The sequence below is a fragment of the Streptomyces sp. NPDC050842 genome (assembly GCF_044456565.1).
In the GTDB taxonomy this organism is placed as follows: domain Bacteria; phylum Actinomycetota; class Actinomycetes; order Streptomycetales; family Streptomycetaceae; genus Streptomyces.
This window is the reverse complement of sequence record NZ_JBITGA010000016.1, coordinates 1-55,633: the sequence shown is the minus strand read 5'-3', so window position 1 is coordinate 55,633 and position 55,633 is coordinate 1. Positions and strand designations below refer to the sequence as shown.

Genomic DNA, 55,633 nt, shown 5'->3' with positions numbered 1-55,633 from the left:
GTCGCAGCGCACGCTCGTCCCGCTCCTCCTCGACGGGCGTGCGACCTATCACCTCGTCAGTGGGAGTCCTGTGAAGGAATGTTGACGGTCCGGCACCAAGGCCGCGCATTGGCGTGAAACCGACTTCCGGGCGGGTAATGTTACTGGCTGGTATTGACCATGCCTCAAACCGGCGGCCACCGCCGGGAAGTTGGAGAACCACCATGCGCCACACGCTGCCTCTGCGCCGCACCCTGACGGCCGTGCTCACCACGACGCTGCTCGCCGGGGGCGTGCTGCTCGGACAGACCGTCACCGCCGAACCCGCGGCCGCGGCCAAGATGACCTGCAACATCGACCAGCTGCGGTCCGACGCCCGCAAGGAGCGCAACCGCGCCGCCCAGCTCCGCGGCCTCGGCGCCACGACGGAGGCCCGCAAGGCCGCCGCCCGCGCCGACGCCCTGGAGCGCCGCGCCCAGCAGTGCCACGACGCGGAGAACAACAACCGCCCGCCGCTCTGGAAGTAGCGGCTCGCGCGGGGCGGGTACGGTCCGAAAGGGGCCGTACCCGCCCCGCGGCCGTTCGCGGCCGGCCGGCCGCCGGCTCAGCCGCACGTCAGTCCGGCGTCATCCGCTCACCAGCTCCGCCGCCCGCTCCGCGCAGCCCCAGGCCACCGTCACCCCCGCGCCGCCGTGCCCGTAGTGGTGCACCAGCCGGCCGCCGCCCGGCAGAGGCACCGCCTCGATCCGGACACCGCCCGCCCGAGCGGGCCGCAGCCCCACCCGGTGCCCGAGAATCCGGGCCCCCGCGATCTCCGGCCGCACCCGCGCACAGCGTGCGACGATCGCCGCGGCAGTCGCCGGGTCGGCGTCGAGCCGCTCCGCCCCCTCCTCCGCCGTCCCGCCGAGCACGAGCCGCCCCGGCTGCGGGAAGAAGTACGTCGTCTCGCCGGCCCCGTCGTCCGCCGCCGTGAACCACTCCTCGACGCCCGGATTCTCCACCAGCACCAACTGCCCCCGCACCGGCAGCAGTCCGGCGTCCGGTACGAGCTCCCGCGCGCCGAGCCCCGCGCAGTCGACGACCACCCGCGCCCGCGCCGCCGCCTCCTCGAAGCCGGTGACCGCACGCCGCTCGAAGATCCCGCCCGCGGCCTCGAACCGGCCCCGCAGCCACGCCAGATGGACCGGCATGTCGATGAGCGGCAGCCGCGCCGCGAGACCCGTGCCGTACGGCCCCGGCACGTCCTCAGGAGCCAGCTGCCGCAGCCCCGCCACCTCCTTCGCCCACGCGCCCAGGCCGTCCAGGACGACGTCCGCGTGCACCCCGGCCACCCACCGCACCCCCGTCCGCTCCGGATCGGTGGCCAGCTCCCCGTACACCCGGAGCGAGGTGAGCGCCCAGGCCCCGGCCTCCGCCGCCGGCTCGATCCGGTACGGCCACCACAGGGCACCCGCCACGGCCGAGGTCGTCGCCGTCACGTCGTCCCGTGACCAGATCCGTACGCGCAGTCCGCGCTCCGCCAGGGTCACCGCCGTCGTCAGCCCGACGACCCCGCCACCCACCACGATCACGTCGCTGTCCATGGCGGGGACCGTACCGGGACCGGGACATTTCCGGGACTCCACAGCCATGGAACGGGACCGCGGCCGGGGAAATACTTCAGGCATGCCGTCCGCGTACACGACCTTCGACCTCACCGGCCCTCACCGCGACACCTCCGATCTCGTGGTCGACGGCAGGCCCCTGCTCCACCGGCTCGACGAGGTCGACGGTGTCGACGCCGTCTCGCCCCTGGCCTCGGACCTCCCGCCCGCGCTCCGCGCCGCGTCCCTCCGCGCGCTGCTCCGCGCCACCGGCCGCCGGATCGTCTACTCCTGCCCCGACTGCGAGGACCCCGGCTGTGGCGCGGTCACCGCCGTCGTCGAGCGCGACGGCGAGGACGTCGTCTGGCGCGATTTCGCCTGGCAGACCCGCGGCCTCGACGATCCCGTCGACCTGGACCGCGACGGCTACCCGGGCGTCGGCCCGTACCGCTTCCGCGGCGACACCTACCGGGCGGTCCTGCTCCGCCTCCTCGGCGACGCGACGTCCGGGCCCGGGCCGGAGCCGGAGCCGGAGCCCGAGCCCCACGGCGTACGGCTCGCCGCCGCCTGACCGGACCGCGCCCGACCGGGGACCGTCCGACCGGGCGGAGCCGTGCTCCCGTCGTCGCCTAGGATTCGTACCCTCATGACTGCAACCCTCGTCGCCAAGGACCTCGCCGCCGGCCACGGCGAACGCACCCTCTTCGCCGGGCTCGACCTCGTCGTCGCCCCCGGTGACGTCATCGGCCTCGTCGGCGTGAACGGCGCAGGGAAGTCCACCCTGCTGCGGCTGCTCGCCGGGCTCGACACCCCGGAGGAGGGCGAGCTGCGGCTCTCCCCGCCCACCGCGAGCGTCGGCCACCTCCCGCAGGAGCCCGAGCGGCGCCCCGGGGAGACGGTGCGCGAGTTCCTCGCCCGGCGCACCGGCGTCACCGCCGCCCAGACCGCCATGGACGAGGCCACCCAGGGCCTCGTCGACGGCACGCCCGGCGCCGACGACGCGTACGCCGAGACGCTGGACCGCTGGCTGAACCTCGGCGGCGCCGACCTCGACGAGCGCGCCGAGGAGGTCGCCGACTCCCTCGGACTCACCGTCGGCCTCGACCAGCCGATGACCTCGCTCTCCGGCGGCCAGGCCGCCCGCGCCGGTCTCGCCTCGCTCCTCCTCTCCCGCTACGACGTCTTCCTCCTCGACGAGCCCACCAACGACCTGGACCTCGACGGTCTGGAGCGTCTGGAGGCCTTCGTGAAGGGGCTGCGCGCCGGGACGGTCGTCATCAGCCACGACCGCGAGTTCCTCACCCGCACCGTCACCAAGGTCCTCGAACTCGACCTCGCCCAGCAGCAGATCACCTTGTACGGCGGCGGTTACGACGCGTACCTCGACGAGCGGGACACCGCCCGGCGGCACGCGCGCGAGGACTTCGAGGAGTACGCGGGCAAGAAGGCCGCCCTGGAGGCCCGCGGCCACATGCAGCGGTCCTGGATGGACAAGGGCGTCAAGAACGCCCGCCGCAAGGCCACCGACGGCGACAAGCTCGGCCGCAACGCCCGCAGCGAGGCCAGCGAGAAGCAGGCCGCCAAGGCCCGGCAGACCCAGCGCATGATCGAACGCCTCGACGTCGTCGACGAGCCCCGCAAGGAGTGGGAGCTGCGCATGGAGATCGCCACCGCCCCGCGCTCCGGCTCGGTCGTGGCGACCCTGCGGGACGCCGAGGTGCGCCGCGGCGACTTCTCCTTCGGCCCCGTCACGCTCCAGATCGACTGGGCCGACCGGGTCGCCGTCACCGGCGCCAACGGCGCCGGGAAGTCCACGCTGCTCGCCGCCCTCCTCGGCCGCCTGCCGCTGGACTCCGGCGACACCGTGGTCGGCTCGGGCGTCGTCGTCGGCGAGGTCGACCAGGCCCGCAAGCTCTTCCACGGCACCGAGAAGCTCCTGGAGGCGTTCTGCGCGGCCGTGCCCGACACGGAGCCCGCCGAGGTCCGCACTCTGCTCGCCAAGTTCGGCCTGAAGGCGGAGCACGTCCTACGCCCCGCGACCACGCTCTCCCCGGGCGAGCGGACGCGCGCCGCGCTCGCGCTGCTCCAGGGCCGGGGCGTGAACCTGCTCGTGCTCGACGAGCCGACCAACCACCTGGACCTGCCGGCGATCGAGCAGCTGGAGTCCGCCCTCGACTCGTACAACGGCACCCTGCTCCTGGTCACCCACGACCGGCGCATGCTCGACGCCGTCCGCACCACCCGCCGCATCGAGGTCGCCGACGGCAAGGTGACCGAGCTCTGATGGCGGACCGAGCCCTGCTGGCGACCTCATGACGATCTCCTTCGGCTGGGGGCCCGTCGAGGCACGGGCCCTCGCCCCGGCGGCCGCCTGTGTCGTCGTGGTCGACGTGCTCTCCTTCACCACGTCCGTCGGTGTCGCGGTCGAGGGCGGCGCGGCCGTCCACCCGTACCGGTGGCGGGACGCGACCGCGGCGGCGTTCGCGCGGGAGAAGGACGCCGTCCTCGCCGTCGGCCGGCGCGAGGCCACCGAGGCGCACCCGTGGTCGCTCTCTCCGGCCGCGCTGCGCACGGCGCCCGTGCCCGACCGTCTCGTCCTGCCGTCCCCGAACGGCTCCACCATCTCGGCCGAGGCCGCCTCGGGCGGCGCGACCGTCGTCGCCGCCTCCCTGCGCAACCCCACGGCCGTCGCCCGCTGGCTCGCGGACCGGGGATACGGCTCCGCGGACCGCCCGCTCGCCGTCATCGCCTCCGGCGAGCGGTGGCCCGACGGCTCGCTGCGCCCCGCCCTCGAAGACCTGCTGGGCGCGGGAGCGGTGCTCTCCGCCCTCGCGCGTACGGGTACGGGGGGCGCCCCGAGCCCGGAGGCGAGCGCGGCGGCCACGCTGTGGGCGGCGACGGAGGACCCGGTCGCCGCCTTGCACGGCTGCGACTCGGGCCGTGAACTGTACGAGTACGGCTTTCCGCAGGACGTGGCCGTGGCCGCCGAGATCGACAGCTCGACGACCGTCCCCGTCCTCGTGGACGGTGCATTCCAGGAGGCAGCACCATGACCGACCTACTGACCCGGCTGACCGAGATGCTGGACGATCTCGACGCGGACGTCGACGAGACGATCGACCTCGCCGACGAGATCGCCGCCTCGGGCGACGCCGGTCTCCTGCCCCGCCTCCAGGCGGAGCTGGACCGCGCCCTCACCGACCGGAACGCCTACGCCCGTGAACTCCTCGGTGGAGTCCTCGCCGCCATCGGCGGCCCGGAAGCCCTCCCGACCCTGATCCGCGCCTCGGCCGTCGACCTCGGCGACGACCAGGACGGCCTGGCGGCCGAGATCGTCGACCTGGTCCAGGCGGATCCGGCGACGGCCGGCAGTGTTCTCCGGCCCCTGACGGAGGACGACGACCTCTCCGTCGCCAACCGCGCCGAGTGGGCGCTGCGCTTCGTGCCGTAAAGGCGCTGTGACGTGCGACGAGGCCGCGACCCGGTGGGTCGCGGCCTCGGTCGTTCCCTCAGGTGGGCGGGGCCGATGCGGATCGGCCCCCCACACATCGGCTGCTTACTTGCGCTTGCCGCCGCCCTCGCCGAGGAGACCGGCCTTGCGCAGGGCGTCCGCCATCGCACTGTTGCCCGGCGCCGGGGCCGACGAGCGGTCGCGGCCGCCCCTCTCGTCCCGGCCGCCTCGGTCGTTCCGGCGGCCACCGCCACCTCCGGCTCCGCTGCCGGCTCCGCCGCCCTGGCGCTGCTGCGGCGGACGGCCACCCCGCTCGGCCCGCTCCCCGCGCTCGCCCCGCTCGCCGCGCTTGGGCGCGCCGCCCGACGCGTCCGTGCCCGCCTCGTCGTCCAGGCGCAGGGTCAGGGAGATCCGCTTGCGCGGGATGTCGACGTCCATGACCTTGACCTTGACCACGTCGCCGGGCTTCACGACGTCACGCGGGTCCTTGACGAAGGTCTTCGACATCGCCGACACGTGCACCAGACCGTCCTGGTGCACACCGATGTCGACGAACGCCCCGAAGGCGGCCACGTTCGTGACGACCCCCTCCAGGACCATCCCCGAGGCCAGGTCGCCGATCTTCTCGACGCCCTCCTTGAAGGTGGCCGTCTTGAACGCCGGTCGCGGGTCGCGGCCCGGCTTCTCCAGCTCGCGCAGGATGTCCGTCACCGTCGGGAGACCGAAGGTCTCGTCGACGAACTCGTCGGCGCGCAGCGAGCGCAGTGTGCCCGTGTCACCGATCAGCGCGGCGACCTGTCCGCCCGTCGTCTTCGCCATCCGGCGCACCACCGGGTACGCCTCCGGGTGCACCGCCGAGGAGTCGAGCGGGTCGTCGCCGCCCCGGATGCGCAGGAAGCCCGCGCACTGCTCGTACGCCTTCGGGCCGAGCCGGGCCACGTCCTTCAGCGCCTTGCGGGAGCGGAACGGGCCGTTGGCGTCGCGGTGCGCGACGATGTTCTCCGCGAGACCGGCGCTGATCCCGGAGACCCGCGAAAGCAGCGGCGTGGACGCGGTGTTGACGTCGACGCCGACGCCGTTCACACAGTCCTCGACCACGGCGTCGAGCGAGCGCGAGAGCTTCACCTCGGCCAGGTCGTGCTGGTACTGGCCGACGCCGATCGACTTCGGGTCGATCTTCACGAGCTCCGCCAGCGGGTCCTGGAGCCGCCGCGCGATCGACACGGCGCCGCGCAACGACACGTCGAGGTCCGGGAGTTCCTGCGAGCCGAAGGCGGAGGCCGAGTAGACCGAGGCGCCGGCCTCCGAGACCATCACCTTGGTCAGGTTCAACTCCGGGTGCTTGGCGAGGAGTTCGGCGGCCAGCTTGTCGGTCTCCCGGGAGGCCGTGCCGTTGCCGATCGCGACCAGCTCGACCGCGTGCTGCTTCGCGAGGCGCGCCAGCCTGTCGAGCGCCTGGTCCCACTTGTTGGCGGGGACGTGCGGGTAGATCGTGTCGGTGGCGACGACCTTGCCGGTCGCGTCGACGACGGCGACCTTCACGCCCGTACGGAAGCCGGGGTCGAGACCCAGCGTCGCCCGGGTGCCGGCCGGCGCGGCGAGCAGCAGGTCGCGCAGGTTGGCCGCGAAGACCCGGACGGCCTCGTCCTCGGCGGCGGTCCGCAGCCGCAGCCGCAGGTCGATCCCGAGGTGCACCAGGATGCGGGTCCGCCAGGCCCAGCGGACGGTGTCCTGGAGCCACTTGTCGCCGGGGCGCCCCCGGTCGGTGACGCCGAAGCGGTGCGCGACGATCCCCTCGTACGAGGACGGGCCGGGCGTCTCGGACGGCTCCTCCGGCTCCAGGTCGAGGCTGAGGACGTCCTCCTTCTCGCCGCGCAGCATGGCGAGCACCCGGTGCGAGGGCAGCGCCGTGAACGGCTCGGCGAAGTCGAAGTAGTCGGCGAACTTCGCCCCCGCCTCCTCCTGGCCGTCCCTGACCTTCGCGGCCAGCCGGCCACGGCCCCACATGCGCTCGCGCAGCTCGCCGATCAGGTCGGCGTCCTCGGAGAACTTCTCGGTGAGGATCACCCGCGCGCCGTCCAGGGCCGCGGCGGTGTCCGCGACGCCCTTGTCCGCGTCCACGAACGCGGCCGCGGCGGCCGTCGGCTCCACCGAGGGGTCGCCGAGCAGCCCCTCCGCCAGCGGCGTCAGCCCGGCCTCGCGGGCGATCTGGGCCTTCGTCCTGCGCTTCGGCTTGAAGGGCAGGTAGATGTCCTCCAGGCGCGCCTTGGTGTCGGCGGCCCGGATCCGGGCCTCGAGGTCCTCCGTCAGCTTGCCCTGCTCGCGTACCGAGTCGAGGATCGCCGACCGGCGGTCCTCCAGCTCGCGCAGATAGCGCAGCCGCTCCTCCAGGGTGCGGAGCTGCGCGTCGTCGAGCATCTCCGTCGCTTCCTTGCGGTAGCGCGCGATGAACGGCACGGTCGAACCGCCGTCGAGCAGCTCGACGGCCGCCTTCACCTGTCGCTCGCGTACGCCGAGTTCCTCGGCGATCCTTGCTTCGATGGACGTCGTCACGGTGTCCCGACTCGCCTTCTCGTGCCTCAAGCTTGCGAGTGCATTGTGCCGGGTCGGTCACCCGGATGCGGCAACCGACCCGTCCCGCGCGCGTCCCCGCGCCCGCGTCAGCCCTTGTCAGCCCCTGCTCGGCCCGCTCAGCCCTTGCCGACGAGGTCCTCGGGGAAGGCGCCCGCGACCGCCGCCGTGACCAGGAAGCCGCGCCCCAGCTCGGTGAGCCGCTCGACGCCCGCCGCGCCGAGGTGCTCGTACGGGGCGGCGTCCAGCCGGTCGGTCTGCTGCTCCAGCTCGTCGCGCAGGGCCGTGCCCGCCTCCGTGAGCTCGCCGTCGGCCCCGAGGAGCCCGCGCCCGCGCAGCCGCTCCGTCGCCGCCTCCCAGTCGGCGCGCTTCCAGCCGCGCGAGCCGAGCACCCAGCGCGGGGCCATGCCCTTGCCGGTGGCGGTGTGGGAGGCGAGGGCCTCGACGGGGTCGAGGCCGACGGTGAGCAGGGCCGCGAGGTGGCCGTCGCCCCGGTGCTCGCGCAGCAGGGTGGCGGCGTACCAGTAGGCGAGGTGCGGGGCCTCCGGCACCGGCAGGTCCGCGTGGGCCGAGTAGAGCGGCCGGGCGTGCCGGGTGCAGGCCTCCGTGGCGCGCAGGGCGAGCACCGCGGCCTCGGCCATCTCCGGGGAGGAGACGGTGTCCTCGCCCAGGAGCCGGCGCAGGGTCGCGTCGACGGTGCGCAGCCGCGCGTCCAGGACGTCGGCGGGGGAGGCGGTGTCCCAGACGGCGGGGAGGTGCCGGGCGAGCAGCTCGTGGTTGTAGTTGTAGAAGGTCGCGGCGACCGTGCCCGCGCCCACCGCGCCGAGCGCGGCGCTCCGCGCGGCGAGCCGCATCGCGCTCTGGTCGGTGAAGCCGAGAGCGCTGAATTCGCGGTCCAGGTCGGGCGAGAAGTAGAGCGTGGAGTGCAGCGGGTTGAGGGCGTTGTGGCAGCGGCGTCCGGCGCGCGGCGGCAGGGCAGTCGTCATGGACCGAAGGTTACCGACTGGTCGGTACGACGGGAACAGGGGCGGCCGGACGCGTACCTCCCGATGGCAGGAAAGGTGGGATGCGCGTCGTTGCGGACGCCGGCCGGAGCCGCCGAGGATGGGGGCATGACGCAGCGACCCGTACTCGTCGTCCTCTTCGACGGCGTGCAGAGCCTCGACGTCACCGGCCCCTTCGAGGTGTTCGCCGGTGCCGGCCGGGCCGCCGGGGACCCCTCCACGTACACGATCCGCACCGCCTCCCTGGACGGCGGACCGGTCCGTACGCACAGCGGACTGCGGCTGCTCCCCGACACGACCCTCGCCGAGGCGGTCGCCGACGGCGCCCCGCACACCCTCGTCGTCCCCGGCGGCGAGGGCACGCGGGAACCCGATCCCGCCCTGATCGACTGGCTGCGCACGCACGCCCCGGACGCCGGGCGCCTGGTCTCCGTCTGTACGGGGGCGCTGCTCCTCGCCGAGGCCGGACTCCTCGACGGACACCGGGTGACGACCCACTGGATCGCCTGCGACCACCTCGCGCGCCGCTACCCCGAGGTCGAGGTGGACCCGGACCCCATCTTCGTCCGGGACGGACGGCTCTCCACCTCCGCCGGTGTCACCGCCGGCATCGACCTCGCGCTCGCCCTGGTGGAGGAGGACCTCGGCCGGGACGTGGCCCTCACCGTCGCCCGCCACCTGGTCGTCTTTCTGCGCCGCCCCGGCAACCAGGCCCAGTTCAGCGCCCAGCTGGCCGCCCAGACCGCCCGCCGGGAGCCGCTGCGCGACCTCCAGCAGTGGATCACCGAGCATCCCGACGGGGACCTCTCGGTGGAGGCGCTCGCCGCCCGCGCCCGCCTCTCGCCCCGCCACTTCGCCCGGGCCTTCCGGGCGGAGACCGGCACGACCCCCGGCCGCTACGTCGACCGGGTACGGCTCGAACACGCCCGCCGCCTCCTGGAGGAGACCTCACGCGGGGTCGAGGAGGTCTCCCGCGCCTCGGGCTACGGCACGTCCGAGGCGATGCGCCGCGCCTTCGCCAAGGCCCTCGGCACCGCGCCCGCCGACTACCGCCGCCGCTTCCACTCGCCCGTCAACTGAAAGGCAGCAGCATGCAGATCGCCGTCCTGCTCTACCCGGGCTTCACCACGCTCGACGCCGTCGGCCCGTACGAGCTCCTCGCCCGCATCCCCGGGGCCGAGACCGTCTTCGTCGCCAAGGAGACCGGCCCCGTCCGCAACGACCAGGGCAGCCTCGCCCTCGTCGCCGACAAGACCCTCGCCGAGGTACCGCGCCCCGACATCGTGCTCGTCCCCGGCGGCCCCGACTCCCGCGGCGCCATGAACGACCCGGAGATCCAGGCCTGGCTCCGCACGGCCGACGAGACCAGCACCTGGACGACCTCGGTCTGCACCGGCTCCCTGATCCTGGCCGCCACCGGCGTCCTCGACGGCCGCCGTGCCACCACTCACTGGCTCGCCTTCGAGGAGCTCAAGGCGCTGGGCGTCGAGCCCACCGGCGAGCGGGTCGTCTTCGACGGCAAGTACGTCACCGCCGCCGGGGTCTCCTCGGGCATCGACATGGCGCTGCACCTGATCGGCCGGATCGCCGGGGACGAGGCCGCCCAGACCATCCAGCTGCTCACCGAGTACGACCCGCAGCCGCCCTACGACGCGGGCTCGCCGGAGAAGGCCCCGGCCGAGATCGTCGCGCGGTGGCGGGGCGTGAAGGCGGAGGACCTCCCCCAGGGGCGCTGAGCGAGGACCCGCCGGGCGTCAGCTCCCGTACGTGAAGCGGGGCGCGCGGCGCTCCAGGAAGGCGGCGACCCCCTCCGCGGTGTCGCCGCTGCCGCGCGCCTGCTCCGCCCAGTGGGCGTCCCGGTCCGCCCGCCCGTCGGCGAACTCCTTGGCCGCGGCCTGGGTCAGCAGCGAGCGCGAGGCGAGGACCCGGACGAACTCGGCCACCCGCTTGTCCAGTTCGCCCGCCGGGTGGACCTCGTCCACGAACCCGGTCCGCAGCGCCCGCTCGGTGTCCATCAACTCGCCCGAGAAAAGCAGGTACTTGGCGGTCGAAGGGCCCACGAGGGCGGTCAGCCTGCGGGTCGACGAGGACGGGTAGACGATGCCGAGCTTCGAGGGGGTGATCCCGAAGCGGGCGCCCTCCTCGGCGAAGCGCAGGTCGCACGCGGCGGCGAGCTGGCTGCCGCCCCCGACGCAGAAGCCCCGGACGGCGGCGAGCGTCGGCTTGGGGAAGGCCGCGAGCGCCTCCTCGGCCCGTACCGCGAGGCTCCGCTGCTCGTCACCGGGCTCCCGCAGCGTCGAGATGTCCGCCCCGGCGCAGAAGGTGTCGCCCTCGCCGGTCAGGACCAGGGCCCGCACCGCGCGGTCGGCGGCCAGCCGGTCCAGCACACCGGGCAGCGCGCGCCACATGGCGGCGCTCATCGCGTTGCGCTTGGCGGGGTTGGCGATGACGACGGTGGCGACCCGGTCCGTGACACTGGCCTTCAGCTGCGGCTCCATGGGCCGGATGCTATCCGCCGCACCCGGAGGCTCGATCGGGAAGGGGCGTCACGAGGGGACGCCACGGGGCGAAGGGCGCCCGCCGTCGGGGGCCTTCAGAAAGCGCGCAGGATCAGTCGAACAACTGACGTTGGCATACCCACCCGATCAGAAGGTGGCCGATAAGTGTCGACTTCTGGTCAGTAGGCCGGTCCGCCCGCGCGCATTGCCAAGACTCGATCCGTGGCGAGAATCGAGCACGAGGGTGGGAACCGGACCGTGGACACCCACGGAGGTGTACCCACCCGGTCACCGTCCTACGAAGGAGTCTGGCGCTTCACCGCACCCGCGGTCGACGTCTCCGTCCCGCAGGCCCGGCACGCCGTACGCGACCTGTTGGTCCGCCAGGGAGTCCCTGTCCATGAGGAGATCATGGACGGCCTGCTGCTGATCGTCTCCGAGCTGGTCACCAACGCCGTGCGGCACGCGGCGCTGCTGTCGCCGGAGATAGCGGTGGAGGTCGCGATCGGCCCCGAGTGGATCCGGGTGTCCGTCGAGGACAACCACCCGTACCGCCCCAAGGCGCTGGAGGCGGACTACGGGCAGACCGGGGGCCGCGGACTGCTCCTGGTCCGGGAGGTCGCCCAGGAGGCCGGCGGAGCCTGCGACGTCGAGCACACGGCGAGCGGCGGCAAGATCATCTGGGCGGCGCTGCCCCTGGCCCCGATGGCACCGGGGCCGGGGGGCGCGTCCCATGAGCCGATGGTCACCAGCCCCCGGACGGACCCGTCAGCTCCCTGACGGCCGGCCGCGCCGCGTCGAGCACCGTCATGAACCAGGCGGAGAACGGCGCGGCGGCGTGCCGCTCGGCCAGCTCGGCGGCGGTCACGAACGCGGTCTCCCCGATCTCCTCGGGGTCCGGCCGCGGTTCGGCCTGCACCAGGCCGACGAAGAGGTGGTTGAACTCCTGCTCCACCAGGCCCGAGGCCGGGTCCGGGTGGTTGTAGCGGACGGTGCCCGCCTCGGCGAGCAGCGTCGGCGAGACGCCGAGCTCCTCGAAGGTCCGCCGGGCCGCCGCCGCGAACGGCGCCTCGCCCGGGTAGGGGTGGCCGCAGCAGGTGTTGGACCAGACGCCGGGGGAGTGGTACTTGCCGAGCGCCCGCCGCTGGAGCAGCAGCCGGCCGGACTCGTCGAAGAGGAAGACGGAGAAGGCGCGGTGCAACTGACCCGGCGCCTGGTGGGCGGCGAGCTTCTCCGCCGTGCCGATGGTCGTCCCGTCCTCGTCGACCAGTTCGAGCATGATCGGCGCCGGTGCTCCGGACGGCTGGACGCCGTTCGACGTGATCTCCGGCGAGATCTGAGCCACTGTGGCTGGTGTGGTCGGCATACCCGTCCTTCGCTTCGGTCCTCGGCCCGGTGGGGCAACCCCAGTCTGCCGTACAAAAGCGGCTTGTCCGCACTTCGTCGGCCGGACGTCGCCGCTCCCGCCGCACCGGAGTACACCGGCGCGGCGGGAGCGGAGGGACCTCAGGGGGCAGTCAGACCCCGAAAGCCGCCGGATAGACGAGGGTGCCCGACGGGACGGGCACGGATCCGTCCAGGACGAGCGCCATCATGGCCTCGTCCGGAACCTCGAAACCTGGCTTGATTCCGTACTCGGACGCCCGTACGAACCCGAATCGTGGGTAGTACTCCGGATGGCCCAGGACGAGGACGAGCGGCTCTCCGCGCAGCCGGGCCGCGTCGAGCACCGCCCGGACGACGGCCTGCCCGGCCCCCGTCCGCTGGTACTCCGGAGCCACCGAGACCGGTGCGAGCGCCGCCGCGGGGGCACCGCCCACCCGGCAGCGTGTGATCAGGGCGTGCGCCGCGATCGAGCCGTCCGGGGCCTCCGCCACGTACGACAGACCGGGCAGCCAGGCGTCGGCGTCCCGCCGGAGGTTGTCGACCAGATCGGCCTCACCCTCCGACGGGGTGTCCGCCGATCCGAAGGCCGCCGACACGACCCGCCACACCGCCGGGGCGTCCTCGGCGGTCTCCTCGCGGACGAGCCAGCGCGGGTCGGCCGGCCGCAGGACGAAACCGGCGTAGCCGTAGTCCCCGCCGTGCTCGCGCCGCAGGGCGATCTCGGTGCGCGCCCCGGCCACGGCCTCGGCCATGCCCGGCACGGTGGTGTCGGCCGCCTCGGCGTGCGCGGCGAGCGGGACGTAGTACTCGTCCCAGTCGCTCTCCGGCTGCGGGACGGTGCCGACGACGTGGTAGCCGGCCTCGACCGCAGCCGCCGCGTTCCCGGCGACGGTACGGAGCGTGTAGTGCTCCTCCCAGAAGGCGCGGGCAGCGGGGCCCGGCTCCTCGGTGGTCCACACGCACTCGGTGAGCACGAGCGTGCCGCCCGCCGCGAGCAGCCTGCGCCACTCGGCCAGAGCCCGGTCGAAGCCGAGCACGAAGACCGAGCTCTCGGCCCAGACCAGGTCGAAGGAGCCGTCGGGGAAGGGCAGCGCGCCCATGTCGGCGTCGACGGTGCGGATCGAACCGTCGAGCCCGCGCGCGGCCGCGGATTCCCGCAGCTCGGCGAGGAACGGCTCGTGGGTGTCGACGGCCGTCACCTCGGCGCCCGCCTCGGCCGCCAGGAGCAGCGCGGAACGGCCCGGGCCGCAGCCCAGGTCGAGCACGCGCGGACGTTCCGGAAGCCGGCCCGCGAGCGCGAGCAGCCGACGGGTGGTGGTGTCGGATCCGGGGCCCTGCCGCGGAAGACCGTGGTGCAGGGCGAAGAAGGAGTCGTACAAAGCGTTGTCGGACAACGTGGGAAACCCTTGTGTGAGAGGGCCCCGGCCGACGACGTGACGTACCGGTGGGAAGACCGGGATCAGGTCAGCCGGTGACCCGGGAGCTGAAGCTGGACCGGGCGCTGCCGCACTGGGCAGCCTCCATCGCGACGGTCATCAACCTCAGCTCCTCTCCACACCTGTACGTCCGAAGATCCTAACAGTCCCGGGATCTCACAGGCAGGGATCTCACAGGCAGAGCTTCGCCTCGTGCTGCGCGTGCCCGGCGGGCTCCAGCTGGAACGTGCAGTGCTCCACGTCGAAGTGGGAGCCCAGGCACCCCTGGAGGTCGTGCAGCATCTTCTCGTGCCCGACCGAGTCCAGCGCGCCCTGGTCCACCACGACGTGGGCGGAGAGCACCGGCATGCCCGAGGTGATCGTCCAGGCGTGCAGGTCGTGGACGTCCTCGACGCCCGGCAGCGCCAGTATGTGGGCCCGTACCTCTGCCATGTCGACGCCCTTGGGGGCCGCCTCCAGGAGTACGTCCAGGGTCTCGCGCAGCAGCTTGACCGTGCGGGGCACGATCATCAGGCCGATCACGATCGAGGCGATGGGGTCGGCGTACTGCCAGCCCGTTGTGATGATGATGCCGGCCGCGACGATCACCGTGACCGAGCCGAGCGCGTCCGCGAGCACCTCCAGATACGCCCCGCGCACGTTGAGGCTGTCCTTCTGGCCCCGGGCGAGCAGGGAGAGGGAGATCATGTTGGCCACCAGGCCGACCACGGCGAAGGCGATCGCCAGGCCGCCCTTGGTCTCGGCGGGCTCGACGAACCGCTGGATCGCCTCGTACAGCACGTATCCGCCGACGACGAGCAGCAGCAGACAGTTGGCGAGCGCCGCCAGGATCTCGGCCCGGGCGAATCCGAAGGTGCGGTTCCCGGAGGGCGGCCGGTTGGCGAAGTGGATCGCGAGCAGCGCCATCGCGAGGCCGACGGCGTCCGTCGCCATGTGGGCCGCGTCGGCGATCAGCGCGAGCGAGTCCGAGACCACACCGCCGATGATCTCGATCACCATCACGGAGAGCGTGATGCCGAGCGCGATCCGCAACCGGTTCTTGTACGCGGCCCCCGCGGTGCCCGTGGGGGGCGCTCCGCCGTGACTGTGCCCGTGGTCGTGTCCAGCCCCCATGAGATGGCCTCCCGATCGAGTCGTTTCCGTCTGCCCCAAGTGGCAAGTGAACTACGGGTGGGGGGTATGTGCAACACGGTACTGAACACCGTTGTCATATGCTCTGACCTGCGGTGATGCTCTCACGACCGGCCATGGCGGGAACTGGTCGGCAGGGGCCCCGCACGGCGGACGCCGCCAGGGACCCCCGGGCGGGACCACCACCCGTCCGAGCCGATCTCCCCAGTGCCTCTCGCACCCGTGAGGCCACGGGTGGGCCCGGGGGAGTCCGGCCCGCGAAGCCTCGGTGAACTCACGCTCCGTTCATCCGATAGCCTCAGCCGACGTGCCGCCGCCCGGCGCCGGGCCGCGCCGCCGCGCCCCGGGCCGCCACGGCCCGCAGGCCCCTCGTCAGCTCCAAGGAGTGAGTTCGTCTGTCGACCGCCATCCTCACCGGCCCGCCGGCACCCGGATCCTCGCTCGACGCTGATCTGCGGTCGCTCGGCTTCGACGTCCGGATCGCCACCGGCGCCGAGGAGACCGGCACCGTGCTGGCATCCGTCCCGGCGGACGAGCGCGTCGCGCTCGTCGACCCCCGGTTCGTCGGTCATGTGCACGCCCTGCGGCTCGCCCTCACCGACCCCCGGTTCCCGGCCGCGGCCACGACCGGCGCGCTCTCCGCGCAGAGCGAGGCCCGCCCCGCGCTCACCCGCGCCCTGACCGCCGTGACGGCGGTGACCGTGCCCGCGGGATCCGCCGACGCCGACGCCTCCGCCGACGACCTCACCGGCAGCCTCGCCGACGCCCTCGCCGCCGACGGCGTCGCCGTGCACCGGCCCCCGCTCGGCACCCTCGTCGCCACCGTGCCCGCCGACGCCGAGGCCCGCCACGAGGCGCGCGCCGCCGTCGCCGCCGTCGACGAGGAAGCCGTACGCCTCCGCTCGGCGGTCAAGGCCCAGGACGGCTTCTTCACCACCTTCTGCATCAGCCCGTACTCGCGCCACATCGCCCGCTGGTGCGCGCGCCGCGGCCTGACCCCCAACCAGGTCACCACCGCCTCGCTGCTCACCGCGCTGATCGCGGCCGGCTGCGCGGCGACCGGTGAGCGCGGCGGCTACGTCGCCGCCGGAATCCTGCTCCTCGTCTCCTTCGTCCTCGACTGCACCGACGGGCAGATCGCCCGCTACTCGCTGCAGTACTCGACGCTGGGCGCCTGGCTCGACGCGACCTTCGACCGCGCCAAGGAGTACGCCTTCTACGCGGGCCTCGCCCTCGGCGCCGCCCGCAACGGTGATGACGTCTGGGCCCTCGCGCTCGGCGCCATGGTCCTCATGACCTGCCGGCACGTCGTGGACTTCTCGTTCTACGAGGCCACCTACGACGCCGCAGCGAGCAAGAGCCCCTCCGCCGCCCTCTCCGGCCGGCTCGACAGCGTCGGCTGGACCGTCTGGGCCCGGCGGATAATCATCCTGCCGATCGGTGAGCGCTGGGCGATGATCGCCGTCCTCACCGCCTTCACCAGCCCCCGGATCGTCTTCTGGGCGCTGATCGTGGGCTGCGCGTTCGCCGCCTGCTACACCACCGCGGGCCGCGTCCTGCGCTCCGTGACCCGTAAGGCGAAGAGGACGGACCGGGCCGCCCAGGCCCTCGCCGACCTCGCGGACTCCGGCCCGCTCGCCCGGATCGCGGGCCGGATCTTCGGCGGCCTCGGACTCGGGATGCTTCCCGGGTTCGTCCTCGCGCTGATCGCCACGGGAGCGCTGCTCGCCGTCGTCCTCGTCCGTCCCTTCGGGGACGTGCAGACCGTCGTCGCCGCGGCCTTCTACGTGGTGTTCGCCGGCGTGGCCGTCCACCGCCCCCTCAAGGGCGCCCTGGACTGGCTCGTCCCCCCGCTCTTCCGCGTCGCCGAGTACACCACCGTCCTCGTGCTCGCCGCCCGCTCCGACTCCGCGCACGCCCTTCCGGCGGCGTTCGGGCTGGTCGCGGCGGTCGCCTACCATCACTACGACACGGTCTACCGCATACGCGGTGGCACCGGCGCGCCGCCCACGTGGCTGGTGCGCGTCACCGGCGGACACGAGGGACGCACGCTCCTCGTGGTCGCTCTCGCCGCCCTCCTGGCGGACCGCGGTGACGACTTCACCCTGGCACTGACCGCCCTCGCGGTCGCCGTCGCGCTCGTGGTGCTCGTGGAGTCCATCCGTTTCTGGGTCTCCTCCGGAGCACCCGCCGTACACGACGAAGGAGAAACAGCATGATCGGCCTCGTACTGGCAGCCGGTGCCGGACGCCGTCTGCGTCCCTACACCGACACCCTTCCGAAGGCTCTCGTGCCTGTCGACGGCGAGACCACGATCCTCGACGGGACGCTGAAGAACTTCGCCGAGATCGGCCTCACCGAGGTCGCGATCGTCGTCGGCTACCGCAAGGAGGCCGTCTACGCGCGCAAGGAGGCCCTGGAGGCGAAGTACGGCCTCACCATCACCCTCGTCGACAACGACAAGGCCGAGGAGTGGAACAACGCCTACTCCCTGTGGTGCGCCCGTGAGGTCCTCAAGCGCGGTGTGATCCTCGCCAACGGCGACACCGTCCACCCGGTCTCCGTCGAGGAGACCCTCCTCGCCGCCCGCGGCAACGGCCAGAAGATCATCCTCGCCCTCGACACGGTGAAGAAGCTCGCCGACGAGGAGATGAAGGTCATCGTCGCCGAGGGCAAGGGCGTCGAGCGCATCACCAAGCTCATGGACCCGGCCACCGCCACCGGCGAGTACATCGGCGTCACGCTGATCGAGGCCGAGGCCGCCGAGGAGCTCGCCGACGCCCTCAAGGCCACCTTCGAGCGCGACCCCGACCTCTACTACGAGGACGGCTACCAGGAGCTCGTCAACCGCGGCTTCACCGTCGACGTGGCCCCCATCGGCGACGTCCAGTGGGTCGAGATCGACAACCACGACGACCTCGCGAAGGGCCGTGAGATCGCGTGCCAGTACTGACCCGGCTGATCCCGTCGCCGGTCGTCGTCGACATCCGCCGAGGAGCGCTGGACGACCTGTCCGCGCTCCTCGCGGACCAGCGGATCTCCAGCAACGGCAAGATCGCCGTCGCCATCAGCGGCGGCTCGGGCCTGAAACTGCGTGACCAGTTCGCGCCCGAGCTCCCGGGCGCGGACTGGTACCCGGTCTCCGGCGGCACCATCGACGAGGCCGTGAAGCTCGCCGACGCCATGCGCGGCAAGCGGTACGACGCTGTGGTCGCCCTCGGCGGCGGCAAGATCATCGACGTGACGAAGTACGCGGCGGCCCGGGTCGGCCTGCCGCTGGTGGCCATCGCCACCAACCTCTCGCACGACGGCATCTGCTCGCCGGTGTCCACCCTGGACAACGACAACGGGCGCGGCTCGTACGGTGTGCCGACCCCGATCGCGCTGGTCATCGACCTCGACGTGATCCGGGACGCCCCGGTGCGCTTCGTCCGCTCCGGCATCGGCGACGCGATCTCGAACCTCTCCGCCATCGCGGACTGGGAGCTGTCGCACGAGCAGACGGGCGAGCCCGTCGACGGCCTCGCGGCCGCCATGGCGCGCAGCGCCGGCGAGGCCGTGCTCCGCCACCCCGGCGGCGTGGGCGACGACGACTTCCTCGTCACGCTCTCCGAGGGCCTGGTGATGTCCGGCATCGCCATGTCCATCAGCGGCGACACGCGCCCCTCCTCGGGCGCCTGCCACGAGATCAGCCACGCCTTCGACCTGCTCTTCCCGACGCGGGCCGCGAGCCACGGCGAGCAATGCGGTCTCGGCGCGGCCTTCGCCATGCACCTGCGCGGCGCCCGGGAGGGCTCCGCGCTGATGGTCGAGACCCTGCGCCGGCACGGGCTGCCCGTGCTGCCGGAGGAGATGGGCTTCAGCGTGGACGAGTTCGTCCAGGCGGTGTCCTTCGCCCCGCAGACCCGGCCGGGACGCTTCACCATCCTGGAACACCTCGACCTGTCCGACGACGAGATCAGGGACGCGTACGCCGACTATGCAAAAGCCATCGGTAGCTGAGCTCCGACCGGTCGTCCACGCCCCGGGTGTGAAGGACCGGCGGAGCGGTGAGCACTGGGGCGGCCGCCTGTACATGCGGGAGATCTCGCTGCGGATCACCCGGCGGCTGGTGACCACGAAGGTCACGCCCAACCAGCTGACCTACCTGATGACCGTCTTCGGCGTGCTCGCCGCCCCGGCCCTCCTCGTGCCGGGCATCACGGGCGCCGTCCTCGGCGTCGTGATGGTCCAGATGTACCTGCTGCTCGACTGCGTCGACGGCGAGGTCGCCCGCTGGAAGAAGCAGTTCTCGCTTCAAGGCGTCTGGCTGGACCGGGTCGGCGCGTACCTGTGCGACGCTGCGGTCCTCGTCGGCTTCGGCCTGCGCGCCGCCGACCCGTGGGGCCAGGGCAGGATCGACTGGCTGTGGGCCTTCCTCGGGACCCTCGCCGCCCTCGGCGCGATCCTGATCAAGGCGGAGACCGACCTCGTCGGCGTCGCCCGGCACCAGGGCGGACTCCCGCCGGTCAAGGAGACGGCCTCCGAGCCGCGCTCCTCCGGCATGGCGCTGGCCCGCAAGGCCGCCGCCGCGCTCAAGTTCCACCGGCTGATCCTGGGCATCGAGGCCTCCTTCCTGATCCTGGCCCTCGCGATCCTGGACCAGGTCCGGGGCGACCTCTTCTTCTCCCGGCTCGGCGTCGCCGTCCTCTGCGGCATCGCCCTGCTCCAGACGGTGCTGCACCTGGTGTCGATCCTGGTCTCCAGCAGGCTGAAGTGAGGCCGGCCGTGAGTTCTCCGCTCAAGGTGGGTGCCGTCGTCATCACGATGGGCAACCGCCCCGACGACCTGCGCGCGCTGATCGACTCGGTCGCCAAGCAGGAGGGCGACCGCGTCGAGGTCGTCGTCGTCGGGCAGGGCACCCCGGTCACCGGGGTGCCCGGCTGGGTCCGGACCGTCGACCTGCCGGAGAACCTCGGCATCCCCGCCGGCCGTAACGTCGGCATCGAGGCCTTCGGGCCGGGCGGCACCGACGTCGACGTCCTGCTCTTCCTCGACGACGACGGGCTGCTCGCCCACACGGACACCGCCGAGCTGGTCCGGCAGGCCTTCACGGCGGACCCGCGGCTCGGCATCATCAGCTTCCGCATCGCCGACCCCGAGACCGGGGTCACCCAGCGCCGGCACGTGCCGCGGCTGCGCTCCGCCGACCCGATGCGCTCCTCGCGGGTGACGACCTTCCTCGGCGGCGCCAACGCCGTCCGGACCAAGGTCTTCGCCGAAGTGGGCGCACTCCCGGGGGAGTTCTTCTACGCGCACGAGGAGACCGATCTCGCCTGGCGCGCGCTCGACGCCGACTGGATGATCGACTACCGTTCCGACATGGTGCTGTTGCACCCCACTACCGCACCTTCCCGCCACGCCTCGTACCACTTCAACGTGGCCCGTAACCGAGTGTGGTTGGCACGTCGCAATCTGCCCGCGCCCCTGGTGCCGGTGTATCTCGGCGTCTGGCTGCTGCTCACCCTGGCACGTCGGCCCTCGCTCTCCGCGCTCAAGGCGTGGTTCGGCGGTTTCCGCGAAGGGTGGACGACTCCCTGCGGGCCGCGCCGCCCGATGAGGTGGCGTACGGTGTGGCGGCTGACCCGGCTGGGTCGCCCCCCGGTCGTCTGACATCGTGGTACCGACGTGCCGCGCATCTTGAACACGAAAGTTTCGACTGTGAGTGACACACACCAGGGCGGGGCGGTCGCGACGAGCGCGCCCCCGTCCGTCGACGAGGGCCTGGCCCCGGCCGAGCTGGCCGCGAAGTACGGCCTCGCGGTCAGCGGCGCCCGGCCCGGGCTGTTCGAGTACGTACGCGAGCTGTGGAGCCGCCGCCACTTCATCCTGGCCTTCTCCTCGGCCAAGCTGACCGCCCAGTACAGCCAGGCAAAGCTGGGCCAGGTGTGGCAGGTGGCGACCCCGCTGCTCAACGCCCTGGTCTACTACCTGATCTTCGGGCTGATCCTGGGCGCCGGACAGGGGATGACCAAGGAGGTCTACATCCCCTTCCTGGTCACCGGCATCTTCGTGTTCACCTTCACCCAGAGCTCGGTCATGGCCGGCGTTCGGGCGATCTCGGGGAACCTCGGCCTGGTCCGGGCCCTGCACTTCCCGCGGGCCAGCCTCCCGATCTCCTTCTCGCTCCAGCAGCTCCAGCAGCTGCTGTTCTCGATGATCGTCCTCGTGGCGATCGTGCTCTCCTTCGGCAGCTACCCCTCCCTCCGGTGGCTGCTGGTGATCCCGGCGCTGTTCCTGCACTTCGTGTTCAACGTGGGACTCGCCATGATCGTGGCCAGGATGGGCTCCAAGACCCCCGATCTCGCCCAGCTGATGCCGTTCATCATGCGGACCTGGATGTACGCCTCCGGCGTCATGTTCTCGATCCCCGTGATGCTCGCCGACAAGCCGGCCTGGATCGCCGACATCCTCATGTACAACCCTGCGGCGGTCTACATGGACCTGATCCGCTTCGCCCTCATCGACGGCTACGGCGCGCAGAACCTTCCGGACCACGTCTGGATGACCGCCCTCGGCTGGGCCCTCGCCGTCGGCGCCGGCGGATTCGTCTACTTCTGGAAGGCCGAGGAGAGGTACGGCCGTGGCTGACCCCAACCCGAGCAACGTCCCCACCGTCATCTGCGACGACGTCCACATCGTCTACCGGGTCAACACCGGCGGCGGCGGCAAGGGCAGCGCCACCGCGGCCCTCAGCCGGATCGTCGGCCGCGGCAAGGCCGAGGTCACCCGCGGCGTCCGCAAGGTCCACGCCGTGCGCGGCGTCACCTTCACCGCCTACCGGGGCGAGGCCATCGGCCTCATCGGCTCCAACGGCTCCGGCAAGTCCACACTGCTGCGCGCCGTCGCCGGACTGCTCCCCACCGAGAGCGGCAAGGTCTACACCGACGGCCAGCCGTCCCTCCTGGGCGTCAACGCGGCCCTGATGAACGACCTGACGGGCGAGCGGAACGTCATCCTCGGCGGCCTCGCCATGGGCATGAGCCGCGAGGAGGTGCGCGCCCGGTACGACGGCATCGTCGACTTCTCCGGCATCAACGAGAAGGGCGACTTCATCAGCCTGCCGATGCGCACGTACTCCTCCGGCATGGGCGCCCGGCTCCGCTTCGCCATCGCGGCGGCCAAGAACCACGACGTCCTCCTCATCGACGAGGCGCTCGCGACGGGTGACCGAAAGTTCCAGATCCGCTCCGAGGAGCGCATCCGCGAGCTGCGCAAGGAGGCCGGCACGGTCTTCCTGGTCAGCCACAGCAACAAGTCCATCCGGGACACCTGCGACCGGGTGCTCTGGCTGGAGAAGGGGCAGCTCCTCATGGACGGCCCCACGGACGAGGTCCTCAAGGCGTACGAGCGGGAGACCGCCCGCTAGCGAGTACCCGAGCTGTACGGAACCCCTGCCGGAAGTCACCCGGTAGGGGTTCCTCCGCCCTCCCGTCGCCCACCGCCACCCTTGCCGGAAGGTGCTACGCACCTGCACCCTTCTTCTCCGCGCGTCGCGCTGCCACCTGGAATGTTCATGCGGTAAACATCGGGCAGGATGAGTCCATGGCAGCGATCTCGGGGGGAAAGACCTACCACCACGGCGATCTGCGCAACGCGCTGATCTGCGCCGCCGTCGACCTGGCCACCGACGGCGGGCCCGAGCGGGTCGTCCTGCGCGAGGCCGCCCGCCGGGTCGGCGTCTCGCCCACCGCCGCCTACCGGCACTTCGACGGGCGGGGCGAACTCCTCCGTACCGTCAAGCTCCACGCCCAGCGCCTGCTCGCCGACTCCATGGACCGGGCCGCCGCCCGCGAGCCCGGCGCCGACGACCCCGCCCTGGCCGCCGAGCGCAGGCTCGTCGCCCTCTGTCGGGGGTACGTCGGCTTCGCCGTGGACCAGCCGGGCCTCTACCGCGCCGCGTTCTGCGTCCCCCGCCCCGCCGAGGCCGACGAGCCGGTCTCCGGCCGGCAGACTCCCGAGCCCGAGATCCGCGCCTTCACCCTGCTCAAGGAGGCCCTTGAAGGCCTCGCCAGGGCCGGCGGACCCCGCCCCGGCGTCCGGCCCGCCGCCGGTGCCGCAGCGTGGTCGGCCGTGCACGGCCTGTCGCTTCTGCTGCTCGACGGCCCGCTGCGGCGCCTGCCCGCGCAGCGCAGGAACGACGTCGTCGAATCCACCCTGGCCATGGTCGTCTCCGGCGCCCGCACTCCCTGACCCCCGGCCCGGACTCGAACTCCCTTTCCGTACAGGAGGGTTGGCGACCCGTAAGGATGAAGTCCCGGGTCCCTGCCACCCCGGAACGACGACTGCCGTCGTACAACGTAAGCTGGACCGGTCTGTTTCGAGGCAAGTAGGGCGATACCCCACGGCCATCGGGTCGCCGGGAGACGGCCCGGCGGGCAGGAGTAGGCGGCGTGTCCGAAATAGGATGGATTGGATCGGCAGTGTAGAACGGGAGTCGTGACGGCCATGACGCAGAATCTCCAGCTCCACGAGGGTGTCGCCGTCCCCTTGTCGGGCAGCGCCCAGTGACGGGTCCCCGGCAGGTGCGCCCCGACGCCTCTTCGCGCACCACACTCGGCAAGGCCGCGGACGAGAACTTCCCCGTGGCCCCCTTCTTCCTGCCCCGTGCCTGGCGCGACGACCTCATGGCCGTCTACGGCTACGCCCGCCTCGTCGACGACATCGGCGACGGCGACCTCGCCCCGGGCGGCGCCGACGCCCGGCACCTCGGCCTCACCCCCGAGGACGGGGAGGACCGCGTCGCGCTCCTCGACGCCTTCGAGGCCGACCTCCGGCGCGTCTTCGACGGCACTCCTCACCACCCGCTGCTGCGCGCGCTCCAGCCGACCGTCCGGCGGTGCGGCCTCACGCCCGAGCCCTTCCTCGGGCTGATCGCGGCCAACCGCCAGGACCAGCTGGTGCGCCGCTACGAGACGTACGACGACCTCCTCGCGTACTGCGAGCTCTCCGCCAACCCCGTCGGCCGCCTCGTCCTCGCCATCACCGGCACCGACACCCCGGAGCGGATCCGGCGCTCCGACGAGATCTGCACCGCCCTGCAGATCGTCGAGCACCTCCAGGACGTCGCCGAGGACCTCGGCAACGACCGGATCTACCTGCCCGCCGAGGACCTCAAGCGCTTCCACGTCACCGAGGACGACCTGGCCAGGCCCACCGCGGGCGCCTCCGTGCGCGCCCTGATCGCCTTCGAGGCCGAGCGGGCCCGTGAGCTGCTGTACGCGGGCATCCCGCTCGTCGGCAGCGTCCACGGCCGGCTCCGCCTCCTCCTCACCGGATTCACCGCCGGAGGCCTCGCGGCGCTCGACGCGATCACCGCCGCCGGATTCGACGTCCTGCCCGGCCCGCCGGGGCCCACCAAGCCGAGCCTGATGCGCCAGGCTGGAGCGGTTCTGCTCCGGGCGCGGAGAGAGGGGTGAGCGCCACCGTGGAGGGACAGCTCCAGCCGTCCGCGCCCGTACTGGCCGCCTACAGCTACTGCGAGGCGGTCACCGGGCAGCAGGCCCGCAACTTCGCGTACGGGATCCGGCTGCTGCCGACCGAGAAGCGACAGGCGATGTCCGCGCTGTACGCCTTCTCGCGGCGCGTCGACGACATCGGCGACGGCACGCTCCCGGTCGACGCCAAGCGGGAGCGGCTCGAAGCCACCCGCGCGCTGCTCGACCGGGTCCGCACGGGCGAGGTCGACGAGGACGACACCGACCCGGTCGCCGTCGCGCTCGCCGACTCGGCCCGCCGCTTCCCGATCCCGCTCGGCGGCCTCGACGAACTCATCGACGGCGTCCTCATGGACGTGCGCGGCGAGACCTACGAGAGCTGGGACGACCTCAAGGTCTACTGCCGCTGCGTCGCCGGCGCGATCGGCCGGATCTCGCTCGGCGTCTTCGGCACCCAGCCCGGCGCCCCCGGCGCCGACCGCGCCCCCGAGTACGCCGACACCCTCGGCCTCGCGCTCCAACTCACCAACATCCTCAGGGACGTCCGTGAGGACGCCGGGAACGGGCGCACCTACCTGCCCGCCGACGACCTCGCCAAGTTCGGCTGCGGGGACGGCTTCGGGAGCGAGACCCCGCCGCCCGGCGCCGACTTCGCCGGGCTCGTCCACTTCGAAGTACGGCGCGCCCGCGCCCTGTTCGCCGAGGGCTACCGGCTGCTGCCGATGCTCGACCGGCGCAGCGGCGCGTGCGTCGCGGCCATGGCGGGCATCTACCGGCGGCTGCTCGACCGCATCGAGCGCGACCCCGAGGCCGTCCTGCGCGGCCGGGTCTCGCTGCCGGGCCGGGAGAAGGCGTACGTCGCCGTGCGCGGCCTCTCCGGCCTCGACACCCGCCACATCGCACGACGTACCGTCAGGAGGCGTGCCTGATGCGCCCGTACGCCCCCGCCCGCCGGGCAACCCGGAGCGCCGCCCCGGCGTCCCTGCCTGCGGTACCCCTGCCCGGGGTGTCCCGACCCGAGGCATCCCGACCTGACGCATCCCGACCTGAGGCATCCCGGCCTGAGGTGTCCCCGCCGACCGCCTCGACCCGAACGGAGGCCGTGTGACGACCGAAGGAACCGAGCGGAACTCCCCGCAGCCGCACGCCGTCGTCGTCGGCGGCGGGCTCGCCGGGATCACGGCCGCGCTCCAGCTCGCGGACGCCGGCGTCCGCGTCACGCTGCTCGAAGGCCGGCCCCGGCTCGGCGGCCTCGCCTTCTCCTTCCGCCGCGGCGACCTCACCGTCGACAACGGCCAGCACGTGTACCTCCGCTGCTGCACCGCCTACCGCTGGTTCCTCGACCGGATCGACGGCGCCCGGCTCGCCCCCCTCCAGGACCGGCTCGACGTGCCCGTCCTGGACGTCGGGCACCCGCGCGGCCCCCGGCTCGGCCGGATCCGCCGCGACGCCCTCCCCGTACCGCTGCACCTCGCGCGCAGCCTCGCCACGTACCCGCATCTCTCCCTCGCCGAGCGTGCCTCCGTCGGCCGGGCCGCGCTCGCCCTGAAGAAGCTCGACCCCGCCGACCCGGCCCTCGACGGCATCGACTTCGCCACCTGGCTCGGCCGCCACGGGCAGTCCCCGCGGACCGTCGAGGCCCTCTGGGACCTCGTCGGCATCCCCACCCTCAACGCCCCCGCCCCGCAGGCCTCGATGGGGCTCGCCGCGATGGTCTTCAAGACCGGCCTCCTCTCCGAGCCCGGCGCCGCCGACATCGGCTGGGCCCACGTCCCGCTCGGCGAACTTCACGACACCCGGCCCGCGAAGGAGCTCGACGCGCTCGGCGTCCGCACCCTGCTGCGCACGAAGGCCGAGCGGATCTCCCGTACCGAAGACGGCCGTTGGGCCGTCGAGGTGCCGGGGGAGACCCTCGACGCCGACACCGTCGTCCTCGCCGTACCGCAGCACGAGACGCACGCCCTGCTGCCCGAAGGCGCCCTCGACGATCCCGACCGGCTCCTCGACATCGACACCGCGCCCATCCTCAATCTGCACGTGGTCTACGACCGCAAGGTGCTCAAGCGGCCCTTCTTCACGGCGCTCGGCTCCCCGGTCCAGTGGGTCTTCGACCGCACCGACTCCTCGGGACTGAAGGGCGCCGGCCAGTACCTCGCCGTCTCCCAGTCCGCCGCCCGGGACGAGATCGACGAGCCCGTCGCCGTCCTGCGCGAGCGCTACCTCCCGGAGCTGGAGCGGCTGCTGCCCGCCGCCCGCGGCGCCGGGATCCGCGACTTCTTCGTCACCAGGGAGCGGACGGCCACGTTCGCCCCCACCCCGGGCGTCGGCCGGCTCCGCCCCGGCGCCCGCACCCGGGTTCCCGGCCTCTACCTGGCCGGATCCTGGACCGCCACCGGCTGGCCCGCGACCATGGAGGGCGCCGTCCGCAGCGGCTTCAGCGCAGCGGGCGCGGCGCTCTCCACCCTCGGCCGCCGTCATGACCATCCGCTGCAGGAGGCGGCATGACTGTGAGTACCGGAACTAGAGGAGAGACCGTGCCGACTGTGCCGCCGGGTAATCCGGCCGTCGACACCGCGGACGTGACCGCACTGCTTGAGCGGGGGCGGACCCTGTCCACCCCCGTACTGCGGGCGGCCGTCGACCGCCTCGCAGCGCCCATGGACACCGTGGCCGCCTACCACTTCGGCTGGATCGACGCCCACGGCAACCCCGCCGACGGCGACGGCGGCAAGGCGATCCGCCCCGCGCTCGCCCTGCTGTCGGCCGAGGCCGCGGGCGCCGCCCCCGAGGTCGGCGTCCCCGGCGCCGTCGCCGTGGAACTCGTCCACAACTTCTCGCTGCTCCACGACGACCTGATGGACGGCGACGAGCAGCGCCGCCACCGCGACACCGTGTGGAAGGTGCACGGCCCGGCCCAGGCGATCCTCGTCGGCGACGCGCTCTTCGCCCTCGCCAACGAGCTGCTGCTCGAACTCGGCACCGTCGAGGCCGGCCGGGCCACCCGCCGGCTCACCACGGCCACCCGCAAGCTCATCGACGGGCAGGCCCAGGACATCTCGTACGAGCACCGCGAGCGGGTCACCGTCGAGGAGTGCCTGGAGATGGAGGGCAACAAGACGGGCGCCCTGCTCGCCTGCGCCGTCTCCATCGGCGCCGTCCTCGGCGGGGCCGACGACCGGACCGCCGACAAGCTGGAGGAGTACGGCTACCACCTCGGCCTCGCCTTCCAGGCCGTCGACGACCTCCTCGGCATCTGGGGCGACCCGGAGGCCACCGGCAAGCAGACCTGGAGCGACCTGCGCCAGCGCAAGAAGTCGCTGCCGGTCGTCGCGGCCCTCGCCGCGGGCGGAACCGCCTCCGAGCGGCTCGGCGAGCTGCTCGCCGAGGACGCCAAGTCCAATGACTTCGACACCTTCTCCGAGGAGGAGTTCGCCTTCCGGGCCGCCCTCATCGAGGAGGCCGGAGGACGCGAGTGGACCTCCCAGGAGGCCCGCCGCCAGCACGCCGTCGCGATCGAGGCCCTGCACGAGGTGGACATGCCCGCCCGCGTGCGGGAACAGCTCACCGCGCTGGCCGATTTCGTGGTCGTACGGAAGAGATGATCACCATCACCCTCATATGAGTTCGCGGTCGCCGGCCGGTGCCATCCGGCGCCGGCCGACGGCAGACCCGCAGGAGCAGAAGTAACCGACTGCATCAAAGGGGAAGCCATGACAGCGACGACCGACGGAAGCTCCGGGGCCGTGGGCCCCCGGGCGGCCGCGGCCAGCACGACGCACGACACCGCCGCGCCGGAGGGACTCTCCGCCGCGTGGGACACGCTCGACGAGAGCGCCGCACGGGCCGCGCAGCGCGCCGTCGAGCACCTGCTCGCCCGCCAGGACCCGGCGGGCTGGTGGAAGGGCGACCTGGAGACCAACGTCACCATGGACGCCGAGGACCTGCTCCTCCGCCAGTTCCTGGGCATCCTCGACGCCGACACCCTCCGGGCCGCGGCTCTCCACATCCGCCGCGAACAGCGGGACGACGGCGCCTGGGCCACCTTCTACGGCGGCGCGGGCGACCTCTCCACGACGGTCGAGGCCTATGTGGCCCTGCGGCTCGCCGGAGACCCGCCCGAGGCCCCGCACATGGCCTCCGCCTCCGCCTGGGTCCGCGCCCGGGGCGGGATCGCCGCCGCCCGGGTCTTCACCCGGATCTGGCTGGCGCTCTTCGGCTGGTGGCGCTGGGAGGACCTGCCCGAGCTGCCCCCCGAGCTGCTCTTCCTGCCGAAGTGGTTCCCGCTCAACATCTACGACTTCGGCTGCTGGGCCCGGCAGACGATCGTGCCGCTCACCGTGGTCTCCGCGAAGCGTCCGGTCCGCCCCGCGCCCTTCCCGCTCGACGAGCTGCACACCGATCCCGCCCGGCCCAACCCGCCGCGGCCCCTCGCCCCGGCCACCGGCTGGGACGGCATCTTCCAGCGGCTCGACAAGGCGCTGCACGTCTACCACCGGGTCGCTCCGCGCGCGCTGCGCGGGACCGCCATGAACGTGGCCGCCCGCTGGATCGTCGAGCGCCAGGAGAACGACGGCTGCTGGGGCGGCATCCAGCCCCCCGCCGTCTACTCGGTCATCGCCCTCCACCTCCTCGGCTACGACCTCGGGCACCCGGTCATGCGCGCGGGCCTGGAGTCCCTCGACCGGTTCGCGGTCTGGCGCGAGGACGGCTCCCGCATGATCGAGGCGTGTCAGTCGCCCGTCTGGGACACCTGTCTCGCCACCATCGCGCTCGCCGACGCCGGGCTCCGCCCCGACCACCCGGCGCTGGTGAAGGCCGTCGACTGGATGCTGGACGAGGAGATCACCAAGGAGGGGGACTGGGCGGTGCGCCGCCCCGGACTCCCGCCGGGCGGCTGGGCGTTCGAGTTCCACAACGACAACTACCCCGACATCGACGACACCGCCGAGGTCCTCCTCGCCCTGCGCCGGGTCGACCACCCCGACCCCGCGCGGGTCGAGGCGGCCATCGCCCGGGGCGCGCGCTGGACGCTCGGCATGCAGTCGCGCAACGGCGCCTGGGGAGCCTTCGACGCCGACAACACCAGCGTGTTCCCCAACAAGCTGCCGTTCTGCGACTTCGGCGAGGTGATCGATCCGCCGTCCGCCGACGTCACCGCCCACGTGGTGGAGATGCTCGCCTTCGAGGGTCAGGCCCGAAACCCCCGCACGCGCCGGGGAATCGACTGGCTCCTCGCCGAACAGGAGCCGAACGGCGCCTGGTTCGGCCGCTGGGGCGTCAACCACGTGTACGGGACGGGCTCGGTGCTCCCGGCCCTCGCCGCCGCGGGGCTGCCCGGCTCCCACCCGGCGATCCGCCGGGCCGTCGCCTGGCTGGGCTCCGTACAGAACGAGGACGGGGGCTGGGGCGAGGACCTCCGCTCGTACGAGGACGAGCAGTGGATCGGCCGCGGCGCCTCCACCGCCTCCCAGACCGCCTGGGCGCTCCTGGCCCTCCTCGCCGCGGGCGAGCGCGAATCCGGGTCCGTCCGCCGGGGTGTCGCCTGGCTCGCGGAGACGCAGCGCGAGGACGGCTCCTGGGACGAGCCGTACTTCACGGGCACCGGTTTCCCCTGGGACTTCTCCATCAACTACCACCTCTACCGGCAGGTGTTCCCGCTCACGGCGCTCGGGCGTTACGTGTACGGGGAGCCCTCGCCCGGCAAGGGGCGCTGATGGGCCGCGAGCCGGGACCGGGCCCGGCGTCCCGCCCCGGCGCCGCACCACCGCTGCTGATCGCCTGCGCGCTCGGCATCGAGAGGTTCGCCCTGCGCGGCGGCGACCACACCGGCGCCCCCGGCCCGGTGACCGTGGTGCGTACGGGCATGGGGCCCGCCCACGCCCGCAGGACGGTGTCCCGGGTGCTCGGCGAGGAGCGGTGGGCGGACGCCGCCGTCATCGCCTCCGGCTTCTGCGCGGGGCTCGCCCCGGGCATGCACCCGGGGGACCTGATCGTCGCCGAGGAGACCCGCGGCCCCGAAGGCACCACGCCCTGCGTCGGCACCGAGCTCCTGGTGAAGGCACTGGTCAGGGCGGTACCCGGGCGGACCGTCCACACCGGCCCGCTGAGCGGCTCCGACCATGTGGTGCGCGGCCCCGAGCGGGTCGCCCTGCGCGCCACCGGCGCGATCGCCGTCGACATGGAGTCCGCGGCGACCCTGCGCACCGCCCGGGAGGCCGGCCGCCTCGGCGGCGGCCCGGACGCCCGCCCGGTTGCGGCCGTACGGGTGGTCGTGGACGCTCCAGAACATGAACTGGTCCGGATCGGCACGGTACGCGGGGGAATATCGGCCTTCCGTGTTCTCCGTGCCGTCCTTCCCGCATTCTTCGAATGGCACCGTTCTTTGCTGCTCCCCAGGAGGTGAGCGAGTTATGGCCATGCCGCTTCGTCAGTCCATCAGGGTCGGGACCTACCTCATCGAACAGAAGCTCCGCAAGCGGGACAAGTTCCCGCTGATCGTCGAGCTGGAGCCGCTCTACGCCTGCAACCTCGCGTGCGAGGGCTGCGGGAAGATCCAGCACCCGGCGGGTGTCCTCAAGCAGCGCATGCCGGTCGCGCAGGCGGTCGGCGCAGTCCTGGAGTCCGGCGCCCCCATGGTGTCCATCGCGGGCGGCGAGCCCCTGATGCACCCTCAGATCCACGAGATCGTGCGCCAGTTGGTTGCCAGGAGGAAGTACGTCTTCCTGTGCACCAACGCGATGCTGCTCCGCAAGAAGCTGGACAAGTTCACGCCCTCGCCGTACTTCGCCTTCGCCGTGCACATCGACGGCCTGCGCGAGCGGCATGACGAATCCGTCGCCAAGGAAGGCGTGTTCGACGAGGCGGTGGCGGCCATCAAGGAGGCCAAGCGGCGCGGCTTCCGCGTCACCACCAATTCGACCTTCTTCAACACGGACACCCCCCAGACCATCATCGAGGTGCTCAATTTCCTCAACGACGACCTCCAGGTCGACGAAATGATGATCTCGCCCGCCTACGCCTACGAGAAGGCCCCCGACCAGGAGCACTTCCTCGGCGTCGAGCAGACCCGCGAGCTCTTCAAGAAGGCCTTCGCGGGCGGAAACCGGCGCCGCTGGCGTCTCAACCACTCGCCGCTCTTCTTGGACTTCCTCGAAGGAAAGGCCGATTTCCCCTGCACGGCCTGGGCCATTCCCAACTACTCGCTCTTCGGCTGGCAGCGACCCTGCTATCTGATGAGCGACGGCTACGTCCCCACGTACCGCGAACTCGTCGAGGACACCGACTGGGACAAGTACGGCCGCGGAAAGGACCCGCGCTGCGCCAATTGCATGGCGCACTGCGGCTACGAGCCCACGGCCGTCCTCGCCACCATGGGTTCCCTCAAGGAGTCCCTGCGCGCGATCCGGGAGACCGTCTCCGGAAACAGCGCGTGAGGGTGGGGGAGGTGACCGGGCGATGAGCGGGGAGTTCGACCTGGCGGCACTGCTCGCCGCGCGCGGCGGCGAGCGGTACGAGCTGCACGCCAAGCACCTCAACCACCAGCTGCCGCGCATGCTCCACACCATCGGCTTCGACAAGGTGTACGAGCGGGCCGAGGGCGCCCACTTCTGGGACGCCGACGGCGTCGACCACCTCGACATGCTCGCCGGCTTCGGCGTGATGGGTCTCGGACGGCACCACCCCGTCGTCCGCAAGGCCCTCCACGACGTCCTGGACGCCCAGCTCGCCGACCTCACCCGCTTCGACTGCCAGCCCCTGCCGGGACTGCTCGCCGAACGCCTCCTCGCCCACAGCCCCCACCTCGACCGGGTCTTCTTCGGCAACAGCGGCACCGAGGCCGTCGAGACGGCCCTCAAGTTCGCCCGGTACGCCACCGGGCGGCCCAGGGTCCTCTACTGCGCCCACGCCTTCCACGGGCTCACCACCGGCTCGCTCTCCGTCAACGGCGAGCAGGGCTTCCGGGAGGGCTTCGACCCGCTCCTGCCGGACACCGCGATCGCCCTCGGCGACCTCGAAGCCCTGGAGCGGGAGCTGCGCCGGGGCGATGTGGCCGCCTTCGTCGTGGAGCCGATCCAGGGCAAGGGCGTCCGGGAGGCGCCGCCCGGCTTCCTGCTCGCCGCCCAGGAGCTGCTGCACCGGCACGGCGCGCTGCTCATCGTGGACGAGGTGCAGACCGGCCTCGGCAGGACCGGCGACTTCTACGCGTACCAGCACGAGGCCGGGGTCGAACCGGACCTGGTCTGCGTCGCCAAGGCGCTCTCCGGCGGCTACGTGCCGGTCGGTGCCACCCTCGGCAAGGACTGGATCTTCGAGAAGGTCTACTCGTCCATGGACCGGGTCCTCGTCCACTCGGCGAGCTTCGGATCGAACGCCCAGGCCATGGCGGCCGGGCTCGCCGTCCTCTCGGTCATGGAGACCGAGGACACGGTCGCCCGGGTCCGGCGGATCGGCGGGCTGCTCCGCTCCCGGCTCGAGGAGCTCGTGCCCCGGTACGAGCTGCTGCACGAGGTCCGCGGACGCGGGCTGATGATCGGGATCGAGTTCGGCCGGCCGACGTCGCTGGGGCTGCGCGGTCGCTGGGCCATGCTCCAGGCGGCCCGCAAGGGTCTCTTCGCCCAGATGGTCGTGGTGCCGCTGCTCCAGCGGCACCACATCCTCACCCAGGTCTCCGGGGACCATCTGGAGGTGATCAAACTGATCCCGCCGCTGGTCATCGACGAGGCGGACGTGGACCGGTTCGTCACCGCCTTCACGGCGGTCATGGACGAGGCCCACGGCGGCGGCGGGCTGATGTGGGACTTCGGTAAGACCCTGGTGAAGCAGGCGGTCGCGCAGCGCTGAGCCGGACGAGGTCGCGATCCTTGCCTCTGAGGCAAGAAACTTGCCTCAGAGGCATGATCCTGGCGGAATGGACGCATGGACCACGTCCCCGGGGAAACCTCCCCGGACCCCGCCACCCCGGGCGTCCCGCCCGATGTCGCCGCCTCCGGCGTCCTGCCCGACGTCGCCCCGCAGCTGCGGGCCCTGCGCCGCCGCCGGGGACTCACCCTGGAGGCCGCCGCCCAGCGGGCCGGCCTCTCGCCGGCCCACCTCTCCCGGCTGGAGACGGGGAACCGGCAACCCTCGCTGCCGATGCTGCTCGCCCTCGCCCGTATCTACGGTACGACGGTCTCCGAGCTCCTCGGCGAGGCTCCGCCCGAGCGCGACCCCGTCGTCCGTGCGGGCCGCTCCGATCCCGTCGAGGCCGACGGCTGGATCTACCGGCAGGCCGGCGGCGCCGGGCGGGCGCTCCAGTGCCTGCGCGTCCACGTGCCGTACGCCACCCGGGCCGACATCGTGCGCGTCCACCCCGGCGAGGAGTGGATCCACGTCCTGGAAGGCCGGGTGCGGCTCGCGCTCGGCGACGCCGTCCACGTCCTCGATCCCGGGGACAGCGCGCACTTCGACTCGCTGACCCCGCACCGCATCGGCGCCGCCACTCCCGGCGGGGCCGAGCTGCTGTTCGTCCACACCCTGATGCAGAGCCCCGTCGCCGAGCTGTGCCTCGGCGACGGAACCCCGCACCGCCGCTGATCCCGCATGCCTCCTCGTGAGAACGTGCCCCTTCGTCAGAAAAGGACCGAGATGTCCGAGAAGTCACGACCTGTCACCGGCGAGGAGCGCGGGGAAGGCAAGTTCCCCAAGGGCCTGGTCCTCCGCCTCTTCGCGTACCTCGTCGCCGGGCACCTCTTCGCCGGCTTCCTCTACCTGCTCTTCATGCTGGGCGGGCAGAACCAGTAGGCGGGACTACGCCTCGACGAGGAACTGCTCCCGCAGCCGTTCGCGGGTCTCGGGGGCCAGCTTCAGTCCCTCCGTGAGGTAGGTCTCCACCGAGCCCCACGTCGCCTCGATCGTCTCGAAGGAGCCCCGCAGGTACTCCACCCGCGCGTCGAAGAGCGGGCTCAGCAGCTCCATCACCTCGGGCGACATCGCGTCCGCGGTGGTGGAGCTGCGGCGCACCTTGTAGCGGCGGTGCGGGTCGTTCGACTTCACGTAGTCCGCCTCGATCGCCTCGCGCTCGACGCCGAGGGCGAGCAGCGTGATCGCGATGGAGAGGCCGGCGCGGTCCTTGCCCGCCGCGCAGTGCATCAGCGCCGGAACGCTGTCCTCGGCCATGGAGTGCAGGATCCGGCTGTGCTCCGAGGTCCGCTGGACCACCATCTTCCGGTACGAGTCGGACATTCGGGCCGCCGCTTTGCCGTCGCCCAGGATGTCCCGCAGCTGCTCGATGTCGCCGTCGCGCACCAGCTTCCAGAACTCCTTGCCGTCGGCCGGGTCGTTGAGAGGTATGTTCACGTTCCGCACGCCGGGGAGCTCGACGTCCGCGCCCTCGACCTTGCGGTCGGCCTCGTTGCGGAAGTCGAAGATGGTGTGCAGGCCGAGCGAGGCGAGGAAGGCGGCGTCGGACTCGGTGGCGTGGGCGAGGTGGCCGCTGCGGAAGAGGCGCCCGGGCCGCACGGCGCGCCCGTCCGTCGTCGGCAGGCCGCCCACGTCCCGGAAGTTGCGGACCTCGGCCAGCTCGGGTTCGTTCGCTTCGGTGGGCGGGACCTGCGGCAGCTGCTGCGTCACGAATGCTCCTGGGGGGTCGTCGTTCGGGGGCCCGATGCGAGATCGGTGCCTGGCGCAATCATCCAGGTGGGACAGGGTCGGCGCACCCCCTCGGACGGGAATGGGTGATCTGTCCGAAATGAGGCGTTAAGGGGAACGCGCCCTGTTTACAGGCGAGATGGGCGATGCCGCGTGAGCAGGGTCATAGATGTGACGGATCGTGGCCGAAGGCGCCGGGCAATTGCCGTACGGAAAAAGGAAATCGAAGGACCGTCATCGACGGAGGGTGACCGGAATTCCGCCCGAATTGCGTCCCCGGTAATGCCGGAGGAAATCTGCGGCTTGTTCGCTCCGACCCCGCTCGTCTAGCGTCACCGTCAATCCGGTCGGACCGCCGAATCCTGCCACCGTCCGGAATCCGCACTCATCCCATGCGTGGCAGGAGCGGGGGACCCAGGAAGTACGCCGGTCCCGCGACAACAGGACGGCTCGGGGTGAAGCCGCGTGAGAACGCGGCCGGGCATCTCCAGTCCGAACCCGACAGCTCACCTCGTAGGCGCCGGAGAGGAATTCGCCATGCCCGCGAAGGGTAAGCACCGCCGTCCCAAGATCAATTCCATCACGCGTGGCCTCGTCGTCGCCAGCACGGGAGGCGCCGTCGTCGCGCTTCCGCTCCTCGGCGCCACCGGAGCCCACGCCGCCGAGCAGGCCGCCCCGGCCGCCGTCCCCGCCCAGGCCGTCGCCGCCGCCGCTCAGGCGAAGGCGCCCGCCGCCCTCCAGGCCGCGCCCACCGCCGCCGCGAAGGCCGCGCCGAAGACGTACTCCGTCGTCAGCGGCGACTACCTGTCGAAGATCGCCTCCGAGCACCACCTCGCCGGCGGCTGGCAGAAGCTCTACGCGGACAATCGCCAGGTCGTCGGCGAGAACCCCTCGCTGATCCTGCCCGGCATGAAGCTCACGCTCGGCGCGAAGAACACCGCCGCCGCTCCGAAGAGCGCCGCGCCCAAGGCCGCCGCGCCCAAGGCCGCCGCGCCCAAGGCCGCCGCGCCCAAGGCCGCCGCTCCGAAGGCGGCTCCGAAGGCCGCCGCGAAGGCCGCTCCCCAGAGCTCCGAGAAGAACGGCGACACCACGCGCGCCTCCCGGAGCAGCGAGCGCGCCTCCGCCCCGGCCGCCGAGTCCTCCTCGTCGCAGTCGTCGCAGACCTCCCAGCCGTCGGGGGCCTCGACCTCCGCGTCCGGCTGGGTCGCCCCGGTCAGCGGCGGCTTCTCCACGCCGTACCGCGCCTCCGGCTCCATGTGGTCCTCCGGCTACCACACCGGTGTCGACTTCATCGCCTCCTCCGGCACCACCGTCCGCGCCGTCGGCGCCGGCACGGTCGTCTCCGCCGGCTGGAGCGGCGCCTACGGCAACGAGGTCGTCATCCAGCACGCCGACGGCAACTACTCGCAGTACGCGCACCTCTCCTCCCTCTCCGTCTCGTCCGGCCAGACCGTCACCGGCGGCCAGCAGATCGGCCTCTCCGGCTCGACCGGCAACTCCACCGGCCCGCACCTGCACTTCGAGATCCGCACCTCCCCGAGCTACGGCTCCGACGTCGACCCCCTGGCCTACCTGCGCCAGCACGGTGTCTCCGTCTGACGCGGACGCTCTCTGACGGCCCGGCACGTGTGTGCCGGGCCGTCGCCGTATTCCGGCTTGGGAGAATCTTTATCGGTGGCATATGTCACCCTGCGTCAACCCCTCCTTACGGTCGCGTAGGTCACATCCGAAAGGGAAGGATGTGCTCCCGTGGCAGACGATTCGAGATCAAGAGACAAGAACGCATTCGGGTCGTACGCGGCGATCGGTGACAGCTTCACCGAGGGCGTCGGAGACCCCGGGCCCGACGGGACGTACGTCGGCTGGGCGGACCGCTTCGCGGTCCTGCTGGCCGACGAGCTGCCGGAGCACGACGACTTCCGCTACGCCAACCTGGCCGTACGCGGGCGCCTGCTCGACCAGATCGTGGCGGAACAGGTCCCCCGGGCGAAGGAACTCGCCCCCGACCTGGTGACCTTCTGTGCCGGCGGCAACGACATCATCCGGCCCGGCACCGACCCCGACGACGTGGCCGAGCGCTTCGAGCGCGCCGTCGCCGACCTGACCTCCGCCGTCGGCACCGTCATGGTGACCACCGGCTTCGACACCCGTGACATCCCCGTGCTCCGGCACCTGCGCGGGAAGATCGCCACCTACACCGCCCACGTCCGGTCCATCGCGGACCGCTACGACTGCCCGGTCCTCGACCTGTGGTCCCTCAAGTCCGTGCAGGACCTGCGGGCCTGGGACGACGACCGGCTGCACCTCTCGCCCGACGGCCACACCCGCGTCGCCCTGCGCGCCGCCCAGGTCCTCGGCCTGCCGGTGCCCGCCGACCCCGACCAGCCGTGGCCGCCGCGCCCCCCGCGCGGCACGCTGGAGGTCCGCCGCGACGACCTCAACTGGGCCAAGGAGTACCTCGTGCCCTGGATCGGGCGCAGGCTGCGCGGCGAGAGCTCGGGCGACCACGTCGAGGCCAAGCGCCCCGACCTCATGCCCCTGTAGGACCGCCGGGGCCGACGCCGCCGGCCGGGATCCGCTCCAGGACCCCGCCGGCGAACACGTCGTACAGCGGCAGCGTCTCCAGATGGACGTAGCCGATGTGGCAGTCGCAGACGCCGAGGGGGCAGGCCCGGGGGCGCAGCGCGGCGCGGTACGAACCGTCGTACAGGTTCCCCAGCTCGGCCTTGACGAAGTGGCAGCGCCGCACGGTCCCCTCGCCGTCCACCGAGATCACCGACTCGCCCGTACGGCACGGCAGCCCCGCCGAGCGGTGCGGCCGTCTGCTGTACGGGAAGAGCGGATCGATCCCCGTCCACTCCTCGGCCTCCGCGTCCGTGTACGTGTGCCCCTCGGCCGCGTTCACCCAGAGGTAGACGTGCGGCGGCAGGGCCGCGCTCAGCCGGCGGGCGTCGTCCCGGTGCTCGGGCAGGCCGACCACGCCGACGCTGAACCGGATGCCCCGGTCCGCCAGCTCGCGGCACTTGCCGAGGAACCGCTCGTACGGCGTCTGGCCCGGGTGGTACGTGCACCAGAGGGCGACGGTCTCCGGGTCCGCCTCCGCCAGCCAGTCGGTCCGGCAGCTGAGATTGGTCTGGATCGCCACCCGCTCCACGTGCGGCAGCCGTGACAGGTCGACCAGGGCCCGCCGGTACCAGGAGCGCACCAGGCCCTCGCCCCACGGGGTGAAGAGGATCCGCAGCCGGTCGCCGGTCTGTCCGGCGGCCCACCCGGTGAACCGGTCGAGCGCGGCCCGGTCCGCGCGCAGCTGTTCACGGCTGTCCCGGCGCTTGGCGAAGGGGCAGTAGGGGCAGTCGAAGTCGCAGGAGGCGAGCGGGCCGCGGTAGAGCAGCGTCAGATCCACGGCTTCCCTACTTCGGCTCGTACGCGGCCATGGCGGCCCGCACATCCGGCGAGAACAGCTCCGGGCCGAGCCCGTCCGAGTACGCGAGCCCCTCCGGCGAGAGCCGGAGCAGCCCCGCGGGGGCGTCCGCGTCGAGCCACCCGAGGGCCTCGAAACGGGCCAGCTCCGCCGGGAAGTCCGCGAACGGGGAGGAGCCGAACCGCTCCTCGTAGCCGGCGACCGGCATGCCCTCGGCCTGGAGCAGCGACTGGAGCAGATGGCGGCGGCGGGCCTCCTCGGCATCGACCCACCGGCCCACCTCGACTCGGGAGAAGTCCTCGGTCTCGGTGTAGGCGTCGATGATCGAGCGGATCTCGCGCATGTCGACGGCGTAGTCGAAGGAGTAGTGCAGCGCCGAGGTGTACGAGCGGGCGCCGCAGCCCAGGCCGATCATCCCGTCCGTCTGGCAGGCGTAGTCGTCCGGGCCGAGGGGAGCGGCGTCCGTCCGCCGGAACATCCGCATCGACACCTGCTCGTAGCCGTGCGCGCGGAGGTGGTCCCGGCCGTACCGGTAGAGGCGCAGCCGCCGCTCGTCCCACTCGCGGTCGGCGCCGGGGGAGATCCGGCCGAGACCGGTGAGCGGCCGGACGTACAGCGGGTAGAGGTACAGCTCCTCGGGGCGCCAGGCGAGCGCCGCGTCCAGCGAGGAGCGCCAGGACTCCTCGGTCTGGCCGTCGATCCCGTAGATCAGGTCGATGTTGAGGACGGGCACGCCGGTGTCCCGGATCCTGCCGAGCGCGGCCTCGACGTCAGCGCGCCGCTGCGGCCGGACCGCCGCCCGTGCCTCCGCCTCCACGAAGCTCTGCACGCCGATGCTGAGGCGGGTCGCACCCCGCTCGGCGAGGAGCGCGAGCCGGTCGGCGGTCGCGGTCGCGGGGGAGGTCTCGACGGAGAGCGGTACCGTCCGCAGATCGACCCCCATCCGCTTCTCGGCGATGTCGCAGAGCCGCTCCAGCTCGGCGGCGGTGAGGAAGGTGGGTGTGCCACCGCCGAACGCGGCCGTGGCGAACCGCACCGGAGCGCTGTCCCCTCGGGGGTCGCCGAGCGCCTCGCGGACCGCCGTGGCCTGGCGGTCGAGGGCGTCGAGGTAGCGGGTCGTCAGCTCGTCGGGGGCACCGATGCGGGTGAAGAGATTGCAGAACCCGCAGCGGACCTCGCAGAACGGTATGTGCGCGTAGAGGGAGAGCGCGTCCTTCGGCTCCGCGGCCCAGAGGGCGTCGAGCGACGGCAGGTCGGGGAGCGCGCGGTACGCCGTCTTGTGCGGATAGGCGTAGACGTAGCTGCGGTACGGGCGCGGGGTGCCGGTGTCGCTCATGCCGTCGCCTCCTGTGCGGGGCCGTCCAGGACGAACTGCGCGTACGGCACGGTCCACACGATTTCGTGGCCGAGCCGGTGCCCGGTGTGGCCGTCCTCCCCGTACGCGGTGCCGTGGTCCGAGCAGACGATCGCGAAGCAGGGCCGGCGGCTGCTCATCACGGCGAAGAGCCGGCCGATGTGCCGGTCGACGTATTCGAGGGCGGCCGCGTGCGTGGCCCGGGAGTCCCCGGCCTCGCGGGTCGCCCCCGGCAGGTGGAACCAGTTGGGCTGGTGCAGCGCCGACACGTTGACGAAGAGGAAGAGCCGGCGCTCGCGGGGGAGCGCGGCGACGACCTCCTCGGCGCGGTCCACCTGGGACGCGAAGGAGGTCGGGGACGCGACCCCGAAGGACGGTTCCCAGTGGCTCTCCTGGAACAGGCCGGGAAGCACGGAGCCGAGCGGCGGCTGTTTGTTGAAGAAGCCCACCCCGCCGACGCAGACCGTCCGGTAGCCCTCGCCGGCGAGGGCCGAGACGAGGTCCGGGGTGTCGTGGACGAAGGTGCCGTCGGCGGTCGTCTCGCTGCCCGCGAAACGGGCCGCGAAGAGCCGGGGGTGCGGCCCGGGAGCGGCCGGGGTCGGCAGGAAACCCGCGAAGATCGCCTGGTGGGAGGCGTACGTGAAGCTGCCGGGCGCGTGCCGTCGCTCCCAGACCCCGCCGGGCAGATGCCGGGCCAGATTGGGGATGCGCCCCTCGGCCGCCAGCTCGGCCGCCACGTCGTACCGCAGCGTGTCGAGGGTGACCAGGAGCAGGTCGTGGTTGCCGACGATCGCGTTCATGTCGGGCTGGTTCACGTGGTGCTCGTTCCTGTGGTGCGGGGGGTGGCGCGGGTCGCGTCGGGGGAGAGTGGGCCGGGGAACTGGGCGGCGACCTGCGCCGCGTACGTGTCGAGGCCCTCGGCGCCGCCGCCCGGCAGGCCCGTGAGCCCGGGCAGGAGATCCCCGAAGGCGTTGACCTCGCCCACCGCGAAGCGGCGCCAGCCGGCGGCGGGCAGCAGGTCGACGCCCACGCACCGGGTGCCGGGGAAGGCGGCGGCGGCCCGCTCGCACACGCCGAGCGCGTCCTCCCACCGCCCGCCGGCCGCGGCGATCGCGGCCCGGGCGGCGGCCAGGTCGCCCCGGGCGCCGCCCAGATGCAGATTGGTCATCGGGGAGCGGCTGGTGCGGACGACGGCATGGGTGGCCCGGCCGTCGATCACCACCACCCGCAGGTCGGCGGCGCGGCCGTCCTGGACGGCCTTCGGCAGCCAGCGCTCGACGTGCAGCCCGTCGGGGGCGAGGGCGTCCACGATCGCGGCGATCTCCCGCTCGCTCGTGTAGCGCCGTACCCGCAGGGAGTTGAAGAGGCGTCCGTCCGGTGCGCGCTCCACCGAGGTGGTCGCCTGGATCCTGCCCGCGCCGTTCGTCTCCACCGCGAGCACCCCCGACGCGGAGGAGCCGTGCGCGAGCTTCACGAACACCCGCCGCAGCCCGGCCGCGCCGAGCAGCGAACGGAGGTCCGCCCAGCCGCCCACGGCCTGGTCGGCGGGCCCGGAGGTCGGCGAATCGGGCACCGGCACGCCGGCCGCCCGCAGCCGGCCGTGGCTCAGCCGTTTGTCGAACAGGACGGCGAGCTCGCCGGGATCGTCGACGAACGCGGCTCCCGCGTCCCCGACGGTCTCCGCGAGCTCCGAGACGGCGGCCGTGAACCGGGCGTACCAGCGGCCCGACCCCTCGACCCGGGCCGGGTCGTCGACCCCGCGCAGCAGCCGGTCGGCCTCCGGATCCTCGCCGGGCGAGTCGATCCGTACGGTCTCGCCGGCGCCGAACCGGGCCCGGCCGCACAGCACGTCCGGCCAGGACACCACCCGCGCCCCGGGCAGCCTGGCGGTCCGCAGCGCGTCCTGGAAGAACGCGACGCGGCGGCCCGCCGGATCACCGACGACGACGAGGCGCGGGTCGAGGGTCATTCGGCTACCGCGACGTACCGGTAGACCCTGTCGCCGTCGTCCTCCGCCTCCTGCGCGTCGTCGAGGACGACCGTGACGCCGTGCGGGACGAGCGCGGCGCGGACCCGCTCGCTCATCGCCTCCGACAGGTAGTGGTGGGAGAGGTCGAGGCGGGAGAGGTGGGTCAGCGGCTGCCCGTCGAGGAGGGCGGCCGCGCCCTCGTCCGTCAGGACGCCCATGGAGAGGTCGAGCCGCTCGATCCGGGCGACGACCGGGGCACCGGCCACGGCCGCGGCGACCGCGTCCTGGATGACGCTGTTGCACAGTCCCAGGCTGCGCAGGGCGGGGAAGGCCGACCCGTCGAGCAGCGGTGCCAGGTCCTCGGGGGTGCTGTCGCCGCCGTAGTTGTCGGTGCCGAGCCAGAGTTCGAGGTTCTCCAGGGCGGGCAGGTCGCTGCCGGCGATCCCGCGCACGACCTCGGCGGGCAGACCGCCCGTCTCGACCACCAGGGTCTCCAGGCCCTCGTGCCGGATCGACGGAAACGCCAGCCCCGTGCCCCCACGCACCCCGAACTCCCGCAGGGCCGGGTAGGCGGCGAGCAGCGGCGTCACGTCGGACTGGACGATCCACGAGATCTCACAGTCCTCGCCCGTCATGTCGCCGAGGAACACCGCCCGCAGGTCCGTGAGCCGGTCGCGGGCGGCGATCAGCGCCGTGACGATGGGGGCGGACGACTCCTCGTACGCCTCGTCCCAGCCGCCGACGACCAGCGCGCGCACCCGCTCCGGGTCGACCGTCTTGAGGAACCGCTCGAACTGCGGCTCCCAGAGCTCGTCCTCGGGCTCGCTGTACGTCGGGGCGGAGATCCGCCAGGCGACGGCGGCGGCGTCGGGCAGCGTGGTGGGCGCGGTCCCGTCCGCGTCGGCACTCGGGAAGTCGAACACGGGAAGGCCGTGGAAATGCTGCTGGTATTTCCCGATGGTCATGACGGTGCTCCAGACAACGGACGACGTTGATCGGCTGATGCCAAGAGTTCTACCAAGCGGCACCGACAACGCCGCTCGCCGGGGCCGCTTCAGCGGGCGAGGGCCTGTCCGGCGGGCGTGGTCGGACCGATTGTCAGACCCGGCCTCTAGCGTCGTTCTCGTGTTCGGGCGAAGCGCGCCGAACGGGGAGGGGAGAGCCATGTACCGGCAGGGAGACGTGCTGATCGCGCCCGTCGACGAGACGGCCGTACCGGCCCGCGCGAAGGCCGCGGCGGGGGAGCCGAGGGACGCCAGGGGCCGCCTCGTCCTCGCCCTCGGGGAGGTGACCGGGCACGCCCACGCCGTTCCCGGACGCGGCCGGCTCGTGCGGGAGCCGGGCCCCCTCGGCCCGCTCCTGCTCGAACTGCCCGAGGGCGGCCGGGTGGTGCACGAGGAGCACGCGCCGATCGCCCTGCCCAAGGGCTGGTACCGGGTCGTGCGGCAGCGGGAGTACGTGCCCGGCGCCTACCGGATCGTCGCGGACTGACGGCCCGGCGGACGTGAGGGGCTCGACATGGTCAAGGACGAGGACTTGGGGGACACCGGAATGAACCGCACCACCGCACAGGACACGTGGCGGGCCGTCGCCGCGGCCACCGGGCCGGCCGATCGCGCCGCCGCCGAGGCCGGCGTCCGGCTCGCCTACCGCACGGCGGGGCTCGCCGAGCCCGCACGCGTGCTCTGGGCCGACTCGCCGCTCGCGGCCGTCGCCCTCGTCAGAGGGCTCGACGACGCGGGCCGTTCGGTACGGGACGAGGTGCGCACCCGGCCCTGGGCCGAGGAGCGGCGACGCCTCCACGACGCGCTCGGGCCCGCGGGCTGGGCGGCGCACTGGCAGGCGACCGGCGCGGGCCTCTGGGACCTCACGCGGGAGCTCGCCGACCGGATCCGGGCAGGGGTGACGGAGGCCGCCGCGGAGACGGTGACCGACGGGACCCCGCGGGAGGCGACCGCCGTGCGGCTCGTGCTGTTCGACGCGGTGCTCGGCCAGCACGACGCCGCCTGGCTGGCCGCCTTCGACGGTCGGGGCGACCGGCTCGCGGGGCTCGCCGCCGTCGCCGGGCACGCCGGCTGGTGGTGGCCGTACGAGAACGTCGCCGTGGTCTGCGAGCGCCCGGTGGAGCTCCACCGGGACGAGGCCGGGCGCCTCGACCGGGGCGACGGCCCTGCGCTCGCGTACCCCGACGGCTTCGCCCTCCACGCCTGGCGGGGCATGCCGGTGGATGCCGACTTCCTGGCCGATCTCGTCGACCTCACCCCCGAGCTGATACGCGCGGAGGAGAACGCCGAACTGCGGCGCGTGATGCTGGAGTACTACGGCTACGACCGCTACCTCGCGGAGTCGGGCGCCCGGCACGAGCACCGCGACGAGACGGGCGTCCTGTGGCGCGTCGCACTGGCCGACGACGAGGACGTGGTGATGGTCGAGGTGGTCAACTCCACCCCCGAACCGGACGGCAGCCACCGCACGTACTGGCTGCGCGTGCCGCCCTCGACCCGGACCGCGCGGGAGGGCGTGGCCTGGACCTTCGGGCTCTCCGCCGAGGCGTACGCGCCGCTCGTCCAGACCTGAGCGGGGCCCGGGGCACGGGCCCGGCTGGTACGGAGAGGTGAAGGGAGCCGCCGGTCAGGAGTGGCGTGCGGGAGGCGGCGGCGACGGGTGCTGGGATGTGCCCGCCGGAGCCCCGGCACCCACCCCCGAAGGGACCGCCCGTGACGACCCGCCAGCCCCGGACCGCGACGACCGCTCACCCCGCGACGACCGCCCGCACCGCCCGTCTGCTCGCCGCCATCGCCGTGCTCGGCGGGCTGCTCGTCGGCACGGCCGCGCCCGCCCTGGCCGCCGCGCCCGACCGGACCGCCCTGCGTACCGCAGCCCGGGCGGCCGCGCCCGCCACGGTCAGCGTCAGCGGGACCGGCCGGGCGGCCGCCGCACCGGACCTGGCGATCCTGTCCGTCGGGGTCGAGGCGACCCGTAAGACGGCGAAGGAGGCGATGTCCGCGCAGACCACCGCCGCCAAGGCCCTGCTGGACGTGCTGCACAAGCAGGGGATCGAGGACCGGGACATCCGGACCGACAGCCTCTCGCTCTCTCCGGTGTACACGCAGAGCCCCGAGGGGGAGAGCAAGGTGACCGGGTACCAGGCCGGACAGTCCTTCTCCGTGAAGGTCCGCGACCTCGACAGGACCGGGCAGGTCATCGGCGCCGTCAACGACGCCACGGGGGACGAGGGCCGGATCAACGGCGTCGTCTTCGACGTCGCCGACCCGTCGGCGCTGCGGGTGAAGGCGCGTGAGGCCGCCTTCCAGGACGCGTACGAGAAGGCCTCGCAGCACGCGCGGCTCAGCGGACACCGGCTCGGCCGGCTGGTCTCCCTTAGCGAGGGCGACTCCGTGCGCCCCGGCCACGGCGCCGTCCCCTCGATGCCCGCGGACGAGCCGGGGGTCCCGCTGGCTCCCGGCGAGATCGAGGAGCAGGTCACCGTCTCGGCGGTCTTCGAGCTGCTCTGAGGTCGAAGAGGGCCGGCCGTTGCGATCGGTCCGTCCAGTCCGTCCGGTCCGTCCGGTCCGTCCGGTCCGTCGTCGTCCGGTCCGTCTGCCACGTGCGGAACAGCTACACGCCGGGCGGACCGTCCGCGCCCGGCGTGGCTGCGGGGATCCCGCCCCGGGCCTCGTCCCGTGCGCCGTCCGCACGGGCCTGTGCGTCGTCCTCAGGCCCGCCCTGTGCCTCCTCGGGCAGGCCCAGCTCCCGGGCGAGGGCGGCGTCCGCCCACCGCAGCAGTGTGGCGCGCGAGAGGGAGCCGGCATACGCCGTCGTCTGGACCGCGAGCCCGTCGAGGAACGCGGTGAGCCGCCAGGCCGCCGCGGTCGGATCAGCACACCGGAACTCGCCGGCCGCGACCCCCTCCCCGATCACCCGGGCCAGCGCCGCCTTCCACTCCCGGTCCAGCGAGGCGGCGACCTCGCGCAGCTCGGGGTCGCGCAGCGAAGCGGCCCACCCCTCGATCCACAGCCGCCAGCCCTTGGCCTGCCCTGTCGGCGCGTACCAGCGGACCGCGGAGCGCAGTCGCCGCACCGCCGTGGAGCGTCGGCCGAGCAGCTGCCGCAGGCGGGCGAGGTCGCCCTCGGCCGCGTGCGAGAAGGCGGCGGCGACCAGCTGTTCCTTGGTCGAGAAGTGGTAGAGCACGAGGGCGTTGCTCACCCCGAGCGCCGATGCCACGTCCGAGATCCGGACGGCGGTGACGCCCCGGGCCTCGATCTGGTCGACGGCGGCCCGCAGCAGCTCCTCCCGCCGCTCCGCCACACTCAACCGCACTCTCGCCACGTCGAGCAGCCTACACAGCACATGACAAGGGCATGATCGTCAACGAGCCGCCCGACGGGTCGGAGCCGTGCCCCGGCCCGGGATCCCAGGCCCTGGCCGCCCGGCCCCAGGCCCTGGCCGCACCCGGCCTCAGTACCAGCCGTAGCGCTCGGCGATCACCGGCAGCCGCTCCGCGACCAGCGCGTGCGCCGCGGCGCGCGGGCCGGTGCCGTCCGCCTCGGCCCGGTCCAGCATGCCGCCCACCAGCTCCCGCATGGACCGGCGTACCCGGTCGAAGGCCTGCTCGGCGTCTGCCTCGATGTCACCGAAGAGCGTCCACCACCACCAGGCGTTGGTGCACGAGTTCACGACCACGTCGGGCAGCACGGTCACCCCGCGCGCGGCGAGGGCCTCCTCGGCCTCCGGCAGGACCGGCATGTTGGCCGCCTCCGCGATCCAGCGGGCCGTGATCCGCCCCTGGTTCCCGGCGTCGATCGCGTACGAGACGGCCGCCGGGACCAGGACCTCCGCGTCGACCGCGAGCCAGGCGTCCCGGGGCTCCTCCCGGTCGCCGGGCCGCAGGGCCGCGCGGTCGACCGTGCCGTGGCCGTCGCGGGCGGCGAGCAGCGTCTCGACGTCGAGGCCGTCGGGGTTCACGATCGTGCCCCGGACGTCGGCGACGGCCACCACCCGCAGCCCCGCCCGGGCCAGGAACCGGGCAGTCGCCCCGCCCATCGTGCCGAGCCCCTGCACCGACACCCGGGTCCCGGTGTACTCCCGCCCGGCCCGGTCGAGGGCGACGAGCACGGACTCGGCCACTCCGAGGCCGCCGACCAGCTCGTCGAGTCCGATGCCGTCGACCTCGATCGCGAACGCGTCGGCGAGCCGCTTCCGGGCCGTCGCCTCGTCGTCCAGGAGCGGGTACACGGCCTGCACGGAGGAGACGAGCCCGGCCTCGGCCGCCGCCCGGTCCACCAGGTCCTGGGTGAGCCCCAGGTCCTCCCCGGTCGTCCAGAACCGCTCGATGTACGGCCGCATGGCCCGCAGGTAGCGCACGAGGACGCCGTACGCCTCCGGGGAGCGCGGATCGCAGTCGATGCCGCCCTTCGCGCCGCCCAGCGGGACGTACCGGGCGTCGGGGTCGTAGTGCAGGGCCTCCTTCATGGTCATGCCGCGGGCGAGCCCGGCGACCTCGGCCGCCGTGCACCCCTCGCGCATCCGCAGGCCGCCGCTGGCCACCCCGCGCACCAGCCGGTCGACGACCAGATGGCCCCGGCGGCCGGTCACGTGATCGGTCCAGTCGACGGACAGCAGGGGGGTGGGGCTCATCGCGCGTCTCCTCGGGAGGGGCTGTTACTGAACAACGATTCAGTATGACCGGTCTCCCCGGCCTTCCGGGGCGCGGGCCGCCCATAATGGAACGACCCCCAGAGATCAGGAGGTCCTGTGACCGGTACCGGCTCCGACCGTTCGCCGCGGGCACGGCTGCGCGCGCTGCGCCCCGAGTCCTTCGGCGCGGACCCCTCGGGCGAGCGCCTCGCCCGTATCCGCCGTTCGCCGAACTTCGCGGACGGGATCTTCCAGAACCCCGAACCGGCCCGCCGCGGGCCCTCGGGCTCCAGCCTGGAGTTCGCCAAGATCTACTTCGAGAAGGAAGGACGCGCGCGCCGAGCCCCCACCGGCACGATCCCCGTCCACCCCACCACCGTCGCCGACCTGGCCAAGGCGCCGGTCACCGGGCTGCGCCTCACCTGGATGGGGCACTCCGGCGTGCTCGCCGAGATCGACGGGCACCGGGTCCTCTTCGACCCGGTCTGGGGCGATCGCTGCTCGCCGTTCCCCTTCGTCGGCCCCAAGCGGCTCCACCCGGTGCCCGCACCGCTCGCCGCGCTCGGCCCGGTCGACGTCGTCGTGATCTCGCACGACCACTACGACCACCTCGACCTGCCGACGATCAAGGCGCTCGCCGCCACCGACACCGTCTTCGCGGTGCCACTCGGCGTCGGCGCGCACCTGGAGCGCTGGGGCGTGGCCGCCTCCCGCCTCCGCGAACTGGACTGGAACGAGTCCACCGAGATCGGCGAGCTGCGGCTCACGGCCACCCCGGCCCGCCACTTCTGCGGCCGGGGCATCCGCAACCGGCAGCACACGCTCTGGGCGTCCTGGGTCGTCCAGGGCCCCGAGCACCGGATCTTCCACAGCGGGGACACCGGCTACTTCTCCGGCTTCAAGGAGATCGGCGCCGCGCACGGCCCCTTCGACGCCACCATGATCCAGATCGGCGCCTACTCGGAGTTCTGGACTGACATCCACATGACTCCCGAGGAGGGCATGCGGGCCCACCTGGACCTCCAGGGCGGTGCGGCGGCCGGCGTGCTGCTGCCGATCCACTGGGGCACGTTCAACCTGGCCCCGCATCCGTGGGCCGAGCCGGGGGAGTGGACGAGGGACGCGGCGGAGGAGGCCGGCCAAGCGGTGGCGTTCCCTCGGCCCGGTGAGCCTTTCGAGCCTGCGGGGAAGGTGCCCGGGGAGGCGTGGTGGGGGGCGGTTTCCCGCCCGATCGCGCGTCCGTGGCGCCGCCCCCGTGGTGTCGGGATCGCGGCCGGGACACGGAGCGACGATCTCGACCTCGCGGGCGAGCGGTGACGTCGACCGGGGACGCTCCCGAGGCCGTGTGAGTGCCGGCGCGTCTCCCGACCGGAGGGCGTGGCCGTGTGCCTGCGCTCGGCGCCCCTCCGCCCTTGGGAAGCCCGGCGGGCTTCTCGGGCAGGTCCAAGGGCCGGGCTGGTGCCCCGGTCAGAGCCTCCTCGGCCGCATGTCTCCGTCGTACGTGGTGCGGTAGTCCGGGACGACGATCCGGCTCGTCGGAGACTCCTGGTGGACTTGGGCGACGAACCCGTCCAGGTCCATCACCGGGTCGCGGCGCGGGGGCTCGCTCAGCGGCTCCTCGAAGTTGTCCCAGTGGACGGGTACGACGATGCCGGGCCGGCCCAGTGCCCGCAGCAGTCGGGGCACATAGCGGGAGGTGGCGGCGCTGGACGGCACCGCCACCATCGCGAGATCGGGGTTCAGCCCGTCCACGGCCCGCTCGGAGAAGTCGCTGGCGCCCATCAGGAACGCCGAAGGGCCGCCGCTCCCGGCCGTCACCTGGAAGGCGAGCGTGTCGCCCTCCGGCAGGTCGGAGATGGTCCTCGGGGCCGCCGGGGGCGGCGCGTTCAGTGTGCCCGGGGCGAAATAGGAGTGCCGCTTGTTCCGGCTGTGCAGGCTCGACACGACCTCGACGGTGATCCCGCCGAAGTCCAGTACCTCGCCGCCCTTCACCACCGAGATCTGTCCCGGGTCGACGCCGAACGCGACCAGCAGATGGAAGGTGGTCTCCGTACCGACGACCCTGGCGCCGGTGGACTCGGCGATGTGGGGCACATCCGCGATGTGGTCCCAGTGGGAGTGGCTGACCAGGACGATCTCGGGGAGGCCGATGTGCTCCCGTACGAGATCGGGGTCGGACTCCAGCTTCGTACCCGGCTTGAAGCCCCCGTCGAACAGGCCGGTCTTGAACCGGGTGAGGTAGGGGTCGAAGAGCACCGTCCGGCCGTCGACGTCGATGCGCCAGCCGGAGGTGCCCAGCCAGCGGAAGGAGGCCGAACCGGCCGACGGGGCCCCGCGGGTGGTCGCATCGGAGGCGCCGGCCGCTGAGGCGGTGGCGGGAAGCAGTGGGGCGGCTGCGCCGAGCACGGCGCCGCGCAGCACCGCACGGCGGCCGAACCCCTGGACGCGCCGCTTCTCCGGGCGCTGTGCGCCTGTGTCGTCGCTCATGGCGTCAGGAGATCAGGACACGGCCCGCGTCGTCCAAGATCTGAATCCTGTGGGCGTCATATGCGAATGCATATGGTGCCAGGTCAGAAGCCTTTACTGCGAAGAGATTCGATGGGAATCGGGATGGCCGCCCCCCGGCTGCCCAGGTCCCCGTCACGAAGACCCCGGCCACGGAACCGGCGTGCGTGGCTCAGAGGAGGCGACGCACGGCCGCGACGATCGCGCTGCGGCGGTCCTCGGCGCTCTCGGCGTCGCTCGCGGCGGCGGGCATGTTGGTGGCGTTGCTCGGGCTCCACGCGAGGGCGATGCTCAGGATCAAGGTGAGCAGCGTCGCGGGGGAGAAGTCGGCGCCGATGCCGTCCTCCTTCTGCGCCGCGGCAAGCGCATCCAGCTTGGCGTGGCGCGTCGGCGCCGCGACGGCCGGGTCGGGGTGGCTGTCGCCACGCTCCAGGCGGTGCCAGGTGGCGAGCCGGATGACCTCGGGGTGCTGTCGGCAGTAGTCGAAGAGCCGCCCCGCGTACTCGGGGAGGTCGTCGGGGGTGAAGGGGACCGAGTCCAGGCCGTGGGTGACGTGGGCGTCGAAGACCGCGTCGAAGAGCTGGCCCTTGCTGCAGAAGTAGACGTAGATGAGGTTCTTGTTGGCCGCCGCCGTCTTGGCTATGCGGTCCACCCGGGCTCCGGCGATGCCGTGTGCCGCGGACGCCGGCAAGGTGAAGCGGATCCGCAACAGCGGCCGGGTGACCGTCGGCCCCTGTGACTGGCGGGGCAAGCCGCTCGGCGCCCCGGTGCCCGGCTTCGCCGAGCTGCTGACGCCGGACGAGAGCGCGCACTACACCGACCTGATGAGACGCAAGTACGGACTGGTCGCCCGGGTCGGACTGCTCGGCAGCAGGCTGCGCGGCGGCTCCGAGCGCATGGTGGGCATCCGGATCCGGCTGGACGGATAGTCGACCGGCCGCTCGACCGGAACGTTCCGCTCTCACCGACGGTCACGGGCCGCGCGTCACCGCAACGAGCGCGAACGCGAATCCGGGTACCGGACGGACGCCCGGGGAGCCCGGCACGGACACCGGCCGGGAGGCGCCGGAGGCGGCGCGCACGACGTGACGCGCGTGCGGGCCGGCCGGTCCGCGCTCCCTCCGGGGGATTCCGGTGGGGGGCGATTTCCGCAGAGGGCGGAGGTGCACGAGCACCTCCGCCCTCTTCCGTTCCCGCCGCTCCACGGCCCGCCGAAGGCGAGACGTCGACTTTCGGCCATGTACTTCTCGGCCTGTCGCGCGAAGGGCGATACCAGACCGGGCCGCTCTACGGGTAAGTTTGCCAACTGCGCACCGCACATGAACGGTTGACGACTACAGTGTGTGGTTGGTGATCATCGGTAGGCTCATCGCACCCTCGCAGTACCCCCCGTACGACACTCCCGCACGACACCCCTGAACAACCGTCTGAAGCACTCCCGTAGTCCACCCCCTGTACCCGCAGTACGCCGATTCCTGGGCACGTACCAAGGACACTCATGTCTCAACTTCGCGCACCCGCCTCGCGGTCCGATCGACGCGAGGGCGGGCGGCACGGCCGGTCGGGCGCCCGCTCCGCCTCCGGCACTCCCAGCGCCTCCCCGGCGCAGACATCCGCGTCGCTCCCGACGGAAGCCCGCATACGCCCCCAACTCCTGCGCACCTCCGTGCTCCCCGCCGTCGCGGTGGCCCTGGGCGGCGCGGCGGCCGTCCTCTTCACCATCCGCTCCACGGGGGCCAGCCCCACGCCCGGCCTCTGGGCCGCGCTGACCGGCGCGGCCGCCCTCACCGTCGCCTCGGTGACCGCCGCGGCGCTCGGCGCCGACCGGGCGGCCAAAGCGGTCCTGGACCGCTGTAACGCCCTGCGTCGCTCCAGCGCCCGCGGCCAGAGCGAACTCCGTGCGATCGTCGAACAGTTGCGCCGGGGAGAGGGGCTCCCGCCCCGCCCCGCGATGCCGTCCGGCGCCGCGACGGGTGATGAATTCGACCTGCTGTCACAGGAGTTGAACCGCTCGCACGAGGCCGCCGTGGCAGCCGTCGTCCAGGCGTCCCGACTCTCCAGCAGCGTCGGCAACGAACAGAAGGTCGAGGTCTTCGTCAACCTCGCCCGGCGCCTGCAGTCCCTCGTCCACCGCGAGATCCAGCTCCTCGACGAGCTGGAGAACGAGGTCGAGGACCCGGAGCTGCTCAAGGGCCTGTTCCACGTCGACCACCTGGCCACCCGCATCCGCCGGCACGCCGAGAACCTCGCCGTGCTCGGTGGCGCCATCTCCCGCCGACAGTGGTCGAACCCGGTCACCATGACCGAGGTGCTCCGCTCCTCGATCGCCGAGGTCGAGCAGTACCCGCGGGTGAAGCTCGTACCGCCGATCGACGGTACGCTCCGGGGCCATGCCGTGGCCGACGTCATCCACCTCCTCGCCGAACTCGTCGAGAACGCGACGCTGTTCTCCGCCCCGCACACCACGGTGCTGCTGCGCGCCCAGTACGTCACGGCCGGCCTGGCGATCGAGGTCGAGGACCGCGGCCTGGGCATGCCCGTCACCGAGCAGAACAAGATGAACGCCCTGCTCTCCGATCCCGACCAGGTCAACGTCGCGCATCTGCTCCAGGACGGCCGCATCGGCCTCTTCGTCGTCTCGGCGCTCGCCCGCCGGCACGGCATCGCCGTACGACTCCAGTCGAACATCTACGGCGGCGTCCAGGCCGTCCTCGTCCTGCCGCAGGGCCTCCTCGGCGCCGACCCCGAGGGACTGGCGCAGCACGAGCGCCAGGCCGCCGCGGCCGTCGGCTCCCCGGCGGTCCCGCAGGGGCAGGTGCAGATGCAGCCCCAGACGCAGGCACCGGAGCCGGTCCACGCCCCCGAGCCGGTCCCGGCTCCGGTGCCGGTCCAGGTCCCGGCCCACGCCGACGCGCCGTCCCACGCCGACGTCCGGAGCTCCGACCGGCACGACGGGCACCACGAGGGCCACCGCGAAGGGCACTACGAGGGACCCCACTCGGTCCCGGTCTCGGCCCCCGCCGTGGGCCAGGTGCCGGCGTACGCCCAGGCCTCCGCGCCGATGGCCGTGCCCGCGCCCTCCCCGGAGCGGGCCGCCGCCCGCCACGAGGAGACCCCGTCGTCCGAACCGCTCGCGTACCCCCGTACGAGCACGCACCTGAACGGCCACCTCGACGGCCGAGCGGACGCCGGATCCACCCCCTCGATACCGGCGCAGTCGGCCGGCACCGAGCACCAGGCCCCGCTGCTGCCCCCGGCACCCGCGGCCTCCCGTGCCGAGCCCTCCGGCCGGCCCCTCCTCCCGAAGCGGCGCGCCCAGGAGCACCTCGTCCCGCAGCTGCGCGACGAGCCCGCGGCCCGCAGGCCCGAGGAGCACGCCCTGCACGACCCCGGTCTGATGGCCGCCTTCCAGCGTGGAATCGGCCTCGCCGAATCCCAGCCCGCCCCCCACGAACCGCTGCGTCCAGGCGACGCGCACAAGGAGTAGATCACCATGGCGAGCAATGTGCCGAACGGCCATTCCTCGGATCTCGACTGGCTGCTGAGCGGACTGGTCCAGCGGGTCCCGTACACCCGCAACGCGGTTCTGCTCTCCTCCGACGGCCTCGTGAAATCCGTCCACGGCCTCGACCCCGACGCCGCCGACCACATGGCGGCCCTGGCCTCCGGGCTCTACTCGCTCGGCCGGAGCGCGGGTGCCCGGTTCGGCGACGGCGGCGAGGTCCGCCAGGTGGTCGTGGAACTCGACTCCACGCTCCTGTTCGTCTCCACCGCGGGTTCGGGCACCTGCCTGGCCGTCCTCGCCGGACGCGAGGCGGACGCCGCCGTACTCGGCTACGAGATGGCGATGCTCGTCAAGAGCGTCCGGCCGTACCTGGTCACGCCTGCCCGGCAGGCGGCCGGTGCGGCAGGTGGCATCGGGCAGTGAACGTGACGTCCCATCAGGAAGGGCCCTGGCTCGACGACGCGGCAGGCCGGCTGATCCGGCCGTACACCGTGAGCGGCGGCCGGACCAAGCCCAGCACCGCGCTGGACCTGCTTTCGATGGTGATGGCGACCGGCTCGATCCCGCAGGCCCACATGGGCCCCGAGCACAGCCTGGCACTCGGGCTGTGCGACGGGCCCACCTCGGTGGCCGAGATCGCGGCGCACTTACGGCTGCCGGCCGTCGTCACCAAGGTCCTGCTCTCCGACCTCGTGGACTGTGGGGCGCTCACCGCCCGGGCCCCACGGTTCCACGCCTACCCAACCGACCGTTCCTTGCTGGAGGCAGTGCTCGATGGCCTACGACAACGGCTCTGAGCGCCACGAGAGTTTCGCGACCGACCCCTTCCCCACCGCGCTCAAGATCCTCGTGGCGGGCGGGTTCGGCGTGGGCAAGACGACTTTCGTGGGCGCGGTCAGCGAGATCGAACCGCTCAGCACCGAGGAGCTGCTGACGTCGGTCAGCGCGGCCACCGACAGCCTGGAGGGAGTGGAGTCCAAGACCACGACCACCGTGGCCATGGACTTCGGACGCATGACGCTCGACGACCGCCATGTGCTCTACCTGTTCGGCACCCCCGGGCAGGAGCGCTTCTGGTTCATGTGGGACGAGCTCTCCGAGGGAGCGCTGGGCGCGGTCGTCCTCGCCGACACCCGCAGGCTCCAGGAGTGCTTCTCCGCCGTGGACTTCTTCGAGCGGCGGGGCATCCGCTTCGTCGTGGCGGTCAACGAGTTCGACGGCGCCTACCGCTACGAGCCGGACGAGGTGCGGGCCGCGCTCGACCTCAAGCCGGACGTGCCGGTCGTCGTCTGCGACGCCCGGATCTCCAGCTCCGGCATCCGTACCCTGCTGACCCTCGTCCAGCATCTGCTCACCACCATCCCGGCCGCCGTGCCGAGCTTCGGAGCCACGACATGACCTACGACCCGACCGGTCATCTCCTGCTGACCCCCATCGACAAGGACGCGCCCGCGCGCGTCCAGCGGCTCCGTGAACTCGGGCTCGGGGAGCGGCCGGACCCGGCGTTCGACGAGTTCGCCCACCGGCTCGCGGACGTCACCGGCGCCCCGTTCTCGATGGTCAACTTCATCGACGAGAACCGGCAGTTCTTCGCGGGGCTGCACACGCCCGAGGGCACCCACTCGGGCAGCGACCTGGGCGCCGCCGCGGCGAACACCGGTGGCGTCGGCCGCTACATGGCCCGCGACCACGGCTACTGCCCGCACGTGGTGGTACGGCGCAAGGCGCTCGTCCTGGAGGACGTCTGCGACTACCCGCGCTTCGCGGGGAACCCGGTCGTCGACGAGATCGGGATCCGCTCCTACATGGGGGCGCCGCTGATCGACCGTACCGGTGTCGCGCTGGGCACGATCTGCGTGGTCGACACCGACGTCCGGCCGTGGGGGCGCGCCGGACTGGAGACGATCAAGGCGATGGCGGCGGAGCTGGTGGAGCAGATCCACCGCCGCGAGGACGGCATGTTCTGATCTGAACCGCGGGGACGGACACCGGAACCGCGGGGAAGACGGCCGGGGCGAAGATGTGGTGCGCGTCCCGGAGGTACCGCGCGATCGCCCGGTCCGTGAAGAGGCCGGCGGCGGCGTGGATCTCCATGGCGTTG

56 protein-coding genes and 1 riboswitch (1 of these 57 cut by a window edge) are annotated in these 55,633 nt (G+C 72.8%); of the genes, 39 read left to right on the top strand and 17 right to left on the bottom strand.

Features of this window, described 5'->3' with window-relative positions; genetic code table 11:
* Positions 1–85: the end of a M14 family metallocarboxypeptidase gene (locus tag ACIBG6_RS37105; RefSeq protein ID WP_399227174.1), read on the top strand. It extends 1,223 nt beyond the left edge of the window; 85 of the gene's 1,308 nt are visible here — the last part of the coding sequence; its start codon lies beyond the left edge, outside the window; the stop codon is at positions 83–85.
* A gap of 118 nt (positions 86–203) precedes the next feature.
* A complete protein-coding gene (locus tag ACIBG6_RS37100) occupies positions 204–506 on the top strand; it encodes a hypothetical protein (protein ID WP_399227173.1) in 303 nt (100 codons plus the stop codon).
* A gap of 99 nt (positions 507–605) precedes the next feature.
* Here ACIBG6_RS37100 and ACIBG6_RS37095 read toward each other — a convergent pair whose 3' ends face one another.
* Positions 606–1,562, bottom strand: a complete 957-nt coding sequence (locus ACIBG6_RS37095) for an NAD(P)/FAD-dependent oxidoreductase (RefSeq protein ID WP_399227172.1) — start codon at positions 1,560–1,562, stop codon at positions 606–608.
* Between the two features lie 82 nt (positions 1,563–1,644).
* Here ACIBG6_RS37095 and ACIBG6_RS37090 point away from each other — a divergent pair, with 82 nt between their 5' ends.
* The 4 genes from ACIBG6_RS37090 to ACIBG6_RS37075 all read left to right on the top strand — a co-directional run bounded on the left by ACIBG6_RS37090 (position 1,645) and on the right by ACIBG6_RS37075 (position 5,013).
* The gene (locus ACIBG6_RS37090) at positions 1,645–2,133 is read left to right on the top strand and encodes a hypothetical protein (protein WP_399227171.1); all 489 of its coding nucleotides are present in this window, start codon (positions 1,645–1,647) and stop codon (positions 2,131–2,133) included.
* A gap of 75 nt (positions 2,134–2,208) precedes the next feature.
* Positions 2,209–3,846 carry an ABC-F family ATP-binding cassette domain-containing protein gene (locus tag ACIBG6_RS37085; RefSeq protein ID WP_399227170.1) on the top strand — a complete coding sequence of 546 codons (1,638 nt, stop codon included), beginning with the start codon at positions 2,209–2,211 and terminating at the stop codon, positions 3,844–3,846.
* A gap of 28 nt (positions 3,847–3,874) precedes the next feature.
* Positions 3,875–4,615, top strand: coding sequence for a 2-phosphosulfolactate phosphatase (locus ACIBG6_RS37080; protein ID WP_399227169.1), 741 nt, complete (start codon positions 3,875–3,877; stop codon positions 4,613–4,615).
* Positions 4,612–5,013 (top strand): hypothetical protein, encoded by a 402-nt coding sequence (locus ACIBG6_RS37075; RefSeq protein WP_399227168.1) that lies wholly within the window; start codon positions 4,612–4,614, stop codon positions 5,011–5,013. Before ACIBG6_RS37080 ends, ACIBG6_RS37075 begins: the two co-directional genes overlap by 4 nt.
* A 105-nt stretch (positions 5,014–5,118) precedes the next feature.
* On the opposite strand, the gene ACIBG6_RS37070 is transcribed toward ACIBG6_RS37075, so the two are convergent.
* Entirely contained in the window at positions 5,119–7,566 is a 2,448-nt protein-coding gene (locus ACIBG6_RS37070; protein WP_399227166.1) for a Tex family protein, read from the bottom strand.
* A gap of 137 nt (positions 7,567–7,703) precedes the next feature.
* A complete protein-coding gene (locus ACIBG6_RS37065) occupies positions 7,704–8,570 on the bottom strand; it encodes a hypothetical protein (protein WP_399227165.1) in 867 nt (288 codons plus the stop codon).
* 126 nt (positions 8,571–8,696) lie between these two features.
* On the opposite strand from ACIBG6_RS37065, the gene ACIBG6_RS37060 reads away from it, so the two are divergent.
* Positions 8,697–9,668: a GlxA family transcriptional regulator gene (locus ACIBG6_RS37060; RefSeq protein WP_399227164.1), complete on the top strand. Its 972-nt coding sequence runs from the start codon at positions 8,697–8,699 to the stop codon at positions 9,666–9,668.
* Between the two features lie 11 nt (positions 9,669–9,679).
* Complete coding sequence (locus ACIBG6_RS37055; protein ID WP_399227163.1) at positions 9,680–10,324, top strand: DJ-1/PfpI family protein; 645 nt, start codon at positions 9,680–9,682, stop codon at positions 10,322–10,324.
* Positions 10,325–10,342: 18 nt separating this feature from the next.
* Here ACIBG6_RS37055 and ACIBG6_RS37050 read toward each other — a convergent pair whose 3' ends face one another.
* Positions 10,343–11,086 carry an enoyl-CoA hydratase/isomerase family protein gene (locus ACIBG6_RS37050; RefSeq protein WP_399227161.1) on the bottom strand — a complete coding sequence of 248 codons (744 nt, stop codon included), beginning with the start codon at positions 11,084–11,086 and terminating at the stop codon, positions 10,343–10,345.
* Positions 11,087–11,344: 258 nt separating this feature from the next.
* On the opposite strand from ACIBG6_RS37050, the gene ACIBG6_RS37045 reads away from it, so the two are divergent.
* Positions 11,345–11,866, top strand: a complete 522-nt coding sequence (locus ACIBG6_RS37045) for an ATP-binding protein (RefSeq protein WP_317600862.1) — start codon at positions 11,345–11,347, stop codon at positions 11,864–11,866.
* On the opposite strand, the gene idi is transcribed toward ACIBG6_RS37045, so the two are convergent.
* From idi to ACIBG6_RS37030, 3 genes are all read right to left on the bottom strand, one after another.
* On the bottom strand, positions 11,832–12,452 hold the full coding sequence (gene idi / locus ACIBG6_RS37040) for an isopentenyl-diphosphate Delta-isomerase (RefSeq protein ID WP_399227160.1): 621 nt from the start codon (positions 12,450–12,452) through the stop codon (positions 11,832–11,834). The genes ACIBG6_RS37045 and idi overlap by 35 nt on opposite strands.
* 151 nt (positions 12,453–12,603) lie before the next feature.
* Positions 12,604–13,866 carry a GNAT family N-acetyltransferase gene (locus ACIBG6_RS37035; protein WP_399227159.1) on the bottom strand — a complete coding sequence of 421 codons (1,263 nt, stop codon included), beginning with the start codon at positions 13,864–13,866 and terminating at the stop codon, positions 12,604–12,606.
* A 213-nt stretch (positions 13,867–14,079) separates the two neighbouring features.
* Entirely contained in the window at positions 14,080–15,021 is a 942-nt protein-coding gene (locus ACIBG6_RS37030; protein WP_399227158.1) for a cation diffusion facilitator family transporter, read from the bottom strand.
* A 413-nt stretch (positions 15,022–15,434) separates the two neighbouring features.
* On the opposite strand from ACIBG6_RS37030, the gene ACIBG6_RS37025 reads away from it, so the two are divergent.
* From ACIBG6_RS37025 to ACIBG6_RS36940, 18 genes are all read left to right on the top strand, one after another.
* A complete protein-coding gene (locus ACIBG6_RS37025; protein WP_399227226.1) occupies positions 15,435–17,258 on the top strand; it encodes a DUF5941 domain-containing protein in 1,824 nt (607 codons plus the stop codon).
* Entirely contained in the window at positions 17,255–17,992 is a 738-nt protein-coding gene (locus tag ACIBG6_RS37020) for a sugar phosphate nucleotidyltransferase (RefSeq protein WP_399227157.1), read from the top strand. Before ACIBG6_RS37025 ends, ACIBG6_RS37020 begins: the two co-directional genes overlap by 4 nt.
* Entirely contained in the window at positions 17,980–19,041 is a 1,062-nt protein-coding gene (locus ACIBG6_RS37015; protein WP_399227156.1) for an iron-containing alcohol dehydrogenase family protein, read from the top strand. Before ACIBG6_RS37020 ends, ACIBG6_RS37015 begins: the two co-directional genes overlap by 13 nt.
* The gene (locus tag ACIBG6_RS37010; protein WP_399227155.1) at positions 19,019–19,798 is read left to right on the top strand and encodes a CDP-alcohol phosphatidyltransferase family protein; all 780 of its coding nucleotides are present in this window, start codon (positions 19,019–19,021) and stop codon (positions 19,796–19,798) included. Before ACIBG6_RS37015 ends, ACIBG6_RS37010 begins: the two co-directional genes overlap by 23 nt.
* A gap of 47 nt (positions 19,799–19,845) precedes the next feature.
* Positions 19,846–20,691 carry a glycosyltransferase family 2 protein gene (locus tag ACIBG6_RS37005; RefSeq protein WP_399227225.1) on the top strand — a complete coding sequence of 282 codons (846 nt, stop codon included), beginning with the start codon at positions 19,846–19,848 and terminating at the stop codon, positions 20,689–20,691.
* Between the two features lie 48 nt (positions 20,692–20,739).
* On the top strand, positions 20,740–21,669 hold the full coding sequence (locus tag ACIBG6_RS37000; protein ID WP_317600873.1) for an ABC transporter permease: 930 nt from the start codon (positions 20,740–20,742) through the stop codon (positions 21,667–21,669).
* Positions 21,662–22,447 carry an ABC transporter ATP-binding protein gene (locus ACIBG6_RS36995; RefSeq protein ID WP_329620239.1) on the top strand — a complete coding sequence of 262 codons (786 nt, stop codon included), beginning with the start codon at positions 21,662–21,664 and terminating at the stop codon, positions 22,445–22,447. The genes ACIBG6_RS37000 and ACIBG6_RS36995 overlap by 8 nt, the downstream gene beginning before the upstream one ends.
* 176 nt (positions 22,448–22,623) lie before the next feature.
* Entirely contained in the window at positions 22,624–23,271 is a 648-nt protein-coding gene (locus ACIBG6_RS36990; protein WP_399227154.1) for a TetR/AcrR family transcriptional regulator, read from the top strand.
* A gap of 314 nt (positions 23,272–23,585) precedes the next feature.
* Positions 23,586–24,497 (top strand): squalene synthase HpnC, encoded by a 912-nt coding sequence (hpnC, locus tag ACIBG6_RS36985; protein ID WP_399227153.1) that lies wholly within the window; start codon positions 23,586–23,588, stop codon positions 24,495–24,497.
* On the top strand, positions 24,494–25,444 hold the full coding sequence (hpnD, locus tag ACIBG6_RS36980; RefSeq protein WP_399227152.1) for a presqualene diphosphate synthase HpnD: 951 nt from the start codon (positions 24,494–24,496) through the stop codon (positions 25,442–25,444). The genes hpnC and hpnD overlap by 4 nt, the downstream gene beginning before the upstream one ends.
* A 175-nt stretch (positions 25,445–25,619) precedes the next feature.
* Entirely contained in the window at positions 25,620–27,020 is a 1,401-nt protein-coding gene (gene hpnE, locus ACIBG6_RS36975) for a hydroxysqualene dehydroxylase HpnE (RefSeq protein WP_399227151.1), read from the top strand.
* Positions 27,017–28,117, top strand: coding sequence for a polyprenyl synthetase family protein (locus ACIBG6_RS36970; RefSeq protein ID WP_399227150.1), 1,101 nt, complete (start codon positions 27,017–27,019; stop codon positions 28,115–28,117). The genes hpnE and ACIBG6_RS36970 overlap by 4 nt, the downstream gene beginning before the upstream one ends.
* A 108-nt stretch (positions 28,118–28,225) precedes the next feature.
* On the top strand, positions 28,226–30,229 hold the full coding sequence (gene shc / locus ACIBG6_RS36965; protein ID WP_399227148.1) for a squalene--hopene cyclase: 2,004 nt from the start codon (positions 28,226–28,228) through the stop codon (positions 30,227–30,229).
* Positions 30,229–30,918 carry a 1-hydroxy-2-methyl-2-butenyl 4-diphosphate reductase gene (locus tag ACIBG6_RS36960; RefSeq protein ID WP_399227146.1) on the top strand — a complete coding sequence of 230 codons (690 nt, stop codon included), beginning with the start codon at positions 30,229–30,231 and terminating at the stop codon, positions 30,916–30,918. The genes shc and ACIBG6_RS36960 overlap by 1 nt, the downstream gene beginning before the upstream one ends.
* Positions 30,919–30,925: 7 nt before the next feature.
* Positions 30,926–31,948, top strand: a complete 1,023-nt coding sequence (gene hpnH / locus ACIBG6_RS36955; RefSeq protein WP_399227145.1) for an adenosyl-hopene transferase HpnH — start codon at positions 30,926–30,928, stop codon at positions 31,946–31,948.
* A 22-nt stretch (positions 31,949–31,970) separates the two neighbouring features.
* Positions 31,971–33,356, top strand: a complete 1,386-nt coding sequence (locus ACIBG6_RS36950) for an aspartate aminotransferase family protein (protein ID WP_399227144.1) — start codon at positions 31,971–31,973, stop codon at positions 33,354–33,356.
* A gap of 75 nt (positions 33,357–33,431) precedes the next feature.
* Positions 33,432–34,088 carry a helix-turn-helix domain-containing protein gene (locus tag ACIBG6_RS36945; protein ID WP_399227143.1) on the top strand — a complete coding sequence of 219 codons (657 nt, stop codon included), beginning with the start codon at positions 33,432–33,434 and terminating at the stop codon, positions 34,086–34,088.
* Between the two features lie 51 nt (positions 34,089–34,139).
* Complete coding sequence (locus ACIBG6_RS36940; protein ID WP_399227142.1) at positions 34,140–34,295, top strand: DUF6126 family protein; 156 nt, start codon at positions 34,140–34,142, stop codon at positions 34,293–34,295.
* 6 nt (positions 34,296–34,301) lie between these two features.
* Here the strand turns inward: ACIBG6_RS36940 and ACIBG6_RS36935 are convergent, their stop codons facing one another.
* Entirely contained in the window at positions 34,302–35,123 is an 822-nt protein-coding gene (locus ACIBG6_RS36935) for a tyrosine-protein phosphatase (RefSeq protein ID WP_399227141.1), read from the bottom strand.
* 394 nt (positions 35,124–35,517) lie between these two features.
* A riboswitch (cyclic di-AMP (ydaO/yuaA leader) is annotated at positions 35,518–35,674 on the top strand.
* Between the two features lie 4 nt (positions 35,675–35,678).
* On the opposite strand from ACIBG6_RS36935, the gene ACIBG6_RS36930 reads away from it, so the two are divergent.
* Together ACIBG6_RS36930 and ACIBG6_RS36925 are read left to right on the top strand one after the other, a co-directional pair.
* Entirely contained in the window at positions 35,679–36,740 is a 1,062-nt protein-coding gene (locus ACIBG6_RS36930) for a peptidoglycan DD-metalloendopeptidase family protein (RefSeq protein WP_399227140.1), read from the top strand.
* A 150-nt stretch (positions 36,741–36,890) separates the two neighbouring features.
* On the top strand, positions 36,891–37,685 hold the full coding sequence (locus ACIBG6_RS36925) for an SGNH/GDSL hydrolase family protein (RefSeq protein WP_329620226.1): 795 nt from the start codon (positions 36,891–36,893) through the stop codon (positions 37,683–37,685).
* On the opposite strand, the gene ACIBG6_RS36920 is transcribed toward ACIBG6_RS36925, so the two are convergent.
* The 5 genes from ACIBG6_RS36920 to ACIBG6_RS36900 are packed head-to-tail and all read right to left on the bottom strand — an operon-like array spanning position 37,672 to position 42,850.
* Complete coding sequence (locus ACIBG6_RS36920; protein WP_399227139.1) at positions 37,672–38,544, bottom strand: STM4011 family radical SAM protein; 873 nt, start codon at positions 38,542–38,544, stop codon at positions 37,672–37,674. The genes ACIBG6_RS36925 and ACIBG6_RS36920 overlap by 14 nt on opposite strands.
* A 7-nt stretch (positions 38,545–38,551) precedes the next feature.
* The gene (locus ACIBG6_RS36915; protein WP_399227138.1) at positions 38,552–39,898 is read right to left on the bottom strand and encodes an STM4012 family radical SAM protein; all 1,347 of its coding nucleotides are present in this window, start codon (positions 39,896–39,898) and stop codon (positions 38,552–38,554) included.
* The gene (locus ACIBG6_RS36910) at positions 39,895–40,716 is read right to left on the bottom strand and encodes an STM4013/SEN3800 family hydrolase (protein ID WP_399227224.1); all 822 of its coding nucleotides are present in this window, start codon (positions 40,714–40,716) and stop codon (positions 39,895–39,897) included. The genes ACIBG6_RS36915 and ACIBG6_RS36910 overlap by 4 nt, the downstream gene beginning before the upstream one ends.
* 11 nt (positions 40,717–40,727) lie before the next feature.
* Positions 40,728–41,885 carry an STM4014 family protein gene (locus tag ACIBG6_RS36905; RefSeq protein WP_399227137.1) on the bottom strand — a complete coding sequence of 386 codons (1,158 nt, stop codon included), beginning with the start codon at positions 41,883–41,885 and terminating at the stop codon, positions 40,728–40,730.
* Positions 41,882–42,850 carry an STM4015 family protein gene (locus ACIBG6_RS36900; RefSeq protein WP_399227136.1) on the bottom strand — a complete coding sequence of 323 codons (969 nt, stop codon included), beginning with the start codon at positions 42,848–42,850 and terminating at the stop codon, positions 41,882–41,884. The genes ACIBG6_RS36905 and ACIBG6_RS36900 overlap by 4 nt, the downstream gene beginning before the upstream one ends.
* 199 nt (positions 42,851–43,049) lie before the next feature.
* Between ACIBG6_RS36900 and ACIBG6_RS36895 the strand changes: the two genes are divergently transcribed.
* The 3 genes from ACIBG6_RS36895 to ACIBG6_RS36885 all read left to right on the top strand — a co-directional run bounded on the left by ACIBG6_RS36895 (position 43,050) and on the right by ACIBG6_RS36885 (position 45,400).
* Entirely contained in the window at positions 43,050–43,376 is a 327-nt protein-coding gene (locus ACIBG6_RS36895) for a hypothetical protein (protein WP_399227135.1), read from the top strand.
* 27 nt (positions 43,377–43,403) lie between these two features.
* The gene (locus ACIBG6_RS36890) at positions 43,404–44,462 is read left to right on the top strand and encodes a DUF6745 domain-containing protein (protein WP_399227134.1); all 1,059 of its coding nucleotides are present in this window, start codon (positions 43,404–43,406) and stop codon (positions 44,460–44,462) included.
* A gap of 140 nt (positions 44,463–44,602) precedes the next feature.
* Positions 44,603–45,400 carry an SIMPL domain-containing protein gene (locus ACIBG6_RS36885; protein WP_399227133.1) on the top strand — a complete coding sequence of 266 codons (798 nt, stop codon included), beginning with the start codon at positions 44,603–44,605 and terminating at the stop codon, positions 45,398–45,400.
* Positions 45,401–45,503: 103 nt separating this feature from the next.
* Here the strand turns inward: ACIBG6_RS36885 and ACIBG6_RS36880 are convergent, their stop codons facing one another.
* Together ACIBG6_RS36880 and ACIBG6_RS36875 are read right to left on the bottom strand one after the other, a co-directional pair.
* Positions 45,504–46,214 (bottom strand): TetR/AcrR family transcriptional regulator, encoded by a 711-nt coding sequence (locus ACIBG6_RS36880; protein ID WP_399227132.1) that lies wholly within the window; start codon positions 46,212–46,214, stop codon positions 45,504–45,506.
* Between the two features lie 129 nt (positions 46,215–46,343).
* Positions 46,344–47,522, bottom strand: a complete 1,179-nt coding sequence (locus ACIBG6_RS36875) for a Glu/Leu/Phe/Val dehydrogenase dimerization domain-containing protein (RefSeq protein ID WP_399227131.1) — start codon at positions 47,520–47,522, stop codon at positions 46,344–46,346.
* A gap of 117 nt (positions 47,523–47,639) precedes the next feature.
* Between ACIBG6_RS36875 and ACIBG6_RS36870 the strand changes: the two genes are divergently transcribed.
* Complete coding sequence (locus ACIBG6_RS36870; protein WP_399227130.1) at positions 47,640–48,839, top strand: MBL fold metallo-hydrolase; 1,200 nt, start codon at positions 47,640–47,642, stop codon at positions 48,837–48,839.
* 150 nt (positions 48,840–48,989) lie between these two features.
* Here ACIBG6_RS36870 and ACIBG6_RS36865 read toward each other — a convergent pair whose 3' ends face one another.
* Both ACIBG6_RS36865 and ACIBG6_RS36860 read right to left on the bottom strand, forming a co-directional pair.
* Positions 48,990–50,009 (bottom strand): MBL fold metallo-hydrolase, encoded by a 1,020-nt coding sequence (locus ACIBG6_RS36865; RefSeq protein ID WP_399227129.1) that lies wholly within the window; start codon positions 50,007–50,009, stop codon positions 48,990–48,992.
* Positions 50,010–50,199: 190 nt separating this feature from the next.
* Entirely contained in the window at positions 50,200–50,679 is a 480-nt protein-coding gene (locus ACIBG6_RS36860) for a TetR family transcriptional regulator (RefSeq protein WP_399227128.1), read from the bottom strand.
* A gap of 13 nt (positions 50,680–50,692) precedes the next feature.
* On the opposite strand from ACIBG6_RS36860, the gene ACIBG6_RS36855 reads away from it, so the two are divergent.
* The 6 genes from ACIBG6_RS36855 to ACIBG6_RS36830 all read left to right on the top strand — a co-directional run bounded on the left by ACIBG6_RS36855 (position 50,693) and on the right by ACIBG6_RS36830 (position 55,499).
* Complete coding sequence (locus ACIBG6_RS36855; RefSeq protein WP_399227127.1) at positions 50,693–50,956, top strand: hypothetical protein; 264 nt, start codon at positions 50,693–50,695, stop codon at positions 50,954–50,956.
* Between the two features lie 569 nt (positions 50,957–51,525).
* Positions 51,526–53,514, top strand: a complete 1,989-nt coding sequence (locus ACIBG6_RS36850) for a sensor histidine kinase (protein WP_399227126.1) — start codon at positions 51,526–51,528, stop codon at positions 53,512–53,514.
* A 6-nt stretch (positions 53,515–53,520) separates the two neighbouring features.
* Positions 53,521–53,955 carry a roadblock/LC7 domain-containing protein gene (locus ACIBG6_RS36845; protein WP_317600976.1) on the top strand — a complete coding sequence of 145 codons (435 nt, stop codon included), beginning with the start codon at positions 53,521–53,523 and terminating at the stop codon, positions 53,953–53,955.
* Positions 53,952–54,329 carry a DUF742 domain-containing protein gene (locus tag ACIBG6_RS36840; RefSeq protein WP_399227125.1) on the top strand — a complete coding sequence of 126 codons (378 nt, stop codon included), beginning with the start codon at positions 53,952–53,954 and terminating at the stop codon, positions 54,327–54,329. The genes ACIBG6_RS36845 and ACIBG6_RS36840 overlap by 4 nt, the downstream gene beginning before the upstream one ends.
* Positions 54,307–54,930 (top strand): GTP-binding protein, encoded by a 624-nt coding sequence (locus tag ACIBG6_RS36835; RefSeq protein ID WP_399227124.1) that lies wholly within the window; start codon positions 54,307–54,309, stop codon positions 54,928–54,930. The genes ACIBG6_RS36840 and ACIBG6_RS36835 overlap by 23 nt, the downstream gene beginning before the upstream one ends.
* Positions 54,927–55,499, top strand: a complete 573-nt coding sequence (locus ACIBG6_RS36830; protein ID WP_056646873.1) for a GAF domain-containing protein — start codon at positions 54,927–54,929, stop codon at positions 55,497–55,499. The genes ACIBG6_RS36835 and ACIBG6_RS36830 overlap by 4 nt, the downstream gene beginning before the upstream one ends.
* Positions 55,500–55,633: the final 134 nt, after the last annotated feature.

Coding starts and splice junctions, on each gene's coding strand:
- ACIBG6_RS37100 (WP_399227173.1), top strand. CDS start 204: ATGCGCCACACGCTGCCTCTGCGCCGCACCCTGACGGCCGTGCTCACC.
- ACIBG6_RS37095 (WP_399227172.1), bottom strand. CDS start 1,562: ATGGACAGCGACGTGATCGTGGTGGGTGGCGGGGTCGTCGGGCTGACG.
- ACIBG6_RS37090 (WP_399227171.1), top strand. CDS start 1,645: ATGCCGTCCGCGTACACGACCTTCGACCTCACCGGCCCTCACCGCGAC.
- ACIBG6_RS37085 (WP_399227170.1), top strand. CDS start 2,209: ATGACTGCAACCCTCGTCGCCAAGGACCTCGCCGCCGGCCACGGCGAA.
- ACIBG6_RS37080 (WP_399227169.1), top strand. CDS start 3,875: ATGACGATCTCCTTCGGCTGGGGGCCCGTCGAGGCACGGGCCCTCGCC.
- ACIBG6_RS37075 (WP_399227168.1), top strand. CDS start 4,612: ATGACCGACCTACTGACCCGGCTGACCGAGATGCTGGACGATCTCGAC.
- ACIBG6_RS37065 (WP_399227165.1), bottom strand. CDS start 8,570: ATGACGACTGCCCTGCCGCCGCGCGCCGGACGCCGCTGCCACAACGCC.
- ACIBG6_RS37060 (WP_399227164.1), top strand. CDS start 8,697: ATGACGCAGCGACCCGTACTCGTCGTCCTCTTCGACGGCGTGCAGAGC.
- ACIBG6_RS37055 (WP_399227163.1), top strand. CDS start 9,680: ATGCAGATCGCCGTCCTGCTCTACCCGGGCTTCACCACGCTCGACGCC.
- ACIBG6_RS37050 (WP_399227161.1), bottom strand. CDS start 11,086: ATGGAGCCGCAGCTGAAGGCCAGTGTCACGGACCGGGTCGCCACCGTC.
- idi (WP_399227160.1), bottom strand. CDS start 12,452: ATGCCGACCACACCAGCCACAGTGGCTCAGATCTCGCCGGAGATCACG.
- ACIBG6_RS37030 (WP_399227158.1), bottom strand. CDS start 15,021: ATGGGGGCTGGACACGACCACGGGCACAGTCACGGCGGAGCGCCCCCC.
- ACIBG6_RS37020 (WP_399227157.1), top strand. CDS start 17,255: ATGATCGGCCTCGTACTGGCAGCCGGTGCCGGACGCCGTCTGCGTCCC.
- ACIBG6_RS37010 (WP_399227155.1), top strand. CDS start 19,019: ATGCAAAAGCCATCGGTAGCTGAGCTCCGACCGGTCGTCCACGCCCCG.
- ACIBG6_RS37005 (WP_399227225.1), top strand. CDS start 19,846: ATGGGCAACCGCCCCGACGACCTGCGCGCGCTGATCGACTCGGTCGCC.
- ACIBG6_RS36990 (WP_399227154.1), top strand. CDS start 22,624: ATGGCAGCGATCTCGGGGGGAAAGACCTACCACCACGGCGATCTGCGC.
- ACIBG6_RS36970 (WP_399227150.1), top strand. CDS start 27,017: ATGACTGTGAGTACCGGAACTAGAGGAGAGACCGTGCCGACTGTGCCG.
- shc (WP_399227148.1), top strand. CDS start 28,226: ATGACAGCGACGACCGACGGAAGCTCCGGGGCCGTGGGCCCCCGGGCG.
- ACIBG6_RS36960 (WP_399227146.1), top strand. CDS start 30,229: ATGGGCCGCGAGCCGGGACCGGGCCCGGCGTCCCGCCCCGGCGCCGCA.
- hpnH (WP_399227145.1), top strand. CDS start 30,926: ATGGCCATGCCGCTTCGTCAGTCCATCAGGGTCGGGACCTACCTCATC.
- ACIBG6_RS36950 (WP_399227144.1), top strand. CDS start 31,971: ATGAGCGGGGAGTTCGACCTGGCGGCACTGCTCGCCGCGCGCGGCGGC.
- ACIBG6_RS36945 (WP_399227143.1), top strand. CDS start 33,432: ATGGACCACGTCCCCGGGGAAACCTCCCCGGACCCCGCCACCCCGGGC.
- ACIBG6_RS36940 (WP_399227142.1), top strand. CDS start 34,140: ATGTCCGAGAAGTCACGACCTGTCACCGGCGAGGAGCGCGGGGAAGGC.
- ACIBG6_RS36930 (WP_399227140.1), top strand. CDS start 35,679: ATGCCCGCGAAGGGTAAGCACCGCCGTCCCAAGATCAATTCCATCACG.
- ACIBG6_RS36915 (WP_399227138.1), bottom strand. CDS start 39,898: ATGAGCGACACCGGCACCCCGCGCCCGTACCGCAGCTACGTCTACGCC.
- ACIBG6_RS36910 (WP_399227224.1), bottom strand. CDS start 40,716: ATGAACGCGATCGTCGGCAACCACGACCTGCTCCTGGTCACCCTCGAC.
- ACIBG6_RS36905 (WP_399227137.1), bottom strand. CDS start 41,885: ATGACCCTCGACCCGCGCCTCGTCGTCGTCGGTGATCCGGCGGGCCGC.
- ACIBG6_RS36900 (WP_399227136.1), bottom strand. CDS start 42,850: ATGACCATCGGGAAATACCAGCAGCATTTCCACGGCCTTCCCGTGTTC.
- ACIBG6_RS36895 (WP_399227135.1), top strand. CDS start 43,050: ATGTACCGGCAGGGAGACGTGCTGATCGCGCCCGTCGACGAGACGGCC.
- ACIBG6_RS36890 (WP_399227134.1), top strand. CDS start 43,404: ATGGTCAAGGACGAGGACTTGGGGGACACCGGAATGAACCGCACCACC.
- ACIBG6_RS36875 (WP_399227131.1), bottom strand. CDS start 47,522: ATGAGCCCCACCCCCCTGCTGTCCGTCGACTGGACCGATCACGTGACC.
- ACIBG6_RS36865 (WP_399227129.1), bottom strand. CDS start 50,009: ATGAGCGACGACACAGGCGCACAGCGCCCGGAGAAGCGGCGCGTCCAG.
- ACIBG6_RS36855 (WP_399227127.1), top strand. CDS start 50,693: ATGCCGTGTGCCGCGGACGCCGGCAAGGTGAAGCGGATCCGCAACAGC.
- ACIBG6_RS36850 (WP_399227126.1), top strand. CDS start 51,526: ATGTCTCAACTTCGCGCACCCGCCTCGCGGTCCGATCGACGCGAGGGC.
- ACIBG6_RS36845 (WP_317600976.1), top strand. CDS start 53,521: ATGGCGAGCAATGTGCCGAACGGCCATTCCTCGGATCTCGACTGGCTG.
- ACIBG6_RS36835 (WP_399227124.1), top strand. CDS start 54,307: ATGGCCTACGACAACGGCTCTGAGCGCCACGAGAGTTTCGCGACCGAC.
- ACIBG6_RS36830 (WP_056646873.1), top strand. CDS start 54,927: ATGACCTACGACCCGACCGGTCATCTCCTGCTGACCCCCATCGACAAG.